The following is a 57671-nucleotide window of genomic DNA, read 5'->3' as shown; positions in this document are numbered from 1 at the left end:
TGCTGCTTTCTACTAAATACTTAGGTTCAAAAGTAGGGAAGGCAACAGCTGCAATAGATGTTGTATGACCTAATAACGACCATAATTCCTCAGCGATATGTGGTGCATAAGGCGAAATTACAATTGCTAAAGGCTCAAGTATAGCACGAGAATGACAGTTTTGTGTAGACAATTCGTTTACACAAATCATAAACTGAGAAACTGAAGTGTTAAAAGAAAAACTCTCAATATCTTCTGCTACTTTTTTAATGGTTTTATGTAATGATTTTAAGTTGTCCTTTGTTGGTTCATCATTGGTAATAATTAAACCATTATCATCAAAATACAAGCGGCATAGTTTTTTTAAGAAACCAAATACTCCCGAAATTCCAGCAGTGTTCCAAGGTTTAGCTTGCTCTAATGGTCCTAAGAACATTTCGTATAAACGTAATGTATCAGCACCATATTCATTACAAATATCATCTGGTGTAACTACATTATAATATGATTTCGACATTTTTTCGACCTCACGACCTACAATGTATTTACCGTTTTCATCAAAAATAAATTCAGCAGTATTAAAGTCTTCTCTCCAAGCTTTAAATTTTTCAATCTCTAATTCATCAGAAGAGTTTACGAAATGCACATCAACGCGAATTGGTTGTACATTTTGACCTTCAATTTTATTTTTAGAAATAAATGTATTTGTTCCTTCAAGTCTGTAAACATAAGCGGTAGTTCCCAAAATCATTCCCTGATTAATCAGTTTTTTGAATGGCTCTTCTGTTGGAGCAAAACCTTTGTCTTTTAAGAATTTATTCCAAAAACGAGAATATAATAAATGTCCAGTTGCATGTTCGCTTCCGCCAATATACAAATCGACACTTTCCCAATATGCTATAGCTTCTTTGCTTGCAAATTCGTTTTCGTTATGAGCATCCATATAACGCATCCAGTACCATGAACTTCCTGCCCAACCTGGCATAGTGTTTAGTTCAAGAGGAAAAATCGTCACATTATCAACCAAATCAGTATTTATAACTGTATTAGTTTTAGTATCCCAAGCCCAAACAGCTGCATTTCCTAAAGGAGGCAATCCGTCTTCGGTAGGTAAGTATTTCTCTACTTCAGGCAAAATAATTGGTAAATGTTGCGCCTCAATCATTTGTGGCAATCCATTTACATAATATACCGGGAATGGTTCTCCCCAATAACGCTGACGTGAAAATACTGCATCACGCAAACGGTAATTGGTTTTTCCTGTTCCTTGATTTAGTTTCTCTAATTCGGCAATCGCTTTTTGAGTTGCCTTTTTATAATTTAATCCGTTTAAGAAATCAGAATTTGCAATTTCTACATTGTCTTTTGAGCCATAAGCAGCTTCAGAAATATCAACATTAGCAAAAATATTCTTGATTTCTGGCATTCCGTTTTGACCTTTAAAGAAATTTGCAAAAGCATAATCTCTTTCGTCTCCACAAGGAACCGCCATTACTGCACCTGTTCCGTATCCTGCCAAAACATAATCGCCAATCCAAACCGGAATTGGTTCTTTTGTAAAAGGATGTTCTGCATAAGCACCTGTAAATACTCCCGAAATAGTTTTTACATCGGCCATACGCTCACGCTCAGAACGTTTTGCCGTTTTTTCGATATACGCTTCAATCGCTGCTTTTTGTTCTGGAGTTGTAATCTCAGTAACCAAAGGATGTTCTGGAGCCAATGTCATAAACGTAACCCCGAAGATAGTGTCAGGACGAGTTGTGAAAACTGCAATCCCCCTAGCCCCCGAAGGGGGAACATCTACTGCATTTAGTAATTCATGTTTAATAACTGTTAAGACACTATCGATATTATTAAATATTTCTTTATTATTAAAACGGATTACTTTGAAGCCTTTTTCATTAAGAATTTCAGTTCTTTTTGCATCTGCTTCTTGCTGTGAATCATGGATTCCTCCATCAACTTCAATAATTAATTTTTTAGATAAGCACACAAAATCTACTATGAAATCATCTATTAAATGTTGTTGTCTAAATTTATAATCTAGAGCTTTTGACTTTAAATTAAGCCATAAAATTTTCTCTGCTTCAGTAGGATTGTTTCTCATTTCTTTAGCTCTTTCAAGTAATAAATGAGAATTGTTTCCTCCTGTCATATAGCCCGATTTTTGTTCAGCGCTATCTGTCTCTTCCCCTTCGGGGAAGGATAGGATGGGGAATGTAACCATTGCTCCAACCGATTTCCCGATCCAGTTACGTTGGCTTTCTTTGATGCTTTCGCTCCAGTCGATATCGTTAAGACCTTGCAACAAACGTTCTGCATAAGCAGAGATACGCATGCTCCATTGTGTCATCTTTTTACGGATTACAGGATAACCACCACGCTCAGAAACTCCGTTTACGATTTCGTCATTTGCCAAAACAGTTCCTAAACCAGGACACCAGTTTACTTCGGTTTCTGCCAAATAAGTTAATCTGTATTGTAATAGAATTTTTTGTTGCTCATCTGCCGAAAATGATGTCCATTCGCTTGACGAAAAACCTACTATATTATCATCGCAAACTGCATTTACAGTTGCATTTCCTTCTTTTTCGAAAATAGAAACCAAAGTCGAAATGTCTTCGGCTTTATCAGCATTTTTATTGTACCAAGAATTGAACAATTGGATAAAAATCCATTGTGTATGCTTATAATAATCAGGATTAGAAGTACGAACTTCTCTGTCCCAATCAAATGAGAATCCTATTTTATCTAATTGTTTTCTGTATCCAGCAATTTGCTTTCCTTCTTTATCTACACCACCATCAATATTTACACGAGTAGTATCTTCCGGACGTTGACCTGTTTGTATAGCATATTGCTCTGCAGGTAATCCGAAACTATCGTAACCCATTGGGTGCAAAACATTAAATCCTTGGTGTCTTTTAAAACGAGAATATACATCTGATGCAATATAACCTAGCGGATGCCCAACGTGTAATCCCGCTCCAGATGGATAAGGAAACATATCGAGTACGTAATGTTTCGGCTTTTCGGAATTATTTTCGGCTGCAAAAGTTTTATTGTCTGCCCAATATTTTTGCCATTTGGCGTCTATTTCAATCGGATTGTATTTCATTTTAAAGGTTCAAAGGTTCAAAGTGATAAAGTTTCAAAGGCTTTCTCACGATTCATTATAAGTTCGCAAATTTACGTTTATTGTGGATTGTACCAAAGTTATTTTTTTTAGATATCATAGAATGATAAAAATCAGTATTTAAATAAGTTTGAATATTTAGATTTGCGTTTCTGTATGCAAGAAAGAGTTTTTTTTGTTTTCAAGTATTTAAGGATTTGAAAGAATAGGTTTACTTAAAAATTGATTATTTTAGTATCGATTTTAAAAGAATAAAATGGGCAATAGTAAAAAATATTCTATCGAAGTTCGACTTTGGATTGAAGAAGCCGAAGGTCCTTTTTTAGGTATTGGTAAGATTTGGTTATTAGAGAATATAAGAAAAACAGGTTCTATTACCAATGCTGCCAAAGAGATGAAAATGGCGTACAGACAAGCTTGGCAATTGGTAGAAGAGATGAATCTACGTGCCGAATCTCCTTTGGTAGAAAAACTTCTGGGAGGTAAAGGTGGTGGTGGAGCACGATTGACAGAAGCTGGCGAAAATGCAATTACAGTATTTTATGAAATTGAAAAAAGAATTAAAGATTTTGCTCAAAAAGAGGTTCAGAATTTAAAATTCTAAATTTTTTTAATAATCAGTATTCATTTTAAAACATACTGAAGAGGTTGACTAATTGTAATCAAAAATATAAATGCTAATCATCAGTATTCTTTTAAAAACATACTGAAAAAATTATTGAAAATTATGAAGCTAAAAATTATAACATTTTTATTATTTCCGCTCATTGGCTTATGCCAACAAAATAATTCGGTCGCGATAGATTCGGTAAAACCTACCAATATGTTTATGCTTGGAGAAGTTATTATAAAAAATAATAAAAGCAAGGATACACTAAACAGGGTGACGACCAAAAAAATGGAGTCGCAAAATAAAATGGATGTTTCTCAGGCATTAAACATGCTTCCGGGTGTGAGTTTAACCGCTTCGGGACCAAGAAATGAATCTATGGTTTCGATCCGTGGGTTTGATTTAAGGCAAGTTCCAGTTTACATGGACGGAATTCCGGTTTATGTTCCTTATGATGGTTATGTTGATTTGGCTCGATTTACAACTTTTGATCTTGCTGCGATAGATGTTTCTAAAGGATTTTCGTCAGTACTTTATGGCCCTAATTCGCTCGGAGGAGCTATTAATCTTATCTCCAGAAAACCTTCGAGAATATTAGAATATGATGGTTCGTTTGGGATGATTAATTCCAATGGATATAAAGGGAATATTAATATAGGTTCTAATCTGGGTAAATTTTATGTTCAGGGAGGGTATTCGTATTTGCATCGCAATTCTTTTAGAATGTCGTCTAATTATGTTCCTTCTAAAAACGAAGATGGAGGCGAAAGAGATAATTCCTATCGCACGGACCAGAAAATTAGTTTTAAAGTTGGATGGACTCCAACTGAAAAGAGCGAATATGCAATAGGGTATATCAATCAGCAAGGCGAGAAAGGGAATCCTGTTTATGCGGGCGATGATGTATTGAATTCGCTTTATGCAAAACCTCGATATTGGCAATGGCCTAATTGGGATAAGGAGAGTTATTATTTTATCTCCAATTCAAATTTGGATGATAAGAACAGTTTTAAAACTAGAATATACTACGATAGATTTAAAAACACATTAGATAGTTATGATGATAACACCTATTCGACCCAAACTAAACCGTACGCTTTTCAGAGCAATTATAACGATTATACGTATGGAGGGAATCTGGAATACGACACGCAAATAATTCCGAAAAACGACCTTAAAATCGCATTTCATTTTAAAGAAGATGTACATCGGGAAAATAACCTTGGTGAACCTGTGCGTAATTTTGTAGACAATACGGTATTGATTGGGATTGAAGATGTTTATAAAATTTCGAACAAATTTACTTTGGTTCCCGGAGTGAGTTACAACATCAGGAAAAACAAAGAAGCCGAAGATTATAATAGTACGACAAAAGTAATTTCTGATTATCCTGCGGCAGATGCAAGTGATGCTTTTAATGCGCAAATAGGATTTTTTTATCAGCTAAATGAGAATCAAAAACTGGGAGCAACCGTTTCGCAGAAAACACGATTTGCAACAATCAAAGACCGATATTCGTACCGAATGGGAACAGCAATTCCTAATCCTGACCTGAAACCAGAAAAAGCGGTAAACTATGAAATAAATTATACCGCAAATCTTTTTAGTAAAATTACTTTTCAAACAGCTGTTTTTTATAGTTCGCTTACCGATGCGATTTTAAATGTAAGTAATGTTGCGCCGGGGAAATCGCAAATGCAAAACTTTGGCGAAGCCGAATATATGGGAATTGAAGCGCAACTGAATTATTCGCTTTTGCAGAATTTAGCTTTTAATGTTAATTACACTTACGTAGAAAGAAATAACCTGACGGATCCTACGATTCATTTTACCGATGTGCCAAATACTAAAGTTATGGGAACGGTAGAATACGAGCCAATAAAACTACTGAGATTAATAGCTAACTCTGAGTTTAATTCGTCCAGAATTAGTACAAGTTATGGTGCGAGAGTTCCAGATTACACCCTTTTAAATCTTTATGGTTCGTGTAAAATTGCTAAAAACTTTAGCATCGACGCTGGAGTAAATAACATATTTGATAAGAACTACAGTCTTGTAGAAGGATATCCTGAGGAAGGACGCAACTTTTTTGTGACACTTCGATTTTTTAATAACTAAATCAAAACTAAATTTATATGAAAACTCAAAATTACATTCTCATTCTATTAATCGCATTTTCATGCACGATGTGTAATTCTTCTAAAAAAGAAAAAGAAGATGCTATTTCAACTGAAAAAGTTTCAAAAACAGATAACGATAAACATCCTGTTCTTACACCAGCAGATAGTTTAAAATTAGTAAATCATCAAATTGAAGTAAAGGGCGAAGTTGAATTTCCGTTGCAATTAACGGTGGATTCGTTACGTAAAATGAAAGTGGCAACAATAACTGATTTTAAAGTAGTTTGCCAAAGCGGAGAAGTTAAAAAAGATGATAAAACCTGTAAAGGAGTTTTGCTAAAAGATATCTTAGAGAAAGCTAAAATTAAACAAAGCGGACATGAAGACCGCAATTTTTATATTGTAGCAAGAGCTTCAGATGGGTATATGGCAACGTTCTCGTGGGCAGAAATTTTTAATAATCCAACAGGAGAAAACGCCTATGTTCTTTTTGAAGAAAATGGTAAACCTGTAAAAAATGGAGAAATGATTACGATTTGTAAAAATGACATAAAAACGGGGCCACGCCATGTTTCCTGGCTTAAAAGTATCGAAGTTTATAAAGTTAAGTAAAGGTTTTTTTAGGTTCTGAGTTACTAAGGTTCTGAGTTGCAAAGGTTTTTCTAAGATCTAACCTCAAAGTGCACAAAGAGGTACGCAAAGTTCGCAAAGCTTTGCGTACTTTATGTCTATATAAAACCAAACATTTAAAAAAACTTGGCGTACTTTGCGGTTAAATCAACTTTTTATTCGATGACTAATTGTATAATTAAAGTATAAAAGTTCGTTATTAGCTGTAAATAATGAAATTCTTTATTATTTTTACCACATAATTTAAGCAAACTATGAGTTCTAACTTTGATAAATTTCAAAAACGCAGGTTAATTTCCTCTTATTTTTCGGTTGTATTAAGTGTATTCTTGGTTTTATTCCTTTTGGGAGTACTGGGATTATTCATTATTAATTCTAAGAAACTGGCAGATGATTTTAAAGAAAAAATTGCAATGACAGTTTTCTTTAAAAATGAAGCCAATGATAGTGTAATAAAGGCATTCAGCACTGAATTGAAAAGAGCTCCTTTTGCAAAATCGTTTGTTTATGTTTCCAAAGAAAAAGCAGCCAAAGAACACACTGATATTATTGGCGAAGATTTCCTGACGTTTTTAGGAGAGAATCCATTGTTGAATTCTTACGATATTCACTTAAAAGCAGATTATGTAGTTAAAGATAGTATTACTAAAATAGAAACTAGCTTACGCAAAAACACTATGGTTTCGGATATTGTTTATGACAAACAATTGGTGAATCTGGTAAATGATAACATCAAAAAAGTAAGTATGTGGATTTTGATTGTTAGCGGATTTTTAACTGTAATTGCAGTTTTGCTTATCAATAGTTCATTACGTTTATCAATACATTCTAATCGATTTATTATTAAAACGATGCAAATGGTTGGTGCTACAAAATCGTTTATTCGTAAACCATTTGTAATGCGAAGCATTAAATTAGGATTAATTGGTGCTGGTTTGGCAATTGTTGCTTTAATCGGACTTTTAATATATGTAGATACAAACTATCCAGGACTTGGAATATTAGATGATAAAGCTCTTATCGGGTTAGTATTATTGGCTGTTTTAGGAATCGGAGTTTTAATTACTTGGTTAAGCACACACTTTGCTACACAACGTTTCTTGAATTTAAGAACCGACGATCTTTATTAATTTTAGATTGCAGATTACTTAGCCTGTTTGTATTTTAGGTTTTGGTAATGATTCTAGAATTTAGATTTACAACATAAACTTTATAAAATAGAGGATGAGATTGCTTCGTTCCTCGCAATGACAAAATGAAAAATAAAGAAGAACAAAAAAAACAGGAATTCCTTTTTGATAAAGTGAACTATAAAATTTTATTAATTGGAATCGGAGTAATCGCATTAGGTTTTATCTTGATGTCTGGTGGTGGAAGTGATGATCCAAATGTTTTTAATGAAGCTATTTTTAATTTCAGACGTATTCGTTTGGCTCCAACAACAGTTTTGATAGGTTTTGGAATCACAATTTATGCTATTCTTAAAAACCCTAAAACAGACTAATTAGACTCCTTAGACATTTTAGATCTTTAGATTATTAGATTAATCTTTTCTGAAAAATCTAAGTAGTCTAATATTCTAAACAATCTAACAATCTAATAAATGAATACTTTACAAGCTATTGTTTTAGCCATTATCGAAGGAATTACAGAATTTTTACCTGTTTCTTCAACGGGTCACATGATTATTGCCTCATCATTTTTTAGGATTGCCCATGATGATTTTACAAAACTTTTTACAATTGTAATTCAGCTAGGTGCTATCCTTTCGGTTGTGGTTTTGTATTTCAAACGTTTTTTTCAAACACTTGATTTTTACTTTAAACTATTGGTTGCCTTTATTCCTGCTGTAGTTTTAGGATTGTTACTAAGCGATTTTATAGATGGTTTATTGGAAAATCCGGTTACAGTTGCAGTTTCACTTTTAATAGGAGGACTTATTTTATTAAAAGTTGATGAGTGGTTTAATAAGCCAAATGCATCAGAAACAGCACAAGAGATAACTTATTTGCAAGCTTTTAAAATTGGAATGTTCCAGTGTTTGGCAATGATTCCTGGAGTTTCTAGAAGTGGAGCAAGTATAGTAGGAGGTATGTCGCAAAAATTGTCAAGAACTACAGCTGCGGAGTTTTCATTCTTCTTGGCTGTTCCTACGATGTTTGGAGCTACTGCCAAAAAATGCTACGATTATTATAAAGCAGGATTCGAATTATCACATGATCAGGTTAATTTATTGATTATTGGTAACATTGTAGCCTTTATAGTAGCGCTTTTGGCTATTAAAACCTTCATAGGATTTTTGACTAAAAACGGATTCAAAGTATTTGGATATTACCGAATTATTGCAGGAATTGTATTGCTGCTAATCCATTTCTTTATTCATCCGCTTACCATTATATAATGATTACTCCCGAAGATTTTTTAAACGGACAAGTTTTATTGATAGATAAACCTTTACACTGGAGTTCTTTTCAGGCAGTGAATAAACTTAAATATGCACTTATAAATAAGCTTGGACTTCCTAAGAAATTTAAAATTGGGCATGCAGGAACGTTAGATCCTTTAGCAACAGGATTGTTGCTTGTTTGTACAGGAAAATTTACCAAAAGAATTACCGAATTACAAGGTCAGGCCAAAGAATATACGGGAACTTTTTTTATAGGTGCTACTACTCCTTCGTATGATTTAGAAACCGAAATCGATCAAACTTTTCCAACAGAACATATCGATGAGGTGCTTATTCATGAAACAGTAAAACAGTTTTTGGGCGAAATAGATCAAAAACCGCCTATTTATTCAGCTATAAAAAAAGATGGTGTTCGTTTATATGAACATGCACGAGCAGGAGAAACTATCGAGATCGCAAGCCGAAAAACTACAATTCACGAATTTGAAATTACAAGAATTGCGCTTCCTGAGATCGATTTTAGAGTGGTTTGCAGTAAAGGAACTTATATTCGCTCACTAGCCTTTGATTTTGGAAAAGCAATGAATTCCGGATCGCATTTAACTGCTTTAAGAAGAACTAAAATAGGCGACTACGATGTGAAAAATGCAACAGATGTTGCTTTATTTGAAGCTTCTTTGGAGTTGAACAAAGAATAAACTATTTCAAAAGAAATTTGTTTTAAATTTTTTAGTTAACTTTACTATTATGAAAATCAAGAAAAATAATTCCGATAATCTTGCGATACCTGGTAAACCAATGTCTCAAAAAAAATTTGCTTCAATGATTAAAGAAGCAGAAGGCGGAGCTTTTTATTCATTAGAAGAGTCTAAAAAACATTTTCAAGAATGGAAATCCCAAAGTAAGAAGTAGTTACTTCAGCACTTTTTGATTTTGTTGATCTTCCTTCAATTCGTGAATATGGAACCGAAACTTTCGGTTTAAAACATGCAGATTATTTTATTGAAGAAATATATTCTTATTTAGGTAATTTATCTAAAGATTACTTAATTCATCCAGAATGCCATCATCTTAAAACTAAAACCAAGAAATATCGAAATATTATCTTAGGTTCTTATTTAATTATTTATCGTATAAGACCTAATAGAATTGAAGTTTTAAGAGTTTTTAATGGAAGTCGTTCTCCTAAGACTACTGGAAAAATTAGAAAAATTACTATTGATTAAGTTGATATAGAATTTCAAACTCTTAAATAATCATTTTATAAAAATAAAAAAGCACACTACAAATAAAATATTAGTAATGTGCTGGTCATAAATTTAAAGTATTGTTATTCCATATCTTGTCTTTTGGAATTAATAATGCGGAACATTTTTCCCTCCGAACAAGAATTTTGAAAAAAAATCGTAAAACCTGTTGAATAACTTTTTCATAATAGTGCATTTTTAAATTGTTAAACATTAAGTGAACACCAATAAAAAGAGCAAGTCAAAAAGTAAATGATAGAAATTGGGATTATAGCAGCAAGTTACAAAAAATAAATTAAAAATAAATATTTTTCAGCTGTATATTCCTTGTTTTCAATATGTTAGTTTGTATTCTGTAGTTTTTTTAAATTTATAGTTAAAAATACAATCGGTTATGCTTCTTGTTTTTTCATGATTTCGATAATTTCATCCTGTGTAGAAACTCCTTTATCATGTAAATACCACAATTGTAAATTGGTTTTGATAGTTTCATCAAAAGCCCCAAATTCTTTTTTGTAGTTGTTTACCAAATCGGTTGCTCCTTTTGGGCGAGGTCCCCAATCGGCAATAACTTCGAGCTTTTCTTTATGGATTATAATAAGTTTCGGAATGGCTTTTCCTCCATTTGTTAAAAACAAATTCATTAAATCTGGATTCTCATCACGAAGCACAATTTTAAGTTCAATTTTGTCTTTGGATTCTGTAGCCATTTTATAAATAATAGGCAATAATTGTGCTGCATCACCGCACCATCCTTCAGAAATAACAAGCCAAATATAGTCTTCACGAATGTTTTGCAGCTTTGAAATTGTTTCTTCGGTAATTTTTATTGTCTTTTCCAGCCGATTCATTCGAGTTTCATTCAGGCTACTATAATGAGTTAAGTCTTCGGATTGTTCTGCGCCTGTCGATTTTCCTTGTGCTAATAAATCAGAAACAAGTTTTCGGTATTCGTGGTATGAATAACTGTTGGTCAAGGCATTGGTGATACTTTTCTGCATGTATTTCCTTTTTTTATGAAATACAAATTTACAGCTTTAAAAGAAAAGGATGCTGATTTTTGTCATGTTGAGTGCTAAATAAATCATGGAAATTGTACTTTTTAAGCTAAAAAGAGAAGATAAATTAATTTTTTTAAAACACTATTTTTAAAAATGAGAATATGTCTATATTTGCACAAACCAACGCAACATAGAAATGAAATACAAAAGAATTCTTCTTAAATTAAGTGGAGAAGCTTTAATGGGAGATTTACAATACGGAATTGACCCAAAAAGATTGGACGAATATGCCGAAGAAATTAAGCAAATTCATGCAAAGGGAGTAGAAATAGCCATTGTAATTGGAGGAGGAAATATTTTTAGAGGAGTTTCTGGGGTAAGTTCAGGAATGGATAGAGTTCAAGGGGATTATATGGGAATGCTAGCTACCGTAATTAATGGGATGGCATTGCAAGGCGCTTTGGAAAATAAAGGAATGCTTACACGTTTACAAACAGCTTTAAAAATTGAGTCTATTGCAGAACCTTATATCAAGAGAAGAGCAGTACGCCACCTTGAGAAGAACAGAATTGTAATTTTTGGTGCAGGTACAGGAAATCCTTACTTTACAACAGATACTGCAGCTGTTTTAAGAGGAATCGAAATTAACGCTGATGTTATCTTAAAAGGGACTCGTGTAGATGGTGTTTACGACTCAGATCCAGAGAAGAATGCAGCAGCTGTGAAGTTTGATTTTATCTCTTTTGAGGATGTGCTTAAAAAAGGATTAAACGTAATGGATACAACAGCTTTTACGTTAAGTCAGGAAAATAAATTACCAATTGTAGTTTTTGATATGAACAAAATCGGAAATTTATTGAAAATTTGTGAAGGCGAGAATATAGGAACTGTAGTAAATATCTAGACTACATAGATTGTTAGAATTTAGATCATTAGATTTTTCTAAATTTTCATAATCTTTATAGAGTAATCATAAAAAAAATAAAATTATATTAGTTAGTAAATTAAGCGAATCATTTTTTAGAAATCTAAAAAGCGAATCGTCTAAAAATCTAAAAATCTAAAAAAATATGACTGAAGAAATCGAATTTATCTTAGATAGTACTCAAGAATCAATGGCAAATTCTATTGCGCATTTAGAAAAAGAATTTCTAAATATTCGTGCAGGAAAAGCATCTCCAGCAATGTTGGGAAGTGTTTTTGTAGATTATTATGGTTCGGCAACACCGCTTTCGCAAGTAGCAAAAATTAGTGTTCCGGATGCCAGAACAATTACTTTACAGCCTTTTGAGAAAAATATGTTGCAAGTAATTGAAAAAGCAATTATGGTAGCCAACATTGGTTTTAACCCAATGAATAATGGTGACGTAATTATTATAAGCGTTCCGCCATTAACAGAGGAACGTCGTAGAGATTTGGCAAAACAAGCAAAATCGGAAGCAGAAGATGCTAAAATCGGTGTAAGAAACGTTCGTAAAGACGCTAACACAGATATTAAAAAATTAGAAAAAGAGGGAACTTCAGAAGATGCTTGTAAAAGTGCAGAAGAAGAAGTGCAAAACTTGACTAACAAATATATTAAATTGATTGATGAATTATTAGCTAATAAAGAGGCTGAGATCATGAAGGTTTAATATTTTTATAACAATAAAGAAATCCGTCTTGTTAATTTTATACGAGACGGATTTTTTTATTCTTACTTTTGTCATACCAAAGCCTAATTTATAATATTGTTTTCTGTATGAAGTTATTGTGTTTCTTGACATTATTTTTCACGCTGTCTATACAAGCGCAATTTCATATAAACGGAATTGTAACGGAAAATGCTACCAATAAACCACTTCCCTTTGCAACAATAACTACCGATGATGGTATGAATACCATCACAGATGTAGATGGCAAATTCACGCTCCAATCAACTTCTAGTATTGAGAGCTTCACAGTTTCCTATATAGGTTACATTTCTGCTACGATTTATACATCAAGCAGCAAAAAGTTCTATAAAATTGCTCTTGTAGAATCTACAGATGTTTTAAAAGAAGTTGTTGTCTCAAACGAAAATCCTGCTCTTGCAATTATAAAAAAGGTAATTGAGAATAAGAACAAGAATAATCCACAAAAGAAGTTTGATAATTTTGAGTATAAAACCTATAATAAATTAATTGTAACTGCCAATCCCGATTCTATAAACTCTAGGCTAGATTCTATTTTTGTGGAAGAATCCATAGGCAGGAGATTTATTAAGATAGATTCGGCTAATTATAAGTTTAAAGAAATTGCCAATAAACAGCATTTGTTTCAAACCGAAAAAGTATCCCAATATCAATTCGGTAATAAAAAACTAAAAGAAACGATCCTGGGGACAAAGATGGCAGGTTTCAAGCAGCCTATTTATGAAATTATTGCATTTAATTTGCAATCGATTTCTATATATGATTCCAATTATGAGCTTTTTGAAACTAAATATAATAGCCCGATTGCCAAAGATGCTTTAAAGGATTACAACTACAAATTACTGGATACGGTTTTAATAAAAGGTAGGGAAACCTACATGATTTATTTCAAAAACCGAATGAAGAAAACCGAATTAGGGTTGGAAGGCGTTCTTTATATAGATCTGGATAATTATGCTATTGCAAAAGCTGTAATGCGTATAAAAGGCGTACTTGATATTAGCGGAACTCATGAGTTTGATTACATTCCCGAGGAGAAAATATGGTTTCCAAGCAGTACAATTTTCAAAATTGTGAAAGGGAAAAATGATGATGATATTAAAATTCTTGGTGGAACGATTCAGTTTGATGGTGATGCCGAGCAAGAAGATAATCATAGGAAAAAAGGAGCTTCGGATTATACCTATTTAATGTCCGAGAGTAACAATTTTGATGTTCACTATAATACTCCTATAGAAATAAAAAATCCATCTCTCTACATCGAGATCAAGGATGATGCTATAAAAAAACCTGAAAGTTTCTGGAATAAATATCGAAAAGATAGTCTGGATATACGGTCTCAAAAAACCTATATGCTATTGGATAGTATTTCTTTAAAGAAAAGGGTTGAAAGCAGAATCAGGTTTGGGCGAAAAATCATTAATGGTTACCTGCCTATAAGTGTTGTTGATCTAGACCTAAGAAAAGTTTTTAGTTATAATAATTACGAAGGATTTCGATTTGGATTAGGAGGAGTTACCAATGAACTTTTTTCAAAAAAATATAAGATAGGTGGTTATACAGGTTATGGTACAAAAGACGGTAATTTTAAGTATAATTTGGATTTAGGAACCCGGGTTGAGAGATTTTCCAACACTTGGGTTGGTGCATCCTATACCAATGATGTACGAGAGATTGCAAGTACTGTCTTTGCAATTGATAAAAGGGTATTTAAACTATATGATCCCAGACCTATAAATATTAGTACTTTTTATAATTATGTTAGCTGGACAACTTATTTAAGTACACGCATTGTGCCTAAGACAGAAAGTATTTTTGAGCTTTCGCGTTCCTTTATCGCACCACAATTTGATTATGCCTATAATTTAAATGGGAAATTGTATACCAGTTATGTTATGACCACGGCGATGCTTTCATTGGCTTGGAATCCATTTAGTGATTATATGCAAACGCCAAACGGACGAATCGAAATCGAAAAAAGATTCCCGAAATTCACTGTACAATTCACGCAGTCATTACCTAAAGTAATGCAAAATGATTTTAATTTCTCCAAAATAGATTTTAAAACCGAATACGAGAAAAAGTTTCTGAACGGGCAAAAAACAAGTTTGCTCTTGCAAGCCGGATATGCAATGGGCGACGTGCCTATTACACATTTGTATAATACCTCTCCTAATAATATTACCAAAGAAACAATGATTCAGAGGATAACATTTGCCGGAAGAAACAGTTTTGAAACCATGTACTTTAACGAATTTTTCTCTAGTGAATATGCTATTTTTCAGGTTAAGCATGGTTTTAACCGATTTAAAATCATCAAGAAAGTAAGACCATCATTGGTATTGGTTTCGCGTATGGCGTGGGGAAATATGAAAAATCCAGAACAACACGTGGGGATTGATTATAAGACCTTAAATAAAGGTTTTTTTGAATCCGGACTTGAGATCAATCAGATTTTTAGTGGTTTGGGTTTAAGTGGTTTCTATCGTTATGGGCCAAATCAATTACCTAGATTTGAAGATAATATAGCCGTTAAATTGAGTTTTGTACTTAATTTAGGTATTTAAAAAATTACTCTTTCTCGTAGTGAAATTTACTTTCACTTTATCTCTATATTACTAGCTTTTTGTTCGTTGTTAATTAACCATTAATAATTAAGCATTACAATAAGGCGCTCCTAAAGCGTCGGGACCTGCTGTACGCTTTATCTTTTATGACTCCCGTGGTTTCGGGATTGCGATAAAAGGATACCTCGCGATGTCTCGGAACCATTAAGGCTAAAAAAATAAAAACTCCGTTTAATCCTATCTTTTGTATTCCATTTTCGGATAATGTTTGTTTTTGGTTTACCAAGAGACCGTCTTGTTAAATTTATTTTTTTGGGAAATTTTTTGTCTTTTCACTATTGTTTTTGTAAGAAAATAATTTATATTTGAGTTTTGGAAGAATATTTTTATTTTTTTTATTGCTTTGATAACCATAGTATAAACAGTATTGACATGCTCAAGAGACTATGAAAAATTTAAATGATTAGTATGGATTTAAAGAAAGTAGCATTTGATAAGGGATTCAGCTTAAGTTTTGGTTCATCAAATCAAAAAAGAGTTTATGGATTTACGTATGAAAATTTCGAGAATGATATCCTAAAAAAGCAAATGCATTATGAGATGGAAATTAATTTCATGCAAGATCGATATGCTAATAATTGTGTTTTTGAAATTAATAGAAAGCAAATTTTTATAGACAATAAGGCTCCGGATTCAAAGATGGAGCAGATTGTAGATAAAGCTGCTCAGGCTATGTATCCTCTTCGCATAAAAGTAAAAAAGAACGGTGAGATAGAAGAAATACTTAACAGCGACGTTATAGGAAAACGTTGGCTAGCTATTAAAGAGGGACTTTCCAAATATTATACAGGGGAGATAGCCTTTAAGGTCATTGATAAGATAGATGCGGTTTTATTAGATGAAGATTTGCTACTAGAATCCATCAGTCAAAACTGGTTTTTTCACTTGTATTTTAAACCGTTGTATGTAGCGTACGGCGAAAAATTAAGATGTAAGTTTATTTGGGATTCTCCAGTATTTGGCAGCCAATTTATTAAATACGGAGTAGTCCATACTGTAGCAGAGCATTATGATACCGATGATAAAATAAATATAAATGGCGATGGGATTGCTATAGACGAAAGAACTCTCGAAGAAATTAGGACAGGTTATGATTTTCCAAAAAACAAACTGGCCGGAGGAGACGAGGAACCGGTAGAATCTACTATGAATGTAGATTATAAACTATATGCCGAGGATCGAAGTATTTTTTCGGTTATAGGAACTTTTGAAACCAAAATAGATGAAAATACGCAACGAAAAATTCAGCTAGAATTATATCATTTTCCAGAAACCAGTTCATTCCGACCTTGGAGTGATTTTAAGAAAAAAGAAAGTCAAAGAATATTTGATTCTTACCAAACCAAAGAAGAAGATGATTTTATTGATTATGTAGCAATATCGAGGAAACAACATGCATTATTACCTAAGCCAGAAAAAATACTGGGACCACCGAGAGAGAAAATAGAGCTTTATATCCATGAAGAACCTGTGGTGAAAGATGAAATTAGTTTTTTGGGTAAAATAAAATCCATTTTTAGTAAAAAGTAAATAAGTCAATTTATAAATAAAAACACCAATGGCCGAAAAACATTATGTAGTACAGGGAGCAACTTGCCAATGTAAGTTTAGTGTCGCACCCGAAACGGATATATTACAGGTAAAAACGCAAACTAAGCATTATGCCAATGATGAGGGGGAAGAAAAATTAATCGCTAGTCATAAGGATATTGGGCAAACGATGAAAAAAAACACCTTTGGAAAGTGTAAGAAGCAACCTTCGGGCTCGGATTATTTGCCATGCCAAACCAAAATTACCAAGTGGAGCGGTTTTTATGATAAAATAACTTTATCCAATAAAGGCAATCCCTTGCTAGAAGATAGCAAAGCTACTTGCCCAATGGGAGCACCAGATTGTATAATCATTAAAGACCACGGACAAACAGCCGATCTATCTAAGAAAAATACAGAAAGTAGCTCACCCGAAGTACTCTATGAAATACTACCGGGAGTAAATTTTAGCGAGTTAGAAGATAATGTCCTAATGATTAATAACAAATAAGATGAGTAAGGATTTACATATTTCTCCAAAAGCACCTCTGGAAGCAGGTCAAAAATGGAATGCAGGAATAAATTGCCTAACACTTTCTAAGGCTGGAGCATTTACGGTTACGATTGCCGATATAGAGAATTATATCGATGCAATCTATTCTAAACCAAAACGTTTTGCTGCTGTAAAAGAAGAAGTTTATAATAAGATGTCATGGGATAGTAAAACCGAATATAAACGCAAATTTGAAGAGTATAATAAAGCTAAAGAAACTTACGATAAGAATATTGCTGCTGAGCGGGCACATATACATTGGGCTTGGCAGGTAGTAGGCAAAGGAATTAAAGCAGATAGAATTTCACACAATAATACCCTTAGTTTAGGAATCTCGGATACAAACGCAAAAAAAATTCTATTTCCAAAACTATTAGAAGGCGGAGGTTTGACCTGGTTGGAAATATTTAGTGCAAAAAATCCTCCATTAGGCATGCCGCCACATGGCATGTACATACGTGCAGTGGGTATACCTAGGGTTATTGCAGCCGAATGGCGTGATCATACAGGTAAACTAATAACCGAAGTAATTGCATACGGTTCTACTGTTTATCTGCATATTTATACCGAAGCTTTGTATGAGGAGAAGATAGAAATACAATTAAGAGATACAAAATATATAAATGCCGATTTAACTCCTACACCAAGTGATGCCGACGGTGATCCTATACAAAAACTCGAAGCTAAACCATTAACACGATTTACGCGTTCTGTAGGTGCACACAAATACGATACAACTACTCAACCACCAACAGGAACAATTACCGATGCCTTGATTACCGACAAAGGAGAGGAGCAAATATCCAGTGCCAATGTACAAAAGTGTGTTTTTCCTGTATTTGTAGAGCAGGCGTGGCTGTTTCAGGGAGGAGAAAAATTAGAAATAAATCCTATTGTATATCACCCAAAAATAAAAAAGACAAAAATAGATCTAGACGATTGTGTCCTAAAAGTTTCTAAAGATGGAGTTCTTAAAAAAGGTGAATTAACGGGAAATAACCCAATGCTGCAAGGTGAAGCTGAAAAAGATGGTGCTCCCGAAGACAAAAAGAAAATTAATTTTACGTTTGGGGTGTTTATAGATGGTACATTAAATAATATGTACAATACTATTTCTAGACAAAGTTGGGAAGATGATCAGATTAAGAAAAAATATGCAAGTCTTTCTTATGAAGAACAGCAGCGTTACGGAAAGAATCCTGAAGAACGATTAAAAGTAGCAGCATCAAGCCAGGATCAAATAGGAAAAGCAAGAGAGAGTAAATATAAATATGACGAAGATAACAGTTATGAAAATGATTTAAGTAACCCTGCAATATTGTTTAAAAACTATCTGGATGATCCTACTAATACATCAAATCCTAGATTCAAAATTTACACCGAAGGGATGGGAACAAATACTTTAGCAGATGAAAAGAGTATTGAACAGAAAGTTGAAACTTTACCTTTGGAAAATTATGAAAAAGATGATGTGGTACAAGGTACTGGATTTGGACAGGGTAATGCAGGAATTATAGACCGTGTAGAAAGAGCCGTAAAATTGATGGCTGACAAAATTATTGCTATGAATGAAAGTGAGGTGGGCACTATTACAGTCGATGTCTTTGGTTTTAGCCGTGGTGCTGCATCAGCCCGCTGTTTTGTTCATGAGATAACCAGACAATCATATATGGCTACAGGTACTTATTATAAAGGGGTAAAGTATTTTAGAGATGCAAATGGTCATGAGGTAAGTAGTGAATACAACAATAAAAAGCTTCCTAGTAACGGAAGATTAGGATATCACCTTACAGAAGTGAAAGATCCTATTACTTTTGATCAATTAATTATTCGATTTGCGGGTTTATATGATACTGTCCCACACCATGGCTTTGCACAATGGAATGATGTTAAAGATTTAGGTCTTAATTCTATAAGTAAAGCTAAATATACAGTACACATGGTAGCGGCAGATGAACATCGAGCTAATTTTAATCTGGTAGATATTTCGTGTATAACGGGTAAAAAAGGAGGAGGAAAAACAGATCGTGGTATAGAGCTGTATCTACCAGGGGTGCATTGTGATGTTGGTGGTAGTTATGTAGAAGGAAGAAGCGAAATAAACGGGCGAATGATGGTAAGTCCTGTAATGTGGGGGGCAGATCTCGAAAAAGAGCAAGAACGCTTGATTGCCGAGGGCTGGTTTAAAAAGAAGGAGCTAGCAATTCATTGGGATAATACACAGCGAACTATTTTAAATGGAGTGGCACGAGTATTATCCTCTAATAGAGAAGCTATAAGCAATCAGTATAGTTATATTCCGTTGCATTTGATGGTTAAATTTTGTTTAGACAAAGAATTATTAATAAATGAAACAAAATTGAAAAATAATTATGATTTCAAAAATACTAAATTCTCAAATATTTCTTTTTTAGAAAAAATAAAAGTCAGATTGGAAAAATATGCTTTTAAGGATGGTCAGCCTTTCGTATATGAATCGGTACCTATGCGAACCATTGTTTACAGTTCAGATGATTCTACAGCTGTTTTAAAAGAAGAAGAGAGACGAAAAGAAGAAGAAGATCAATTGAATGCCGATATCAAACGACTGCGTCATGATTATCTGCATTGGAATGCAGTTTACGGAGAAGGCGTAGTAAATACTTTGGTACAGCCCAACAAACCCAATTTTGAAGATGGTAAGCGAAAAAGAAAAGTAAACGGATAAAAAATATGAGAATAATATATCAAGTATTGGGCTTAGGAATGATAATGTTACTATCCTGCAATAATTCAAATAAAAAAAACATGGAAAATAACGAAAGTTTTAGCTGGGGTTCTACTATAACAGCACCACATATGTACCCAATTGAAATTCATAAAGGGTATTTGGCCAATGATAAAGAGATGATTACTGGATACATTAGCACAGGAACAAGTACAGGGGATTGGGGATATGGTAATAATGCTTATGTAGGAGGGAAAACAATTCCTACTAACTTATCACTTACCTGGATAAGTTATGCTGAAAAAAAGTTTTGGAAAATAGAAGCAGTATTGCCTCATGATAAAATACTAGCATTATTTAAAGAAGGGTATATGGATAAAGACCGAAAAGGAGAATGGTCTCATATTACCTATAATGATATTACAGTAGGTTTAGCACCAGGTGGCTTAGTTGTGGTATGGCTTACTGGAAAAAAACGTTCGGTAGAAATCGCACACTATCAGGCTGTAGAGACTTTTGTAAGTGCAAACGAGTTTTATAGAAACCCTCACGAAGATACCCAGGAAGAATTTTACGATTGGTCATTCAAAAGTGAAGTTCCTAAAGAGACTCAAGCATATATAAAAGAAAATGGAATTCCTGTGAATTTATGGAACAATTACAGAACCAAATATAATTATCGTTTTAATATTCATTTTTATAAGGTAGATAAGGAAAGTTCTGATAGACGTTTAAGATATGTAAATGGTGAAGAAGAAGTAATAGAAGTTAAGAATGCTGGTTCCTATCAAAATAGAGCTTTACCATCTTATGGCAGGTTTTTCTTTAGTCAGTATAATGCAGAAGTACAGTTTGACGGAGAGGAAGTATTAAATGCTTTCAAAAAGATAAGCAAAAATCATCCTGATAAAAGTATAGAGATTGAAGCGAAAGTTGCTTTTATGTATAAAACGACAACATTTACTGTAAAATGTGAAGATGAGGAAATTCCTTTGGAAAAAACAGTAGTAAAAATGTGGAAGAATTAATAATGAAAAAATGTGGCATTGTAATTATCTGTAGTTTACTCTTTTTTATTTCTTGCGAGAAGTATAAAAAAATGGAAGATAAAAAAGATTTTAGCTGGGCGGTTACTGTAACTGCTCCATTTAATTATCCTATAGAAATACATAAAGGTTATTTAGGTAACGATAAAAAAATGATTGCAGCATTTATAAGTACAGGTTTAAATGAAAATGGATGGAATTATGATGGAGATGCTTTGTCAGGAGGTAATACGCTTCCAACTTTATTATCACTTACTTGGATAAGTTATGCCGAAAAAAAGTTTTGGAAAATAGAAACTTCAATAGATCAAGCTGTTCAAAATAAGATGATCGCATTGTTTAAGGAAGGTTATATGAATAAAGATCGAGAAGGAATATGGTCTCATCTTACTTATAAAAATATTACTGTTGGTCTGGCGCCTGGTGGTACAGTGGTTTTATGGCTTACAGGTAAAAACAGACGGGTAGAAGTAGCTCATTATCAAGCTAAAGAAACTTTTGTAAGTGTAGATGAATTTTATAGAAACCCACATGAGCATACACAACAAGGGTTTTATGATTTTTGCTTTAAATCTTATGTTCCAAAAGAAACTCAAGCTTACATAAAAGAGAAAGGGGTTCCTGTAAATTTATGGAACAATTACAGAACAAAATATAAATATCATTTTAACTTACATTTCTATAAAGCTGATAAGGAAAATTTAGAAAGATATACTAAGTATGTAAATGGTGAAGAGGAAAAAGAAAAAGTAGAAGAAATAGTTTTGGATAAAAGTAAAGCTTTGCCTGAGTATGTTAGATTTTATTTCAATCAGTATAATGCAGAAGCGGAGTTTGACGGAGAAGAAATATTAGCTGCTTTTAAAAAAATAAGCAAGAATCATCCCGATGCAACTATAGAGATAGAAGCAAGAGTTGCTTTTATGTACAAAACAGTAGTATTTACAGTTAAATGTGGGGGAGAAGAAATTCCTTTAGAAAAAGTAACTGTGAGAATGTGGAAGAATAAAGCATAATGATAAAATATGGTATTGTAAGTATCTGTAGTTTATTCTTTTTTATTTCTTGTAATAAAAAAGAAGATATGAGTAATAAAACCGATTTTAATTGGGCTGTTACTGTAACAGCTCCTTTTCATTATCCAATTGATATACATAAAGGGTATTTAAGTAATGATAAAAAGATGATTGCCGCATTTGTAAGTACAGGAGTTAATCAAAGCGGATGGAGTTATGATGGGAATGCTATGTCGGGAGGAAATACTATGCCAACTTTATTATCTCTTGTTTGGATAAGTTATGCCGAAAAAAAGTTCTGGAAAATAGAAACTTAAATAGATCAATCTGCTCAAAACAAGATATTTACATTATTTAAGGAAGGCTATATGGATAAGGATAGAGCAGGGATATGGTCTCGTATAACTTATAAAAATATTACTGTTGGTCTGGCGCCTGGTGGCACAGTAGTATTATGGGTTACAGGTAAAAATAGAAGGGTAGAAGTAGCTCATTATCAAGCTAAAGAAACTTTTGTAAGTGTAGATGAATTTTATAGAAACCCTGATGAAGATACGCAGCAAGAATTTTACGATTATTTCTATAATGCTTACATTCCAAAAGAAACACAAGCTTTGATCAAAGAGAAAGGAGTTCCTGTAAAGTTATGGGAGGAATATAGAACAAAATACAATTATCGTTTTAATATTCATTTTTATAAAGCAGATAAAGAGCAGTTTGATAGGGATTTAACGTACGTAAATGGAGAATCGGAAATATTGAAAGAAGGTGAAATTGATCTTTACAGAAAAAAAGCATTGCCTTTGTGGGTTCGGTTTTATTTTAGTGTTTATGGAGGTGAAGGAACTTTTGATGAGGAAGAAATTGTTACAGCTTTCAAAAAAATAAGTAAAAATCATCCTGATGCAACTATAGAGATAGAATTAAGACCCATTTTAATGTACAAATCAATGAGTTTTACTGTGAAATGCGAAAACGAAGAAATTCCATTAGAAAAGACAACAGTTAGGATGTGGAAGAATAAAGTATAATGAAAAAGTATTTTATCATAATTACAAGTTGTCTATTCCTTGTTTGTTGTAACAATACAAATAAACAGAAGATGGAAAATAACGAAAGTTTTAGTTGGGGCTCGACTATAACAGCACCACATATGTATCCTATTGAAATTCATAAAGGTTATCTCGCGGACGATAAAAAAATGATTACTGCATATATGAATACGGGTATTAGTACTGGTGACTGGGGTTACGGTAATAATGCTTATGCTGGAGGTAATTCTATCCCGACCAATTTATCACTGACTTGGATTAGTTTTGCAGATAAAAAGTTCTGGAAAATAGAAGCTACTTTGCCAAAAGAAAAAATATTCAAATTTTTTCAAGAAGGTTATATGAATAAAGATCGAAAAGGTGTTTGGTCTCATGTTACCTATAAGGATATCACAGTTGGATTAGCTCCTGGTGGACTGGTTGTAGTTTGGCTTACAGGATTAAATCGTTCTGTTGAAATAGCTCATTTTCAGGCTAAAGAAACTTTTGTGAGTGTAGATGAATTCTATAGAAACCCTCATGAATATACACAGGATGAATTTTATAATTTTCGTTTTAAATCATATTTGCCTAGGGAAAGTCAGGCATACATAAAAGAGAAAGGAGTTCCTGTAGATTTATGGAAAGATTATAGAACAAAATATAATTATCGTTTTAATATTCATTTTTATAAGGCAGATAAGGAAAGCTCTGATAGACGTTTAAAATATGTAAATGGTGAAGAAGAAATAATAGAAGTTAAGGATATCAATTCCTATCAAAATAAGGCTTTACCATCTTACGGTAGGTTTTTCTTTAGTCAGCATAATGCAGAAGTACAGTTTGACGACGAAGAAATACTAAATGCTTTCAAAAAACTAACTGCTGTTCATCCTGATAAAAGCATAGACATTGAAGCGAAAGTTGCTTTTATGTACAAAACCACAACCTTTACAGTAAAATGCGAAGGAGAAGAAATTCCGTTGGAAAAAACGGTAGTAAAAATGTGGAAGAATTAATAATGACTAAAATTTATAATTAAATAAAAGAGGAATGAAAGAAGTAACGTTACTAGCAATTATATCAGTTTGTGCACTTGTATTTATTAGTTTGTTAAATGTGGTTCTTAGATATTTTGTTTTTACTGTTGGAAATATTTTTGAGTTTTTAAAAGTTTTCGCATATGTAGGGTTGTTACCTTTTTTTATTAAACTGTATAAGAAGCAATAAGTAAAAAACATAAGTATGAATGAAAATTTAAATAAGCTTTTAGAGCTTAAAGAAAATCCGGAAGAAATAATTATAAAAGATTCAAGCGCAGGAAGACATTTTTTAACACGTTTTTTTGTTTTGTTTGTTTTGATTATTACCTCTTTAATTTTTAGCGAATCAAACATTGTAGGAGTTCAAACGGGATATGGTTATTTGCTTTTAGTTGTATTTCTACAAGTTATATGGTTTTTGTTTATAATTTTTGAATTGATAATGTTTCAAATGAAAAAAAACTACCTTTTACGAACTACAAACTTTATATTATTATTAGCAGCAATGTTTCTGTATTTAATAGTTATTAAGATTAGCTTGTTAATTATCAATTAGTATATGATAAATGAAAAAACGGTTTTTACGGTTAAGTGTAAAGAAGAAATTCCTTTGGAAAAAAACGGTGGTAAAGATGTATAAGAATTAAATCAAAAAAATAAAAACATGAAATTATTTACAAGTGCATTTATCTTATTTATTACAAGCTTTACAACTATAAAAGCTCAATTTGTGGGTAGTTATTCTCTTAAAGATGGAGGAGTAGATATTCAGAGTTCGAGTTTATTTGTTTTACCTGACCATACGTTTATCGTATTTTATGCAGGTGGAACTCCGCTGCAAGGCAATTGGATTGAAGAGACAAAGGATAAAATAAAATTAGAAATTAATACTGAGAACAAATCAATTTTTAGCGTTTATGGAATAAAGGGTAATTCAACAAAAAAAAATGTGCAGTTTAGTCCTAACGATAAAATAAATCTGTATGTTTCTTTTTCAAAAAAGGAATTAAAACAACCAATTTATCGACCATTATTTGATGAAAAATGGAGTTGTTTAGATCGAAATTTCGAAACAAATATTCCCGATAAAAATGCTGAACTAAAGTTAGTTTCTCCAGAGAAAGAAGTCGATTTTTCAGATGACATAAAATATCCTGTTGCCTCAAATGTTTATACTTTTCAATTATCAGAGAAATTTTCTAATTACAGAGTATTTATTGATGGGAACGTAAAAATACCTTTTAAAATTGAAATTATAAAACAAAATAAAGACTATATAATTCAAGATATCCATGCTCATAAACCTCTTGTAACAGAAAGGAATGACATAACAGAGAAGATGCTAGAAAAAATAAAAGGAGCTTTAATTCCCTGGCAAATTAATGACCTTACCCGAAAAGGAGTTGAAGTTGAAAGATTAGATCCCATAAAAGTTGAAAAAATAGAATTAAATAAAACAATGGAGAAGCCTTTGTTTATTGCAAAGTGTGAATAATATTAGAATCCACAATCGATTTTATCAGTTGAACAAATAAAAAATCATGAAAAAAATACAAATCATTCTACTCCTAATTGTAATTCAAGTTTGTAATGCTCAGGAATATAAAAAAATAAATTATTCAACTGTTTCATATGAAAGGAATAGCATGTTTTCTACAAATAGTATTGTTATTACAAACATTAATAAATCAAAACTTTCAAAAGGTTTTTATGAAATGATTATTAAAAAAAATGGTATCAAATTTTATATTAGTGAAAAAGGAAATGTCGATGGGGTTTTTAAGGAGTATGATTCTGATGGATTATTGAAGTGTAAAACAGTATTGAAAGAAGGAATGTTGGAAAAAGTAATATATTTAGATTCCGTTGGAAGAACTACAGATAGTTTAAAAATTGTAAATAAGGATATTGAGAGATATGACAATACTCTTAAAAAATGGACAATGAAAACATCATTAGTTTATTCAAATTATAGCTTTTATGAAAATGGCACTGTATATATGGAATCGTATGGAAGAAATAAAGATGATATTAAAGCAATAACCTATTATAAAAATGGAAAAATAATGACAGATGTAATCAATTTTTATTATGAGAAAGATTATGATAGTTTAGGGGGGCTAACTAGGCAAGTTGATTATAATTGGATAACAAAAGAGATACAAACCTTATATTATGAAAATGCAAAACTCAAATGGAAAATTATAGTTTTTGATGAAAATAAAATTTGGAATGCAGATGGAAAGATAACTAGAAATAAGAAAACAAATAACTCAGCTCATAAAAGTAAAAGCTATAAAATAGAGACCGATTATTATCCAAGTGGGAAAATACTACAAATTAATTCTAAGGATGGGAAATTAAAACAATATACTGAACATGGAGTTTTAATAAAAGAAATACCTGGAGGAATAATTAAGATGGCTGATGATATGCAAGAGAAAGAAGTAAATTATGAGAATGCCGAAAATAAAACATATAAAATAGAAGAGGTTGATGTGAAATCCGATTTTCCAAATGGTATTAATGCTTTCTATAATTTTTGTGATAAAAACTTTGTAAAACCCAGTGAAGTAGAATTAAAAGGAAAAATTCATCTTTCTTTTGTAATAGAAAGATGGCTCCCTTACAAATATTAAATGTCTTAGGGACATTGGTTATGGTACAGGATTGGAAGCGATTCGAATTTTGAAATTATCTCCAAAATGGATTCCCAGCGAGTTTAAAGGGGAAAAGGTAAGATGTCTATATTTTTTAACTATGCCGATTGATTAAAAATATATTTTAAGTGAGGTAAATATCAAAATATAGAAGAATTAAAGAATTACAAAAAGGCTGATTCTTTAATATACAGAATGGATAAAATAAAAGGGAACAGAATTAACTTCTGTTCCCTTTTAATGTTTTTAAAACTATTATGGTTTAAGAATTAAAACCGATGGTGTATTATTAAGCCATGTACTTTGAGATTCGATTAGTTTTTTCCAGCTGTCTAAACTAATAATCATTAAATCTTGGTTCTCTAAAAATTCCTTTTTAATAGTTCTGTCATTCATTAGCATGATATGATTTGGGGCAATTTGTTCAATAGATCGAATGGATTCCTGCATGTCACGGGTACTTTTTAATTCTCCACTTGCATCCAGAATAGTAATTTGGGAACCATTGTTACTAATTAATTTCTTGGCATATTCGATAAGGAAGCCGTCTTCTTTGCTAAAAATAGGTATGAAAACCTGATTTATTTCTTCTAACTCTTTATCAATGAAAATCCCGACAGGCATTTTGCTTTTAGCGATAATATGTCTCGTTCTCTCATCAAAAGGAGAGTTTTCGAACAAGCCTTCCTTTCCTGTGAATTTATCGATTAGACGATCCGGATTTACGATTCGGGTTGTGAAACCAAGTATTTTACCCAATAACGTTCCGTCGAAAATGGACTGTCCTAAACTTACCAATAATAAATCGTATTCACCTTGATTCGCCGTTTCGATTATATCGGCATCAATATCATTGGATACTTTAAAAAGGCTAATCATGTTTTGGTTTAAAACTTCGGATTCTGAGATAACAGGTAAAAGCATTTCTCTTTCATAATCTTTTACATCAAATGAATGTAATTCGGAACTTAATGATAAATGCATTGCCGTTACAATGGTATTGTCCGGTTGTTTTTTAGTCAGACTATTTGCAATTCGCAACAATGTTTTTCCTTTTTCGGGAGTATCAAATGAAAATAGAATTTTGTATTTGCTTTTGTTGCCTATTTCTTCTGGAATAATTGTCTTTTTATCTTTAAATATAAAATTAATAAAGTCCAAAGCTGGACCAGTCATAAAGGTGGTAACCAAAGCCATAATTACCATCATGGTAAAAATTTCGGTAGATAAAACACCTAGATCATATCCTATATTCAGTACTACTAGTTCCATTAAACCACGAGTATTCATTAGGGCACCGATCGCTAAACTATCTTTCCAGTTTTGTCCCACAAATTTGGCTGCTAAGGCACTACCAAAGAATTTCCCAATGACTGCTACAGCAATAATTACTCCTGTAACTTTCCATAAATAAGGATCGTTTAATAAACCTATTTGTGTACGTAATCCTGTAAAAACGAAGAATAAAGGAAGTAGAAGTATAACTGATACATCTTCTACTTTTTCGATAAATATATTACGGAATTTATTGTTTTCGGGCATAATCGCTCCTGCTAAAAATGCACCAAATAAAGCGTGAATTCCTATTAACTCTGAAGCGTAAGAAGAGAATAAAAGCGTTAAAAAGAAAATAGCAACAACAGGTTTATTTAAGCTTTCACGAGTTGAGTTTAAATCTCCTACACGTTTTAAAAATGGGCGAACTATTTTTAGCATTATAATTACATACAAAATAGCTAATCCAATTACATATAATGAGCTTGTAAAAGAACCTGCTTTTACAATCGCAATTACTACAGCTAGAATACACCAGGCCGTGATATCATCGGCAGCGGCACACGTTATGGCAATGGTTCCGAGTTTGGTTTTCTGCAAGCCTCGTTCCTGAACAATTCGCGCCAAAACGGGAAATGCTGTAATACTCATGGCGATTCCCATAAAGAGCCCGAAAGATGAAAATTCGACTCCAATAGGTGCAAAAGTATGGTAGATGAAATAAGCTAAAGTTAATCCTAATGCAAAAGGGATAACAATACTCGCATGACTAATCACAACAGATTCATGCGCTTTGTTTTTTAGCACTTTTAAGTCTAGTTCCATACCAATTACAAACATGAAAAGTATTAAACCAATCTGACTTAAAAATTGCAGGTTTCCTAAAGATTCTTTTGGGAATAAAGTGGCTGAAAATTCAGGGAAATACATTCCAACCAGAGATGGTCCTAAAACAATACCAGCAACCATTTCTCCAATTACCGAAGGTTGACCGATTTTTCTAAAGACCCATCCAAAAAAGCGTGCTACCAAAATAATCGTAATAATCTGAGCAAGCAAAATTGCTAATGGATGTTGTAGATTTTCAATCATTGCCGAAAGGAAATCATTCCAATGACTACTCTCTGTTTTTTTTACAACGATTTCTCTTCCTATTTCTAATGCTTTTCCTTTTGAGATTACCAAATAGATTAAAGTCGAAAATCCTCCAATAATTATTAGATAAAATAATGAGTTTTTGATGTTTTTCATATCACGTCATTTTGATTTATTGTGCAAATATGAGAAGTGACTTTTAAGGAAAAAAGAAAATCAAGAGCTAATTCTCTTCTGATGTAATAAGATGGAAAAACTTTGTAATAAGTTATATTTTTACTTTAAGTAAAAAGTCCGATCGGTACGTTTCGCTTAAAGAAAGGGTAATGTTTTCTCCATTTTTTTTCTGATGATGTAGTACAATTTCGTTATGATTAAAAAACTGAATGGCACTCATCGCAATGATTTCCTTTTTGTTAACCCGACAAAAATAGGTGTCTGGTAATTGTTTTAAAAGTGTATCAAAGTTAATGTTTTTTAAGGTAAGCGAACTTCCATCCGTAAGGAGTACAGTTTTATCCCGACTATCTGTTGTGGCTGTTTTTATGTATTGAATTTGATTAAAATACAATAGAGTTTTGCCTTTGTTTGTGTTTAATTGAATGAATTTTTTTGCAGCTTCGGGTTTGTTGAACTGTTCAAGCGCTTTGGAAATTGCTTTTTGCAAACGTTCTATTTTTACAGGCTTCGTAATGTAATCGACGGCATCTATATTAAATGCTTCGGCAGCATATTCTTTGTAAGCAGTGCAAAAAATCACTAATTTGTCCTGAAGTAAACTGGCTAAACTTAATCCATCAATTCCAGGCATTTCGATATCTGATATTAATAGATCAAAATCTAGATTAGGAATTTCAGTCAATAATTTCTCTGGATTATTAAAAGTTTTTACAATCTCTAATGTTGGGATTTGTTCACAAAGCATTTTTAGATACGTTAATCCAGGTAACTCATCATCCAGTAGTAAGCATTTGAGTTTTGTATTCAAGTAGATTAATTTTTAAATGAGCAATGTAAATATCGTTCTCTACAAATTTATCAAGTTTGAACTGATTTTTGTAGATTATTTTTAAACGTTGTTCTAATGTGGTGTTTCCGATACCGCTTCGTTCTTTTTTTAATACTTTTTTATCTGATATTTTATTTGAAACAGTCAGAGAAAAATGATTGTCTTTGAATTCAAATATTACCGAAATAAAAGCATCGGCGTTTTGAATATCGGCATGTTTAAAGGCATTTTCGATTAAATCGATAGAAATTAATGGCGCGAGTAATGGTTGGTCATATAACTTTTCGTCTTCGCCGATAATGGTCTTTACCTTTAATTCAAAAAGTGGACTGATTTTTATTTTGTTTATTTCGATAAGATTCAGTGCAAACTCGATTTCTTCTTTAGGCGTTACCAACTTTTTTTTGCTTTCATAAAGAATATAATCCAGCACATTTGCCAATTTATCCAGAGCAAAATAAGTTTGATATGCATGCGATTGAATCGAATTAAGAATATTCTTGAAAAGATGCGGATTCAGTTTAGATTCCAATGTTTCCAATTGTAAATCATTCACTTTCATTTCTAGCAGGTAAAAATTCTTTTCGGCTAATTCTTTCGCTTTTCTGGATTGTACCAATTGATAAACGATATAACCAATTATAGCGACTAGCAAAAGAATTATTGCTAGTAGAAAATTGGTTATAGTGTTGCTTGTTTGCATGTTATTAATGACTAGAAACAAACTTTAATCCAATAATTGAAGCGATTAAAGTTGATAAAAAGAATATTCTCCAAAATGTTGCTGGTTCTTTAAAGATAAGAATCCCAACCAAAACGGTTCCTACTGCTCCAATTCCTGTCCAGACAGCATAAGCTGTTCCAATAGGTAAAACCTGAGTTGCTTTGTATAATAAAGCCATACTTATTGTAAGGCATACAAAAAATCCAATCATCCAATAGGTTGATATCATTCCAGATGTTTCTTTGGCTTTGCCTAGGCAAGATGCAAAACCTACTTCGAATAGACCAGCTATTATAAGTAAAATCCAATTCATTTTTTAGGGTTTAATAATTAATACAGAAGGCACGTTGCTTAACCAGGTACTTCTGGAATCGACCAATGCTTTCCAGCTTTCAAGACTAATTATCATTAAGTCTTGTTTGTCCAGAAATTCTTTCTTAATGATGCGGTCGCTCATCATTGATATGTTTTCAGGAAATTTTTGCTCTAAGGTACTAATTGCACTTTTGATTACAAAATTCGTCTCGATGTTTTCATTTACATCAAGAATCATGATGTGTGAATTATTATTAAATATTAATTTTTGTGCATAATCAATCAGGAAGGTGTCTTCGATGCTAAATATCGGTATAAATACTTGATTTACATTTTGTAATTCTTTGTCGATTAGGATACCTAAAGGCATTTTGGTCTTAGAAACTATTAATCGAGTTCTTTCGTCAAAAGGAGAATTCTGGAATAAACCTTCTTTTCCTATGAACTTATCAATCAATCGATCGGGGTTGATGATTCGGGTTGTGAAACCAATTACTTTTCCTAATAATGTTCCTTCAAAAATAGATTGTCCTAAACCAACTAACAATAAGTCATAATTACCTTGATTGGCAATGTCGGCGATATCGCTTTCAATATCTATAGTTGCTTTAAAAATAGTGGTAATTTCTTGTTTCAGAATTTTTGACTCTTCGACAATCGGAATAAAGCTATTCTTCTCTTTGTCTTCGATATTAAAAGCATGCATTTCGTCGCTTAAGGATAGGTGCATCGCCGTGACTTGGGAGCTGTCTTGTTGTTTCTTGACCATGCTATGTGCTAATCGCAAAAGAGACTTTCCTCTTTCGTTGTTTCCAAACGAAATCAAAATTCGATATTTATTACTAATTGATGGTGCTTCGAGAATGGGGGCTTCTTTGGTTTTAAACACAAAATCGATTAAATCCAATGCAGGGCCAGTCATAAAGGTGGTTACTAACGCCATGATTACCATCATTGTGAAAACTTCGGGAGTTAAGACTTTAAGTTCCAGTCCAATGTTTAGTACAACTAATTCCATCAAACCCCTTGTATTCATCAAGGCTCCGATAGTTAAACTGTCTTTCCAGCTTTGTCCTACAAACTTAGCAGCCAAGGCGCTTCCGAAGAATTTCCCGACAACAGCTACCAAAATAATCATTCCGGTTACAGTCCATAAATAAGGATCGTTTATAAGTCCGATTTCTGTTTTTAAACCAGTAAAAACGAAAAATAGAGGTAGTAATAAAATTACCGATACATCTTCGACTTTCTCAATAAACATGGTTCGGAATTTAGGTACATCCGGCATGATTGCACCTGTCATAAAAGCACCAAAAAGCGCATGAATACCAATTACTTCGGTTGCATAAGAAGAAACAATAAGGGTAAGTACAAAAATTGCTACTACAGGTTTGTCGATACTGGATTTGGTTCCATATAAATCACCAATTCTTTTTAAGAATGGTTTCACAATGTATAACATTGCCAAAACATAAATAAATGCTAAGAGTATAATGTATAAGGCGCTTACAAAGGTTCCTGCTTTTACAATGGCAATTACCACTGCAAGTAAACACCAGGCAGTGATGTCGTCGGCAGCGGCACAAGTAATAACGATAGTACCTAATCGGGTTTTATGAATGCCTCGTTCCTGGACAATTCGTGCCAAAACGGGAAATGCTGTAATACTCATAGCAATTCCCATGAATAGACTGAATGATAGGAATTTTACACCTTCGGGTGCAAATCGGTTATAAACAAAATAAGACAATCCAATACCTAGCGCAAAAGGAATTACTATACTGGCATGACTTATTACAACGGCTTCATTTGCTTTGTTTTTTAATGCTTTTAAGTCGAGTTCCATTCCAATTACGAACATGAAAAGAATAAGACCGATCTGGCTTAGAAACTTTAAATTTCCTAGTGATTCAACCGGAAATAACGCCATCGAAAATTCAGGAAAGTACAATCCTAATAAGGAAGGTCCAAGAACAATACCAGCAATGATTTCACCTATTACCGATGGTTGTCCGATGCGTTTAAAAATCCATCCGAAGAAACGGGCTACAAAAATAATTGTTATAATTTGTGCTAATAAAATAGCTAATGGGTCTTGGAAATTTGATTGCATCGAAGTGATGAAATCTTGCCAGGAACCCTTTCCGGTTCCTACAATTTCAATTGTTTTATTTATTTCTAAGTGCTTACCTTTAGTTATAATCCAGTAAATTAATGCTGTAAAACCTCCTGTTACTCCTATGTAGAACAAAGCGTTCTTGTAGTTTTTCATACTTGTTTTAAATAATGTAATTATTTTCTCAAAAATAATACAAATATGAGAAACGAAAGCTAAGAAATTGTATGAATTTCGATTAAGTTATTGTGAAAAATAACCGTATTTTATACAAGTTGTTCTGTAAAAAAAGATATTAAAATTTATGCTTTGCTGCGTTTTTCATTACATTTGCAGCCATTTTTAATACTTTTATGAGAAAGAAAACGAATGTAGGATTCTGGGAATTAATAGCCAGAATTATACTTAAAAATAGAGTCATAATACTAGGAGTTATTGCTGTAATAACTATTTTTCTTGGATTACAATGGAAAAACCTTGGGATGACATATACAGAAGCTAATTTGCTTCCTAAAAAACACATTGTAAATCAACAGTACCAAGACTTTCTTAGTAAGTTTGGCGAAGAAGGGAATCTTATCGTTATAGGTTTTAAAGACGAAACTTTTTTTACACCAAAAAACTATGCTGCCTGGAATGAGTTAATGACAGGATTAAAAAACACAAAAGCTGTAGATTTAGTAGTTTCTTTAAATGACTTGAAAAAGCTAGAAAAAGATACAGTTGCCGAAAAATTCGTGCTTGTTCCTTTTATTGATCAGAATCAAACGGTAAATCCTGATTATCTTAAAAAAATAAAATACGATTTGTTTAATAATTTGCCTTTTTATGAAGGTTTATTGTTTAATAAACAAACAGGAAGTATTCGTTCGGCTATTTATCTGAATAAGAAAATAGTTAATACTGCAGCTCGAAAAACATTTATTCTGGAAGAATTGGTTCCTAGAATAGAGAAGTTTGAAAAAACTACAGGCATAGATCTTCGCGTTTCAGGAATGCCATATATCCGAACAATTAATGCGGAGAATATGAAAGGTGAAATCGGACTTTTCATCGGTGCGGCATTGCTTGTAACTTCATTGATTTTCTTTTTATTTTTCCGTTCGTTCAGAGCTACATTTATATCAATTTGTATTTTGGTAATTGGAGTAATGTGGTCGTTTGGAACATTAGGGTTGTTTCATTATAAAATCACAATTCTTACGGCTGTAATTCCGCCATTGATTATCGTAATCGGAATCACAAATTGTATTTTCCTTATTAATAAATACCAGCAAGAGATAAAATTACATAATAATCAGGCCAAAGCTTTACAGCGTATTATTTCGAAAATTGGAGTTTCGACTTTAATGACGAATTTAACAACTGCTGTAGGTTTTGCTACGTTTATGATTACAGGGAATGATTTGCTTTTTGAGTTCGGATTGGTAACTTCTATCAACGTTATTTCGGTTTACTTGCTTACACTGGTGATTGTGCCTATTGTGTATAGTTTCATGCCTTTGCCAAAAGAAAAGCACTTATATCACTTAAGTAAAAACTATATTTCATCTCTATTGGATTGGGTTGAAAATGTTGTAAAAAATAAACGAAAAGTAATTTATACAATTTACGGTTTGGTGCTTCTTTTTAGTATAATAGGAGTTTCTCAAATTAAAGTTTCGGGCAGCTTAATTGGTGAAATGCCAAAGAGTGCTTCATTTTTTAAAGATATTCTTTTTTATGAAAAAGAGTTCAATGGAGTAATGCCATTGGAGATTATGATTAACACTAAGCATAAAAAGGGTGTTATGAAATTGTCGACCATGAAAAAAATGGATGAACTACAAGAAACAATTGCGACTATTCCAGAATTGTCAAAACCAGTTTCGGTAGTGAACTTAGTTAAATACTCCAAACAGGCATTTTATAATGGGAAACCTGAATATTATGAATTGCCAACTTCTCAAGAGCAAACATTTATTTTGGCTTATGCCAAAAATGCTACTAAAAACAGCAAGGATAACTTGATGAAAAGTTATGTTGATTCAACAGGGCAATATGCGCGAATCACAACTTTCATGAAAGATATTGGTACCAAGGAAATGGCAAGAGTAGAAGGGAAGCTGAAAAAGAGAATAGAAGAGATTTTTCCAAAAGATCGCTATGAGGTTATCTTGACAGGGAAAGCTTTGGTGTTCCAAAAAGGAACTTCTTATTTGGTTGATAATCTTATAGAATCATTGATTTTTGCGATTTTAGTAATTGCGGGGCTTATGACTTATTTGTTTAGATCCGGAAAAATGGTACTGGCATCGGTAATAACGAATATTTTACCTCTTTGTATTACTTCTGGATTGATGGGGTATTTTGGTATTCCGCTTAAGCCATCAACAATATTAGTGTTTAGTATTGCTTTTGGAATTTCGGTGGATAATGCGATACAGTTTATGGCAAAATACCGTCATGATTTATTGCAAAGTAATGGGAAGGTTAAAAAATCAGTATTTAGTGCTTTACGAGAAACGGGGATTAGTACATTTTATACTTCGATTGTATTAATCTTTGGATTTGCAACTTTTACGTTGTCTAGTTTTAGTGGTACGATTGCACTTGGAGGATTGATATCTTGTACGCTGTTATTTGCTATGTTTGCAAACTTATTAGTCTTACCAGCATTGGTTTTGACATTCGAAAAGAAAAAAGCAAAAAAAGAAGATAGTATTGAAGGAGAGATTTAATCTCTCCTTTTTTTTATAAATATTTCAGGAAGTTATAGCTGAATTTGTCTGTCGATTTGTTGGTCTAGAGAAATGAAGGTTTCTGTTCTTGAAACGCCTTCAATTGCCTGAATTTTGGTGTTTAATAGTTGCATTAAATGTTCGTTGTCGCGGCAGATAATCTTTATTAGGATCGACCAGTTTCCTGTCGTGTAATGGCACTCGAGAACTTCGGGGATTTTCTTTAATTCTCTTACGGCTTCTGGGTTTCTTGCGGCTTTATCCAAATAGACGCCTACAAAAGCCATTGTGTTATATCCTAAAACTTTATTGTTAACAGTGAATTTAGAGCCTGATATTACGCCAGATTGCTCCAGTTTACGTAATCGCTGATGGATAGCTGCTCCAGAAATTCCTATTTTATTTGCAATTTGTAATATTGGCTTTCGGGCATCCTCCATTAGGTGTCGTAGGATTTCTTTATCGATACCGTCTATTTCTATAACGAGTGAGTTGATTTTCATGTGTTGTGATTTGAAACTAATTTTAGTAATTTGGTTTAAAATAGAAATCAAATTTAACGATAAAACTTTAAAACAAGCGTTAGATCTGGAATCTTTGTCAGAGTTTAAAATTTTGACAAAGATAGGTTGGAATGTAAAGATCTTTTTTAGTTCATTGAAAATTAAATTTATAAAAGTTTGGGCATAAAAAAAGCTGCGAATTTCGCAGCTTTTTTATTATTCAGGTTAAAGGATTATTTTCCTTTATTTGCTTCGGCAATATATTTTTCTAGAGCCATTGTCATTGAAGGAGTTTCTGGGGTAGGAGCAAGAATATCTATTCTTAAACCGTAATCTAGAGCTTCTTTTTGAGTTGTGCTTCCAAAAACAGCTATCCTGGTCTCATTTTGTTTGAAGTCAGGAAAGTTTTTAAATAATGATTTTATTCCAGTAGGACTAAAGAAAGCCAAGATGTCGTAATAAACATCGGCCAAATCGGATAAATCGCTCATTACAGTCTTGTAAAAAATTGCTTGAGTCCAGTCTACTTTTAAGTTGTTTAAAGTAATTGGAGCATCAGCATTTAATTGATCTGAAGCTGGTAATAAGAATTTTTCGTCTTTGTACTTTTTGATTAATGGAGATAAATCTGCAAAATCTTTTGCACCAACATAAATTTTACGTTTTCTATACACTACATATTTTTGTAGGTAAAAAGCAACGGCTTCCGATTGACAAAAATATTTTAATCCTTCAGGAACTTTATAACGCATTTCTTCTGCAACTCTAAAAAAATGATCAACTGCATTTCTGCTAGTTAATATAATTGCAGTGTAATGATTAAGATCGATTTTTTGTAATCGAATCTCTTTAGCGTTAACTCCCTCCACGTGAATGAAAGGTCTGAAATCAATTTTTATTTTGTGTTTCTGTTGGAGCTCAAAATAAGGGGAGTTTTCCACTTTAGGTTCAGGCTGTGACACCAAAATTGTTTTCACTTTCATAAGTTGTAATATTTTCTAAGCACTCCCTTTTGTAAACCAATAATACATAAAATAATAAGGGGCTATTTCAAGAGCGCAAAGATATAAAATAAAATAAAATAACTTACTCAATATTACGTTTTGATAGTTTTTTATTGAAATAAAATAAGAAAATAGGCTGATACATAATGAAATAGCTAATATTGTTAACGGAACATTTTTAGAAATATCATCATAATAGAACAAAATTGCATTGACTGGGAGTATTAAAATACCAATATAAGCCCTATAAGTTACTTTTTGTAAGTTAAAGTGTTCGACAAATTCTTCGATATTGAATGAAGTGGCAACAATTTTCTCAATTAAATATTTTGATAAAATAAAGAAAGATAAGAAAGTTGCAATTTGAATATAAAGTGCCCAATCGGTTTTTGATGCATTCCCGAGTTTGAGACTGCTAAGTGTAAGTTGAATAAAAAAGGCAAAAGAAATAATTTGCACAAAGAATAAGGCAATTGTAAAGCCGCTTTTTATATGGCTGCTATCTCTATATATTTTGGCATATTTATCGGAGAAAAGCAATTTTGTGAAGTCGCCAAAACGATGATCGTAAATGGTCTTTGTAATAGCAATAACAGCAAAGCATAACACAAACAAAAGTGTTGCCCAGTCTTTATTTTCGGTGATCCTTGGATGAAGTTGTTCAATCATAGCAATGCAAAATTAGTAATTTTTTATATCAATACTTTTATTATAACTTTATTATGAATGAAATGCTATAAAAAGTTTACTTTTGCGTTGAAATTACTCAGAAAAATGAACGATTGTATTGTCATAATTCCCACTTACAACGAAATTGAAAACATTGAGAGCATTATTAGAGCTGTGCTTTCGCAACATAAATCTTTTCATCTTCTTATTGTCGATGATAATTCACCAGATCATACAGCAGATAAGGTTGTTATGCTTCAAGAAGAGTTTGAAGGGAAGTTGTTTTTAGAAAACAGGGCTAAAAAAGCAGGATTAGGAACAGCTTATGTTCATGGTTTTAAATGGGCTTTGGATCGGAAATATAATTATATATTCGAAATGGATGCCGATTTTTCACATAATCCAAATGATCTTGAAAAACTTTTTGATGCTTGTCATTTTGGCGGTGCCGATTTGGCAATTGGATCTAGATATGTAACAGGTGTAAACGTTGTAAACTGGCCATTAAGCCGTGTATTGATGTCTTATTTTGCATCGGTATATGTGAAATTTATCACCGGAATGAAAATCCATGACGCCACAGCTGGATTTGTGTGTTATAAAAGAGAGGTTTTGGAATCAATTAATCTTAACAAAATAAAATTTGTTGGTTATGCTTTTCAGATTGAGATGAAATATAGGACTTACTGTAAGAAGTTTGGAATTGTAGAAGTTCCTATTATTTTTACAGATAGAACAAAAGGAGTTTCTAAGATGAGCAATGCGATTATTAAAGAGGCAATCTTTGGAGTTATTTCACTTAGACTAAAAAAATTAGTCAATTCATTATAAACTATAAACGATGAATAGGATTTTAATCAAAAATGCTAAAATTGTAAACGAAGGATCAATTTTTGAAGGGGATTTATTAATTGAAAACGATTTAATAGTAGAGATTTCAGACAGTATAAGTTTGAAATCATCTAATTGTGTCGTTATTGATGCCGAAGGAAGTTACTTAATGCCGGGTGCAATAGATGACCAGGTTCATTTTAGAGAACCGGGATTAACGCATAAAGGCGATATCGAATCAGAATCTAGAGCAGCAGTTGCCGGTGGAATTACTTCTTTTATCGAGCAGCCTAATACGGTACCAAATGCTGTAACTCAGGAAATTTTAGAAGAGAAATACCAGATAGCATCAAAGAAATCACATGCGAATTATTCGTTTATGATGGGTGCTACCAATGATAATTTGGATGAAGTTTTAAAAACAAATCCGAAGAATGTTGCTGGTATAAAAATATTTTTAGGATCATCAACCGGTAATATGTTGGTTGATAATGAAACAACGCTTGAGAAAATCTTCTCAAGTACTTCAATGCTTATCGCGGTTCATTGTGAAGACGAAACAACAATCCAGAATAATCTGGAAAAATATAAAGCAGAGTATGGCGAAGATGTTCCTGTAACGGTGCATCATTTAATTCGTAGTGCCGAGGCATGTTATATTTCTTCATCTAAGGCTATTGCTTTGGCTAAGAAAACAGGAGCTCGTTTGCATATTTTTCATCTTTCGACTGCCAAAGAAATGGAATTGTTTACGAATAAAATCCCTTTAGAAGAAAAGAAAATTACTGCTGAAGTTTGTATTCATCATTTGTGGTTTACCAATGATGATTATGCAACCAAAGGTAATTTTATAAAATGGAATCCTGCTGTAAAAACAGCCGATGACCGAAAAGCACTTTGGGAAGCTTTACTTGATGGGCGAATCGATGTAATTGCTACAGATCACGCACCGCATACCAAAGAAGAAAAGAAGCAATCTTATTTAAAAGCACCTTCTGGAGGTCCATTAGTTCAGCATGCTGTTGTTGCTATGTTTGAAGCGCATCATCAAGGAAAAATTAGTGTGGAGAAAATCATTGAAAAAATGTGTCATAATCCAGCTAAAATTTTCAAAATCGAAAAAAGAGGATTTATTAGAGAAGGGTATTATGCCGATTTAGTAATTGTAAATCCTGGTTTGCCCTGGAGTGTAAATTCCAGTAATATTTTATCAAAATGTAATTGGTCTCCGTTCGAAGGATTTGCATTTAAGTCTCGTATTACACATACTTTTGTAAATGGACAATTGGTTTATAATGCTTTTAAAGTGAAAAATGTTCACGCTGGAAAAAGATTATTATTTGATAGATAAGATATGAGAAAAATAATCATGATTGTTTCGGTGTTAATTCTTGCAGTCGGATGTAAGAAAGAATTGGTCAAAAAACCAGAACGACTTGTTGATAGAGATAAGATGATGGATATTATATATGATCTGTCTTTATTGGAAGCTATTAAGTATCAAAATCCATTATCGTTAGATTCATGCGATACTAATCCGACCAGATTTGTACTCAAAAAGTATAAAGTGGATAGCGTGCAGTTTGTTAAGAGTAATATGTATTACGCAGCAAATTACAATGATTATAAAGACATGTTTGATCAGATTAGCGTGCGCTTAGAGAAAAATAAGAAGAAGATAGATTCGATTGTCAAAATTGAGAATAAGAAAAAGGCGCTGGAGAAAAAAGCGCTTGAAAAAAAGGCTAAATCCACTAAAAAGGACTCAATTAAGATAAAAAAGGATTCGATTAAGGTAAATAAAGATTTGAAAAAAACGAATTCTGATTTGCTTAAAAGAACACAAAAGTTAAAACAATAAGTTTTTATAAGGTAGAAACCTCTTTAATGTATTGATGGATATTCCTGAAATCAATATTTAAAGCGGTTTTTATTTTTTCATTCGAATATAGATCTTTTGTATAAGATGATTTTGCGGTCGCTTTTGTAATCTGTCTTTTCTTCAGGAAAAAAGTTGCCAGGAACCAATCGATACGCCATACAATTTTCATTAGTAATGGACTTGCATGTTTAGAAGGTCTTTTTACTTTTAATGCATCGGCAATAGTGTTTAGAATATCACGGAAAACGACATTTTCTGAAATTAAGGTGAAACGCTCGTTTTTTATTTCGCTTTTTATTAATGTTGCAGCAATTCGCACTACGTCATCTACAGTAACAAATCCAGTACTTCCCAGAGTATAGAACGGAAGTCCGTTGGCTACTTTTGTATAAAGCTCTGCGCTTCCTTGTTCTGTATTTTTAGATTTAGGAATAGGGCCTAAAATAACCCCGGGATTTATGATAACAATATTTAATCCTTCTTGTATACCGCGCCAAACTTCCATTTCGGCACCATATTTAGAAATTGCGTAATCGCTATGTGGTTTTTCGGGATTCCATTCCGTTTCTTCAGTTATAATAGTTTCATGAGCAGCAAGATCACCAAGTGCCGCAATTGAACTTACGAAGCATAATTTTTTTATTTGTTTGGCTATGCAAAAATTCACAATGTTTGCTGTGCCTTCGATATTGGTTTTTCGAACTAAATCTTCATCTTTTGGATCAAAAGAGATTAAAGCGGCACAGTGATATACATATTCGATATCGATAAAAGCAACTTCTAGTGATGGAACATCCAGGATATCGGCTTCTATCCATTGTATAGATTCAAATAAATGGGATTTTTTGTATAAATCAAAAACTGATTTTGTTCGTTCTATTTTTTCGGCGTTTCGGTAAATTGCCCGAACGTTATCTCCATTTTCTATTAAATGAAGTAATAAATGTGCTCCGACTAAACCTGTTCCTCCTGTTATTAAAACCATTTTGTAAAGATAACTTTTTGATTGAAGAGGCAAAGGGACAAAGGGATAAAGTTGTGAAGTTTTTTGCTGTCAAGATGTGAATTACTAAGCTTTTATAGTTTTTATTTTTTTGTGTAATGTATTAATAAGTTCATCTTTTTCTTTTAAACGGAATTCATATTGTTCAATTAGTTTATCTGAAATTAAGACAATATTCGTCGTAGTTCGTACTTCTGTTGGCTGTGACTTTTCTTGTTCACCAAATAAATTTGAAACGTTGGTATCTAATAGATGTGTTAATTTAATGATCTCTTCGGGTATGAATTGTATTTCTCCTTTTTCTCTCCTACTATATTGTGACTGATCTAGTCCTAGTTCGTGAGCAATATAATTTTGTGAAAGCCTTTTGTACTCTCTGATTGCTTTTACTTTTTGATATAATTTCATGGTTTTTAATTATTGGCGTAATTAGTTAATAACTAGTAAGTATAGCTATAGAGGACATTTTTTTGAAAATATACTCGTTAAATTTATTTTTTAACATTTTACGGAGGATAAATGCACAAGAATTACATGTTAAATTCACATTTAAAATGTGTTTCTGCCATTTTCTAAGATAAATAAATTGTTGTTTTTTGATGGGAAATAATTATTCATCTTTTTAAATTAAAAAGCGCTTTTGAATTTAAAAAGATGATATAGGGTGATAACTATCAATTTTAAAAAAAAATTAAACATGAAAAGATTAGTATTGGGATTGTGTTTTATGTTGTTTGCTTCTGGAGTTTCTGCAAAAGAGTTTTCTGCATCAGTCAATTTTGAAAAGTATAATTTAGTAAAAACTGAATATTTTGAAAATGGTTTTGCTGTGATTTATGGATGCTCAGTGTATATTGCTTGGCATGATAGTCATGGGAGTTATTCTAATACGTGGAGTTTTCCAAATGTAAATAGTCAAAGTGGTTGTAATCAAATGAAGGATGAATTAATAGCTGTTCTTATGCAGCCAGTAATGTATGCTCCTCTCAATGACGAAGAACTTTTGCCAGCTATAGTAACTCCTGAAGAGATAATAATAGGATATGATTCCCCTATTGATGGAGGGCTTTTGCCGTTTTTTCCTGTAGACGAAGGAGAGATGGGGTTTTATTGATAAATTAAATGAAAAACACAATTTAGAAGCAATTTTAAATTGTGTTTTTAATAACAATGGTTAGATGGAAAAGAAAATTTTAATATTAATTTTATTTATTTCAACAATAAGTATTGCTCAAATACGCGATGAAAAAGTTGCCTTGATCGAGTATAGTTTGCAAATATCGAGTGATGGTTACCAGCAAAAAATTGTCACAACAAAATGTTCTAAAAGTAAATCAGTTTCAAAAACATTGGCTAATAATTCTCGTTCGGGAGTTAAAATTGATGAAAATACAAACTCAATAGCGGTTTATGAAAAAGAATTAGATACTTATGAATTAGTTGATTTGACAAAAAAAACAATTATCTCCATTGATAATATAAAAGGTGTTAATTACAAAATTAATGAGGTGCTGCCAGTAATGAATTGGAAGCTTTCAAAAGATACTGATACAAAAAAAATAGATATGTTTATTTGTAATAAAGCTATGTTAAATTTTAGAGGGCGTAGTTATACCGCATGGTATACACCTTATATACCTTTATCTTTTGGACCTTGGAAGTTTTATGGATTGCCAGGTTTAATTTTGGAATTATATGATACAGAAAATAATTACCATTGGACTGCAACTAAAATAATATATCCGTCTAAAGAGCAATTTGATCTAGAAGTTTTTGAGAAACAGAATTTAAAAGAAACTAGTTTGATTGGTTTTGTAGAAGAAATTGAAAAGCAGAAGCAATTAATGTTTGCTCGTATTATGAAAGCGATGCCTAGAGGTGCAACTATGGATTCAGGTAATGATGTAAGAACGGGTGTTGAGTTGATATATGATTGGGAAGTTAATAGAGAAAAATAGGATATGATATCTGGGAGATTAAAATTTCCAGTTTTTTTGATCATAATATTTGGGTTTGTCAATAATTAATACAGTAGCTTTTTTTGAAGATTTATCACACTCCGGTTTTACTCTTTATATTTTTTATGTTGCCTGGTTTTTTACAGGCTCAATCTATAATATCAGGTGCTGTTTTAGACAAAAAAGGAAATCCAATTTCTTTTGCTAATGTATTTGTAAAGTTGCAAGAAAATCAATCAATTATAGTTTTTACACGTACGGATATTGAAGGGAAATATATTTTAGAATTATCTGAGACAGGAAATTTTGAAATTAGTTTCACGGCTATGTCTTATAAGATTAATACTGCTTCAATAGTCATCGAAACAGCTAAAAAATATATACAAAATGCAGTTTTAGAAGATGATGTTACAACTCTTAATGAAGTTATTATTAAAACTGAAAAACCTGTAATTTTTAAGAAAGATACTATAATATTTGATGGAAAAGCTTTTGCAAAGGGAAATGAGATAGTTGTAGAAGATTTATTGAGGAGAATACCCGGGCTTATTGTTAGTAAAAACGGGACTATAAAAGTTGGTAATAAAGAAGTGGAAAAAGTCATGGTAGAAGGAGATGATTTTTTTGAGCACGGATATAAGTTATTGACTAAAAATCTCAATGCATCAGTCATAGATAAGGTCGAGGTTTATAAGCGATATTCTAACAATCGTTTGCTAAAAGGAATCGAAAACAGTGACAAAGTAGCTTTGAATCTTACCTTAAAAAAAAATATTAAAACGCAATGGTTTGGTAATATGAGTTTAGGCTATGGGGTAGCATCTGAAAATCGTTATGATGTCAGGACTAATTTAATGTCATTTAAGCAAAAGGTTAAATACTACGGAATAGGAAACCTTAATAATGTAGGGGTTGATGCTGTAGGAGATGTTGATTATATTATTAGGCCAAGTAGTACAGATGATATAAGTAATATTGGTGATGATCAAAATGCGGGTAAATTACTTAACTTAAATGGTTTTAAGCCAAATTTAAAGGAGGAAAGAACCAATTTTAATAATGCTGAATTAGTTTCTTTAAATTCTATTATCACACTTTCTTCAAAGGTTAAATTGAAAGTAATGGGATTTTTTAATTCTGATGGTAATGATTTCTATCGAAAAGGAATCGATGCTTATAATGCAGGAGGCATATCTTTTACAAATTTTGAAAACTATATTTTAAATAAAAAGAAAACTATTGGTTTTGGTAAGATTGATTTTAATTATGATATTTCAAAAAATCAAATGTTTGAATATGTTGGTAAGTTTAATTATGAAGAGGATAATACTAAAACAAATTTGATTTTTAACAATGAGCATACAAACGAAAAACTTCATGAAAATAATCAATTACTTGATCAAAAAGTAGTTTATACAAACCGATTCAAAGACAACAAAGTTTTAATTTTTTCAGGCAGATTTATTAACGAAAAAACACCACAACACTATTATAATAACGTTTTTTTATTTCAGGATTTATTGCCAATAGGTATAACAGCAAATGATGTTATGCAACTGAGTGAAAACAGGATGCGATTTATTGGTTTTGAAAGTCAATTGTTAGATAAAAAAGAAAGTAAGAATTTGCTTGAAGTAAAGGTGGGGTATAAAAACAGGTATGATGTATTTGGCTCTAAATTACAGTTTTATGAGAGTGATGTTATTAGGAATGCTCCCGAAAAATATAGTAATGATGTTAAATATACTGCTGCGGATGCTTATTTTAAATCAAAATACAATTATGTTAAGGGAAAGTTTGGGATAGGAGGTAATTTAGAGTTTCATCAATTGATTACAAGTCTTGAAACAAGTAATAAAGAGCAACATGAAAATCCGTTTTTTGTGAATCCATCTATATTTTTAGTTTGGGAGATTAATAAGAAGAATAGAATTAGCACCTCATATTCATATAATACCACAAGTGCGAAAATTCTTGATGTATACGATGGTTTTGTATTAACAAGTTATAGAAGTTTTGAAAAAGGAACAGGAGAAATAAATCAACTTCAGTCTAATTCTTTGTTTTTTAGTTATAAATTAGGTGATTGGGATAGTAGATTCTCTTTAAATACTAATGTCAATTATTATCAAAATCATGATTTTTATTCTACAAATTCTGTTGTCCAACCTAATTATTCTCAAATCGAAAAAATTATAATCAAAGACCGGTCGATGTTGAATGTCAATGCCTATTTAGGATTTCTATTTAGTTCAATTTCATCAATAGTAAAATTGGATCTAAACTATTCTTCATCCAATTATAAAAATATTGTAAATAATAGTAGTTTGAGAGAAGTGCATTCTCAATCTACTGTTTTAGGACCTGAATTAAAGTCTAATTTTAAAGGTTTTTTTAATTACAATTTAGGTTCTAAATGGACTATGACTGAATTTAGAACTACCGTAATCAATAAAAATACAGACAATATTTCTTTTCTTGATTTTTTATTTGTGATAAACAAAAAGCTAAATGCACAAATCCAGACAGAGAGATATTACTTTGGAAATTTAGATAAAGAAAATGCAAAATATTATTTTCTTGATTTAAATGCGAACTATATTATTAATAATAACAAGTTGTCTTTCTCTCTCTCTGCGAAGAATTTATTTAATACTCAGACTTTTCGACAATCATTTATAAGTGATATCGTTACTTCAAAAACAGAATATAGGATACTTCCTAGATATGTGATTCTAAAAATGGATTACAGATTCTGAAAATAATGATTAAGCTTTTCAATTCATTTTTTAGCTTTCAATTCACAATCGTTATATTTGCACAAATTATTTTAAAAATGAAGAATCTAGTTGAAGAATTAAAATGGCGTGGGTTATATCATGACAGTATGCCTGGAACGGAAGAACAATTACTGAAAGAGGTAACAACAGCTTATATAGGTTTTGATCCAACAGCAGATTCGCTACATATTGGTAGTATGGTTCAGATTATATTATTGGTTCATTTAAATAGAACTGGACATAAAGCCATAGCTTTGGTTGGAGGGGCAACTGGAATGATTGGTGATCCATCTGGAAAATCTGATGAAAGAAATTTGCTAAATGAAGAAACCCTTGCTAAAAACGTTGCGGGAATCAAAAGCGTTTTGTCTCGTTTTCTAGACTTTAACTCGACTGATGCAAATGCTCCAGTTATGGTTAATAACTACGATTGGATGAAAGAATTCTCGTTTATTGATTTTGCACGTGAAGTTGGAAAGCGTATCACGGTGAATTATATGATGGCGAAAGATTCTGTTAAAAAGAGATTTGCAGGCGAAGGAGAAGGGATGTCTTTTACAGAATTTACATATCAATTGATTCAAGGTTACGATTTTTATCATTTATATAAAAACAATAATTGTGTTTTACAAATGGGAGGGTCTGACCAATGGGGTAATATTACAACAGGTACAGAATTGGTTCGTAGAATGGGAGGAGAAAATGCGAAAGCTTTTGCTTTAACAACACCTTTAATTACAAAAGCTGATGGTTCTAAATTCGGAAAATCTGAGGGAGGAAATGTTTGGCTGGATGCTGATAAAACTTCAGTATATAAATTTTACCAGTTTTGGGTAAATACCACCGATGTTGATGCTGAAAAATATATTAAAATCTTTACTTTTTTAGATAAAAAAAATATTGATGCTTTGATCGAAGAGCATAAAGCGGCTCCGCATTTAAGAGTTTTACAAAAGAAATTAGCTGAAGAAATTACGATTTTCGTGCATGGAAAAGAGGCATTGGAAGATTCAATTAAAAAATCTGAATTTGTTTTTTCAAACTTCACAATTGAGAGCTTAAAAGAAGAAGGAGAAGAATTCTTTATTGACATATTCTCTGAATTTGATCAACCGGTCATCAAGAAATCAGATTTAGCAAATGGAATTGACGCTGTTCTAGGATTGTCTGATTTAACGAATATTTTCCCTTCTAGAGGGGAAGCTAGGAAAGCTCTTGCAAGTAATGCAGTATCTGTTAATAAAGAGAAAATTCAAGTTGAAACTTTGTTGACTTTGAACGATGTATTTTTTGATAAGTATATTTTAGTACAATTTGGTAAAAAGAAAAAGTACTTCATAATAAATGTAGAAAATGATTTTTTTCTATAAAACCATTAAATTACAACCTCGAATATCCGAGTTATCAAAACGTCCCAATACCTCGAAAGAGTTGTTGGGATATTTTTTGCCCAAATCTTGCGTAGCGATAAAGGAGCAAGAATTAATATTGGCTAGGTCGATTACATTTATACCGCCAGTTTTTCCTTCTTTTACGTAAGTTAAAGCATCTTCGGTATCGCGAACAAGGATTTGTATCCATGATGGGCATTCGAATATTCCTTCGCCTAGAGAATAAGCTTGTGATAATAATTCGGTCATACCATATTCAGAATGTATTGCCGTTACACCAAAACCTTCGCAGAGTTGTTTGTGTAATTCTTCACGAATCATTTCTTTGCGTTTTCCTTTCATACCACCAGTTTCCATTATGATGGTATTTTGCAATTTAAACGAGTTTTTTTCGATTAAATCTAGCAAAGCATATGTTACACCGATTAAGATGGTATTTTGTCCCGATTGGTCTAATTCGATTAGCTTCTGGGTAAGTTCTCCGTGGTTGTGTAAATAAAACCCACTTTCTGGATGATTTGATAATTTAATTAAATCTTCGACCATATAGATTAATGAAGATCCGTCACGTTCCAAATAAGATGGTAGAAGTGCTAATACAGCATAGTCTTCGATGTTGCCATAAAATTGCGAAAACCCTTTGCGATAGCTTTCTTCATATAAAGAAACATCAGTTACAATATGTTTACTGGTAATCATTCCTGTCGTACCACTACTAGTAAAAGTCACTTGCGCAGGATTAGAATTTGAAACGACTGTATGACTCTTGAAAAACTGGATTGGCAGAAACGGAATTTGTTCCAGCGATTTTACTTTTTGTGGATCTGTATTAAGATAATCACAGAATGTTCGATATACTTCGTTGTTTTCGTACTGAAAGCGGAATACTTTCAATGCCATTTTTTCAAATTGCTTTTGACTGGAAATTGTAAATATATCGGTTGTTGTAATCAAGATCTTTTTTTTGCAAAGGTAATTATTTAAAAGAAAAAAGCTCCAATATTACTATGGAGCTTTGTTTGTATTTTATTCTGAAAATTTATCTGACAATTAATTTTCTGGTTGCTGTTGCATTTTCTTCATTGATTTTTATAATATAAACGCCAGGAGAAAGAGTAGAAACATTTAGTTCTCTAGAACTTAATTGTGTCTGTAATACTTTTTTTCCAAGTATATCAAAAATAATTATTTCTTTTTCTAAATCATTTTTGGATGAAATATACACTTTACCATTGCTCACAGGGTTTGGGTACAAACTTAAGCCCTCTATAACAGTGGCGTCTTGTGTTTTTGGCAGTTGTTTACTATCTTGTGCAGAAGCACTTAGAGTAAATAAAAAAGCCAATAAGAATGTAATATAAAAGTAGTTTTTTGCCATCGCTTAAATTTCGTATAGTAAATATACAAAAAAGTTTTCAAAAACTACGCCAAAAAAAAAACATCCTAAGAATTTAGGATGTTTTTAACATTTTATAGGTGAAGAACTTATAGCTTCGCTAATAAGTTTACGCCATCAACTGTAGCCCATGCACCACCAGTTAAAGTAGCTCCTGTAGCAGTAGTACTAACTGTCCAGTTTGATGCCGGAACAAAACTAGCAGCAGTTACTGTGAATGCAGTAGGAACTCCTGAAATGAAAGTAATAGGAGTATTAGTGATTTTTACGTTGTTTAATTTGATTTTTCCTGCAGCAACTTGGTGATCATATGTAGCTTTGTCTAATATTTGAATTGCACCACCGTTGTAAGGAGTTGGAGTAGTTTGGCTAATAAAACCATCAATTACGATGTTGCTGTAATCACCATTTCCTTCTTTTTTAAATTGGATAGCATCCAACTGAATTTCGCTTTGTGCTTCTGTAGTTGTACCAGCAGCTCTTCTAAGAGTGATGTTAGTAACTTTTGGCCAGAATGCATTGTCAACACTTTTAGATTCTACTTCTATACCGTAGTTAGCAACACCTACTTGGTATGCATACCAGTTTGTATTGTCTTGACCTCTCCATCCATCTTGCCAGTCAAAAGAGTCATCACTATTACCGTAAGAAATTGCGTTTGTTAAACTTACTGTTCCTCCGTAAAATTCAAAACCGTCATCATTACCTTTGTATGAAACTAAGTGATCTAATACAGTTCCTGTTCCAACAGAGTAGAATGAGAATCCGTTATTTTCTTTACTGTTAGTTGTGATTACTTGTCCAGCATATTCAACTCTTACATATTTCAATGAACCTCCATTGTGTGCTGCATTTGAACCTCCGTATGTTAAGTTTAAACCATCTTCTGATACTGCTGTTTGTGGAGCAGGAGCAGTTGCTGAGTTTACAATTGGAGCATCTCCGTACATGATAATACCAGCCCAAGAACCTCCTATTTTTGATTTCTCAGTAAAAACGATTGGAGAGTCTGCTGTACCGTTAGCAATTAGTTTTCCTCCATTTAATACAATAAGACCATTTTCTCCAGTAGATTTATCGCAAGTAATTGTACAGCCAGGCTCAAAAGTAAGTGTTACACCACTGCTAACTTTTATCATCCCTTTTAATGTATAGTTACCGTAAGCATAAGTTTTGTTTGCTGTAATATTCGAAGATATTTCTCCTGTTACTGGTGTTTTTGCAGGGGTGTCTCCATTATTGTTGTCACTCGAACATCCTGTAAAGATACTTCCTAAAACTGCTAAGCAGATTACTAATTTTTTCATAAGTTTTGTGTTTTGTTTTGTTTTAATCTTCAACAAATTTAACTCGAGTCTCTTTTAATCTATTTAAGAGAATGTTATCAAATCAACACTCGTTATTTAACTTTGTGTTTGGTAATTGTTAAGTGTTTCTTAAAATGTGTAAGATATGTTCATAGAGAAACCAACTCCTTTTTTGTATTCTCTTACAGTTAAATCGCTTTCAGTTATTGGAATTCTGCTATTCTCACCCATTTGTATTTTATAAGACGGGTTTAATAGGTTATCTACAGAAAGTTTAATATCAAATTTCTCTGAAATTTTGTTTTGCCAGATAAAATCAAGTTTACCAAATGGCATTTCATAATAATTATCTAGTCCATTTGTACCTACGGCATATATACGTTTGCTATATACATTGTAAACCATAGTCATCGAGCTTTTCCATTTTTCACTAAACTCAGAATCGTATCTAAGATCAGCATTTACGATCCAAGGAGAGGCTCCCTGTAATTTTCGAGATGGATTATCATCAACTGCAATAGTTTCAGGATTGTTAACTCCATTTTCAAAAGTTTTTTGAATCGTTACTTTCGTATCCATTAATGCTGCATTAGCACCTAAAGAGAAATTAGATAATGATTTTGAAATTCTTTCTAATTGAAATAAGAATTCAAATTCAGCACCATATAGTAAAGCTTTATTGGAATTACCGTATGTTATAATTTGTCCACCACTTCCTGCTGAGTTTGTAAATAATCTTTCGATAGGATTATCTATCATTTTAGTAAAAATTGTAGCAGAAATTAATTCCTTAGCAGTTGGGAACAATTCGTATTTTAAATCAAAATTATAATTAGCACTATTAGTCAAAAATTCATTACCTCTTTCTATAGTACCATCTGGGTTTACAAACTCAAGAGGATAAGACTCCATAATTACAGGCCTCGTAATTGTTTTTGAGGCTGCAAATCTTAAGTTTGAATTCTCATTTACAATGTATTTTGTGTTTACAGATGGCAAAATATCTGTTTTATCAGTAGTTATTATTTGATATGGATCTTCAAAACTTCCTGTTGACTTGTATTTTGTTTCTCTATGAGTTTGTTCAACTCTTGCGCCTACATTTAACTCAAATTTTTCAGAAAATTTTAAAGCTAAATCTAAGTATCCAGCGTTAACAAACTCTTCTAGCATTGCTTTGTAAGTTGAGTTTGTACCTTCTCTGTAAGTGAAATTGCCGTTTGAAATTTCGTTTCTTAAAGTAGCATCAGGAGTATTGGTTGGGAAAGTAGCACTATTTGAGTCTAGATTTTGGGATACTAGAAATCTAAATTCAGATCCCATTTTATTCATATAGCCGCTATATCCTGCTGTAAGCTTGTTTGATTTGCTTATGTCTTCATTTCCAAATTTCCAACCGTATTCTAATAAACCAGAGATATGTTGGTCACCTTTAAAATCAAGATATTGTCTGGTTATACTGTTACCAGTATAGGATATTGAAGTTGTATTGTCGTCCATCTTAATACCCTTGAAAGATTTTCTGTCAGGAAGTTCGTACTGTGTTGTAGAGAATGAGACACCAGCTTTAACAGTGTGTCTTTCATCTTCAGTTATTTTATAGTTACCAAACAATTGTGTGTTAAATAAAGTAGACTCTTGCAATTGATTCATTCTTATGAAACCATTTGTTTGAGCTGCATTAGAATTTGTATAACCTACCTGATCTTGTATTAAATTTTCAGTCGATTTTAGATAGATCGTGTTTGACGTAAGAGAAAGTCTTTTTGTTTTATAAGTTAAACCAACTAGTGCAGATGAATTTGTAATAAATTTATACTGGGTTGTAGTTAAATCATTGTCATAATTTCCTTGTGCCGTATTAAAAATTCTATCGGCTCCGCTTCTAATTTGATATTTATTATCATAGTTAAGTGATATCAAATATTGAAATACGTTTTGTTTTTTGCCTACGTTGAATTTTTCTGAATGAAGAACTCCAAAACTTGTATTTAGAGGAGATACACTGCTTTTAACATCAAATCCTGAACCAAATCCGTTTGCAGATTGGTCTGCAGTTAATGTTTGGTTACTAGGAGTTTTAGTCAATGCAGATGGTAAATCTCTTTCGTTACCTGAAAATCCGAAAAAATCAGATGTTGAAGTTGCATCTTGAGAAATAAGGAACTTTTGCAGGTTGTTATTAATAGTGTAACCAGCTCCAAAATTAATTTTCGTTTGACTTTTTCCAGTAGCAGTTGTTACGATATTAAAAGTAGCTCCTGCAAAATCACCGTATAAATTAGGATTGAAAGTTTTGTATGTTTCTAAAATACTTACAATATCGGTTGGAAAAATATCCAAAGGAATGATTTTTTTAAATGGATTGTTTGATGGAATAGCCAAATCATTAAGCAAAAGGCTGTTGTAACGATCCTCTAAACCTCTTACGAATAGACCCCTTCCGTCTACTTTGGTAATTCCAGTAATCTTTGTTAAGCCCTCTTCTACATCACTAACTCCTTTTCGTGACATTTCCTGAGCTCCAATGCTTTGTTTAATAACAACAGCATTTTTTTGATCTAATAATAAAGCTGTTTCTTTTTCTTTATTTACAGATGAAGCTTTTACAACCACATCTTTAAGAGTATAACTTCCTGAGGACAAAGCTCTGTTAATCGTTATAGTTTCGTTTGCTTTAACAATTACAAGTGCTTCTACAGTTTCATACCCCAAGAAACTATAAATTACAGTATAGCTACCAGGAGCTATATTTATTGAATATTTACCATCGATGTCGGTATTTGCACTGTTGTTGGTTCCTTTGATAAGTACATTCGCAAATGGTAATGCTTCATTATTCATCTGTTTGTCGGTTAAAACTCCAGAAATTGTACCTTTGGTTTGTGCTATTGAAATGGTACAAATGAATAATGTAATAAATAGAAATTTAAAGTTGAATTTCATTTTCGTTTTGTTGGTTGTTTATTTTTGTGCAAATAAAAGACTGCTTTGTAAAGTTCATGTTAGCTACTGGTTATCCTTCCGTCTCTGTTATATTATTAAATTGTTATGAGATTAAATTACGGTTAACACTACTTTTTAACAGTCGATTTATTATTATCTTTACACTCGCAACGAGAATCATTGAATGTTATATAGTATAAGTATCAGTGAGATAACCCAATTTTTTTGCTTTTTATGAAAAAAACACAAACTAAGATTTTACTAGTAGATGATGAACCGGATATTTTAGAAATTGTTGGATATAACCTATCTCAGGAAGGATATCAAATAATTACAGCATCAAACGGAAAAGACGCAATTGCGAAGGCTCAAAAGGAATTACCAGATCTTATAATAATGGATGTGATGATGGCCGAAATGGATGGTATGGAAGCTTGTGAACATATCCGGAAAATTCCTGAGTTGAATAATGTAATCATTACCTTTTTAACCGCAAGGAGTGAGGATTACTCTCAAGTTGCTGGTTTTGATGCTGGTGCAGATGATTATATTACCAAACCAATAAAACCAAAGTTATTGGTAAGTAAAGTAAAAGCATTGCTAAGACGTTTAAAAGAACAAGAAGTTAGTAGTGATACTTTAAATGTAGGTGGAATCGAAATTAATCGCGAAGAATATAAAATCGTGAAAGATAACGTTGAGATCGCTTTGCCCCGAAAAGAATTCGAATTATTTTATTTATTGGCTTCAAAACCTGGAAAAGTATTCAAACGTGATGAAATTCTTGATAAAGTTTGGGGTAATGAAGTAGTAGTAGGAGGAAGAACGATTGATGTTCACATTCGAAAATTGAGAGAAAAAATTGGAGAAGATTTGTTTAAAACAATCAAAGGAGTAGGTTACAAGTTTGAGGTTTAAATAAGAATTCCAAAACAAACAGCTTAATGCAAAGAAATGAAAATTATCTTTGTATCAAGCTATGCATGAATTAAATGAAAATAAGTTTTAAAAAAACCTATAAGTTTGCTGTTAAGTCAGCGCTATATATAAGCCTCTTTGCTACAGGATTTGTAATGATTTTGATTTTGTTATTTTTCAAAAATAAATCAGAACACCTAATATTATTTGGGCTGGTGTTTATTGTATCAGTATATGCATTCTCATTTGTAGTTATTCAATATCGTGTAGAACGATTTATTTACCGAAGAGTAAAGAAAATATACGATGATGTTTCATTATTAGAATCCAGTACGCTCATAAACCAGCCGATTACTACCGACATGGAAACGCTTTCGCGTGAAGTCAAAAAATTTGCTACCGATAAGAAGCTAGAAATAGAAATGCTCGAAATTCGTGAAGAATACCGTCGAGAATTTCTAGGGAATGTTTCGCATGAGCTTAAAACACCATTATTTACGGTTCAGGGATATATCTCGACATTATTGGATGGGGCGATGGAAGATAAAACCATTCGTAAAAAATATCTTAAACGTGCCGAAAAAGGTGTGGAAAGGTTAATCTACATAGTTGAAGATTTAGATATGATAACTAAATTGGAAACAGGTGACTTAAACTTGATAATCACCGATTTTGATATTATCGAACTTATCCAGAATGTTTTTGATTTATTGGAAATGAAAGCCGATAAAAAGAAGGTGAAATTAACTTTCGAGAAGAAGTTTCTTCAGCCTATTTTGGTAAAAGGTGATAAAGACAGAATTCAGCAAATACTGGAAAACCTGATTGTAAATTCCATTAAATATGGTAAACAAGGAGGAACTACAGAGGTTGGAGTGGTAAATCTTACAAAGAAAAAAGTACTTGTTCGTATTAGTGATAATGGAGAAGGAGTAGAGAAACAAAATATACCAAGACTTTTTGAACGTTTTTACAGAGTTGATAAAAGTGGAGCCCGATCTGAGGGTGGCTCAGGTTTAGGACTTGCAATAGTAAAACACATTATCGAAGCTCATAAAGAAAAAGTTTATGTGGAAAGTGAATTTGGTATTGGTTCGGAGTTCTCATTTACACTCGAAAAAGCTCATAAATCTACTAGTGTCGAGGTTAAATAATTGTAAGTATAAAGGAGAGAATTTTCATGTAATTCTTACGCTTTAACACTGACTTAAACAATTGTATTACCGCTTAATATTAAATTCTCATTATAATAACATCTTGGTAACGTTATGTTAACCTTGATAGGTGAATTTTGTACGCTGAACGAGGAGTTTAAAAAAAAGAGATGAGAAAAATTTTAATTGTGGTTTTGTCTTTAATGACGGGTTTTGTCCATGCACAAGATGTAAATAAGGATGAAATAAAGAAAGAAGTAATTCGTATTTTAGACTCTATAAATAAAGTAAAACTTGTTGAGACAAAATCTGGAGTTAGTAACAATGAACATTGGTACGATAAGATTTCTCTGCGAGGTTATGCACAAATAAGATATAATGGCTTGTTTTCTACCAATGATAAAGTTTCCTGCGAACAGTGTGATAGATCTTGGGGAACTACTTCGACCGAGCCAGATGCAAAATCTAATAATGGTCTTTTTATAAGACGTGCCCGATTAGTTTTTTCAGGGCAAATTCATCCCAATGTATATTTTTATTTTCAGCCAGACTTTGCTAGTTCTCCAAGTACTGGAATAAATAATTTCGTTCAGATTAGAGATATTTATTTTGATGTTTCTTTTGATTCAAAAAGAGAATATCGTGTTCGTGTAGGGCAAAGTAAGATTCCTTATGGTTTTGAAAATATGCAATCTAGTTCTGTTCGGCTTGCTTTGGATAGAAACGATGCTATGAATAGTGCTATATTAAATGAACGTGATTTAGGAGTGTTTTTTTATTGGGCACCAAGCGAAATCAGAGAACGTTTTGCCATGTTGGTAAAAGATGGTTATAAAGGCTCAGGAGATTATGGTGTTTTTGCTTTTGGAGTTTACAACGGACAAATTGCAAATAAACTTGATGCTAACAGAGATTTAAATGTTGTTGCGAGAGTAACCTATCCTTTTGTAATAGGAAGCCAAATAATAGAACCCGGAATTCAGGCTTATACTGGAAAATGGGCATTCACGAGCGAGATTTCACCTGAAGTTTCGATAGAAAATAAACAATATGTTAAAGATCAAAGAATAGGGGCAACTTTTGTTTTGTACCCGAGACCTTTTGGGATTCAAACAGAGTATAATATTGGTAAAGGACCTCGTTATAATAAAGAAACTAATAGTGTTGATATAACAAGTTTAAATGGAGGTTACGTTTTATTAAACTATAAATGGGATTTAGGTAAGCAACTATTATATCCTTTTGCAAAATTTCAATATTATGATGGAGGAAAAAAATACGAAAAAGATTCTAGAAGTTATGTTGTAAGAGACTACGAAATTGGTGTAGAATGGCAACCTATCAAAGCATTAGAATTAACAGCAGAATATGTTATTGCCGACAGAAGGTTCGAGGATAGCGCATTACCTAACAATCGGCAACAAGGAAATTTGTTGAGAATACAAGCTCAATTTAATTTCTAAAACATGAAAAATATTCAGTTCTTAACTAGATAATATGGGCTAAAAATATTAACGATACAACTTGATTTTTCCCTATCTATATAAAGCAAAATACCTCACCATATAAGTGATATAAGTTCATTTAAGGTGGTATCTAAAACTTATATTTTCTTAAATGACTTATATGGTTTAAGAGATAGAGTTAGCATTTTAC

At 32.2% G+C, this 57671-nt stretch carries 48 protein-coding genes and 1 pseudogene (1 of these 49 only partly in view); 33 read left to right on the top strand and 16 right to left on the bottom strand.

Features of this window, described 5'->3' with window-relative positions; all coding sequences use genetic code 11:
* Positions 1–3100, bottom strand: partial view of a leucine--tRNA ligase gene (locus OIU83_RS16790; protein ID WP_264207416.1) — the 5' portion only. It extends 182 nt beyond the left edge of the window; only the first 3100 of its 3282 coding nucleotides appear in the window; it begins with the start codon at positions 3098–3100; the stop codon falls past the left edge of the window.
* A gap of 274 nt (positions 3101–3374) precedes the next feature.
* Between OIU83_RS16790 and OIU83_RS16785 the strand changes: the two genes are divergently transcribed.
* The 9 genes from OIU83_RS16785 (at position 3375) to OIU83_RS23630 (ending at position 10111) form a co-directional block, all read left to right on the top strand.
* Positions 3375–3722 (top strand): winged helix-turn-helix domain-containing protein, encoded by a 348-nt coding sequence (locus OIU83_RS16785; RefSeq protein WP_264207415.1) that lies wholly within the window; start codon positions 3375–3377, stop codon positions 3720–3722.
* 123 nt (positions 3723–3845) lie between these two features.
* Positions 3846–5846, top strand: coding sequence for a TonB-dependent receptor plug domain-containing protein (locus OIU83_RS16780; RefSeq protein ID WP_264207414.1), 2001 nt, complete (start codon positions 3846–3848; stop codon positions 5844–5846).
* A gap of 17 nt (positions 5847–5863) precedes the next feature.
* Positions 5864–6460, top strand: a complete 597-nt coding sequence (locus OIU83_RS16775; RefSeq protein WP_264207413.1) for a molybdopterin-dependent oxidoreductase — start codon at positions 5864–5866, stop codon at positions 6458–6460.
* Between the two features lie 272 nt (positions 6461–6732).
* Positions 6733–7608, top strand: a complete 876-nt coding sequence (locus OIU83_RS16770; RefSeq protein WP_264207412.1) for a cell division protein FtsX — start codon at positions 6733–6735, stop codon at positions 7606–7608.
* A gap of 125 nt (positions 7609–7733) precedes the next feature.
* Entirely contained in the window at positions 7734–7982 is a 249-nt protein-coding gene (locus OIU83_RS16765) for a DUF3098 domain-containing protein (protein WP_264207411.1), read from the top strand.
* A gap of 99 nt (positions 7983–8081) precedes the next feature.
* Positions 8082–8879 (top strand): undecaprenyl-diphosphate phosphatase, encoded by a 798-nt coding sequence (locus OIU83_RS16760; protein ID WP_264207410.1) that lies wholly within the window; start codon positions 8082–8084, stop codon positions 8877–8879.
* Between the two features lie 2 nt (positions 8880–8881).
* The gene (gene truB, locus OIU83_RS16755) at positions 8882–9583 is read left to right on the top strand and encodes a tRNA pseudouridine(55) synthase TruB (protein ID WP_264207437.1); all 702 of its coding nucleotides are present in this window, start codon (positions 8882–8884) and stop codon (positions 9581–9583) included.
* 49 nt (positions 9584–9632) lie between these two features.
* Positions 9633–9797: a hypothetical protein gene (locus OIU83_RS16750; protein WP_264207409.1), complete on the top strand. Its 165-nt coding sequence runs from the start codon at positions 9633–9635 to the stop codon at positions 9795–9797.
* A 38-nt stretch (positions 9798–9835) separates the two neighbouring features.
* Positions 9836–10111, top strand: a complete 276-nt coding sequence (locus OIU83_RS23630) for a type II toxin-antitoxin system RelE/ParE family toxin (RefSeq protein ID WP_404827703.1) — start codon at positions 9836–9838, stop codon at positions 10109–10111.
* A 413-nt stretch (positions 10112–10524) separates the two neighbouring features.
* On the opposite strand, the gene OIU83_RS16745 is transcribed toward OIU83_RS23630, so the two are convergent.
* Positions 10525–11133, bottom strand: a complete 609-nt coding sequence (locus tag OIU83_RS16745; RefSeq protein ID WP_264207408.1) for a thioredoxin family protein — start codon at positions 11131–11133, stop codon at positions 10525–10527.
* 196 nt (positions 11134–11329) lie between these two features.
* Here OIU83_RS16745 and pyrH point away from each other — a divergent pair, with 196 nt between their 5' ends.
* The 13 genes and pseudogenes from pyrH to OIU83_RS16680 all read left to right on the top strand — a co-directional run bounded on the left by pyrH (position 11330) and on the right by OIU83_RS16680 (position 26998).
* Positions 11330–12037, top strand: a complete 708-nt coding sequence (pyrH, locus tag OIU83_RS16740; protein ID WP_129540656.1) for a UMP kinase — start codon at positions 11330–11332, stop codon at positions 12035–12037.
* Positions 12038–12203: 166 nt separating this feature from the next.
* Positions 12204–12767 (top strand): ribosome recycling factor, encoded by a 564-nt coding sequence (frr, locus tag OIU83_RS16735; RefSeq protein WP_264207407.1) that lies wholly within the window; start codon positions 12204–12206, stop codon positions 12765–12767.
* A 107-nt stretch (positions 12768–12874) separates the two neighbouring features.
* Positions 12875–15373, top strand: a complete 2499-nt coding sequence (locus OIU83_RS16730) for a DUF5686 and carboxypeptidase regulatory-like domain-containing protein (RefSeq protein ID WP_264207406.1) — start codon at positions 12875–12877, stop codon at positions 15371–15373.
* Between the two features lie 468 nt (positions 15374–15841).
* A complete protein-coding gene (locus OIU83_RS16725) occupies positions 15842–16963 on the top strand; it encodes a hypothetical protein (protein WP_264207405.1) in 1122 nt (373 codons plus the stop codon).
* 28 nt (positions 16964–16991) lie between these two features.
* Complete coding sequence (locus OIU83_RS16720; protein WP_264207404.1) at positions 16992–17474, top strand: DUF4280 domain-containing protein; 483 nt, start codon at positions 16992–16994, stop codon at positions 17472–17474.
* 1 nt (position 17475) lies between these two features.
* Complete coding sequence (locus OIU83_RS16715; RefSeq protein ID WP_264207403.1) at positions 17476–20223, top strand: T6SS phospholipase effector Tle1-like catalytic domain-containing protein; 2748 nt, start codon at positions 17476–17478, stop codon at positions 20221–20223.
* 5 nt (positions 20224–20228) lie between these two features.
* The gene (locus OIU83_RS16710; protein WP_264207402.1) at positions 20229–21251 is read left to right on the top strand and encodes a DUF2931 family protein; all 1023 of its coding nucleotides are present in this window, start codon (positions 20229–20231) and stop codon (positions 21249–21251) included.
* Positions 21252–21322: 71 nt separating this feature from the next.
* Positions 21323–22285 carry a DUF2931 family protein gene (locus tag OIU83_RS16705; protein WP_264207401.1) on the top strand — a complete coding sequence of 321 codons (963 nt, stop codon included), beginning with the start codon at positions 21323–21325 and terminating at the stop codon, positions 22283–22285.
* Positions 22285–23316, top strand: a pseudogene (locus tag OIU83_RS16700) (DUF2931 family protein). Before OIU83_RS16705 ends, OIU83_RS16700 begins: the two are co-directional and overlap by 1 nt.
* 71 nt (positions 23317–23387) lie before the next feature.
* Positions 23388–24335, top strand: a complete 948-nt coding sequence (locus tag OIU83_RS16695; protein ID WP_264207400.1) for a DUF2931 family protein — start codon at positions 23388–23390, stop codon at positions 24333–24335.
* A gap of 226 nt (positions 24336–24561) precedes the next feature.
* Positions 24562–24915 carry a hypothetical protein gene (locus OIU83_RS16690; RefSeq protein WP_264207399.1) on the top strand — a complete coding sequence of 118 codons (354 nt, stop codon included), beginning with the start codon at positions 24562–24564 and terminating at the stop codon, positions 24913–24915.
* Between the two features lie 108 nt (positions 24916–25023).
* Positions 25024–25854, top strand: a complete 831-nt coding sequence (locus tag OIU83_RS16685) for a hypothetical protein (protein ID WP_264207398.1) — start codon at positions 25024–25026, stop codon at positions 25852–25854.
* 46 nt (positions 25855–25900) lie between these two features.
* Positions 25901–26998, top strand: coding sequence for a hypothetical protein (locus tag OIU83_RS16680; protein ID WP_264207397.1), 1098 nt, complete (start codon positions 25901–25903; stop codon positions 26996–26998).
* Between the two features lie 276 nt (positions 26999–27274).
* On the opposite strand, the gene OIU83_RS16675 is transcribed toward OIU83_RS16680, so the two are convergent.
* The 5 genes from OIU83_RS16675 to OIU83_RS16655 form a co-directional block, all read right to left on the bottom strand.
* Entirely contained in the window at positions 27275–29545 is a 2271-nt protein-coding gene (locus tag OIU83_RS16675; RefSeq protein WP_264207396.1) for a cation:proton antiporter, read from the bottom strand.
* A 112-nt stretch (positions 29546–29657) separates the two neighbouring features.
* Positions 29658–30377, bottom strand: a complete 720-nt coding sequence (locus OIU83_RS16670) for a LytR/AlgR family response regulator transcription factor (protein WP_264207395.1) — start codon at positions 30375–30377, stop codon at positions 29658–29660.
* Positions 30343–31101 carry a sensor histidine kinase gene (locus tag OIU83_RS16665; RefSeq protein WP_264207394.1) on the bottom strand — a complete coding sequence of 253 codons (759 nt, stop codon included), beginning with the start codon at positions 31099–31101 and terminating at the stop codon, positions 30343–30345. The genes OIU83_RS16670 and OIU83_RS16665 overlap by 35 nt, the downstream gene beginning before the upstream one ends.
* A 4-nt stretch (positions 31102–31105) precedes the next feature.
* Positions 31106–31435, bottom strand: coding sequence for a DMT family transporter (locus OIU83_RS16660; RefSeq protein ID WP_264207393.1), 330 nt, complete (start codon positions 31433–31435; stop codon positions 31106–31108).
* 3 nt (positions 31436–31438) lie between these two features.
* Positions 31439–33709, bottom strand: coding sequence for a cation:proton antiporter (locus tag OIU83_RS16655; RefSeq protein WP_264207392.1), 2271 nt, complete (start codon positions 33707–33709; stop codon positions 31439–31441).
* Positions 33710–33906: 197 nt separating this feature from the next.
* On the opposite strand from OIU83_RS16655, the gene OIU83_RS16650 reads away from it, so the two are divergent.
* Complete coding sequence (locus OIU83_RS16650) at positions 33907–36273, top strand: efflux RND transporter permease subunit (RefSeq protein ID WP_264207391.1); 2367 nt, start codon at positions 33907–33909, stop codon at positions 36271–36273.
* Positions 36274–36305: 32 nt separating this feature from the next.
* Here OIU83_RS16650 and OIU83_RS16645 read toward each other — a convergent pair whose 3' ends face one another.
* From OIU83_RS16645 to OIU83_RS16635, 3 genes are all read right to left on the bottom strand, one after another.
* Complete coding sequence (locus OIU83_RS16645) at positions 36306–36776, bottom strand: Lrp/AsnC family transcriptional regulator (protein WP_035617352.1); 471 nt, start codon at positions 36774–36776, stop codon at positions 36306–36308.
* A gap of 233 nt (positions 36777–37009) precedes the next feature.
* A complete protein-coding gene (locus OIU83_RS16640; protein WP_039115878.1) occupies positions 37010–37759 on the bottom strand; it encodes a uroporphyrinogen-III synthase in 750 nt (249 codons plus the stop codon).
* A 15-nt stretch (positions 37760–37774) separates the two neighbouring features.
* Entirely contained in the window at positions 37775–38449 is a 675-nt protein-coding gene (locus tag OIU83_RS16635) for a DUF4271 domain-containing protein (protein ID WP_264207390.1), read from the bottom strand.
* A gap of 105 nt (positions 38450–38554) precedes the next feature.
* Between OIU83_RS16635 and OIU83_RS16630 the strand changes: the two genes are divergently transcribed.
* The 3 genes from OIU83_RS16630 to OIU83_RS16620 are packed head-to-tail and all read left to right on the top strand — an operon-like array spanning position 38555 to position 41141.
* Positions 38555–39280 (top strand): polyprenol monophosphomannose synthase, encoded by a 726-nt coding sequence (locus tag OIU83_RS16630; RefSeq protein ID WP_264207389.1) that lies wholly within the window; start codon positions 38555–38557, stop codon positions 39278–39280.
* A gap of 10 nt (positions 39281–39290) precedes the next feature.
* Positions 39291–40631, top strand: a complete 1341-nt coding sequence (locus tag OIU83_RS16625) for a dihydroorotase (RefSeq protein ID WP_264207388.1) — start codon at positions 39291–39293, stop codon at positions 40629–40631.
* A 3-nt stretch (positions 40632–40634) separates the two neighbouring features.
* Positions 40635–41141: a DUF4296 domain-containing protein gene (locus OIU83_RS16620; protein ID WP_264207387.1), complete on the top strand. Its 507-nt coding sequence runs from the start codon at positions 40635–40637 to the stop codon at positions 41139–41141.
* 4 nt (positions 41142–41145) lie between these two features.
* On the opposite strand, the gene OIU83_RS16615 is transcribed toward OIU83_RS16620, so the two are convergent.
* Complete coding sequence (locus OIU83_RS16615) at positions 41146–42147, bottom strand: NAD-dependent epimerase/dehydratase family protein (protein ID WP_264207386.1); 1002 nt, start codon at positions 42145–42147, stop codon at positions 41146–41148.
* Between the two features lie 84 nt (positions 42148–42231).
* Positions 42232–42573: a helix-turn-helix domain-containing protein gene (locus tag OIU83_RS16610; RefSeq protein WP_264207385.1), complete on the bottom strand. Its 342-nt coding sequence runs from the start codon at positions 42571–42573 to the stop codon at positions 42232–42234.
* 289 nt (positions 42574–42862) lie between these two features.
* Between OIU83_RS16610 and OIU83_RS16605 the strand changes: the two genes are divergently transcribed.
* From OIU83_RS16605 to tyrS, 4 genes are all read left to right on the top strand, one after another.
* Positions 42863–43279, top strand: coding sequence for a hypothetical protein (locus tag OIU83_RS16605; RefSeq protein ID WP_264207384.1), 417 nt, complete (start codon positions 42863–42865; stop codon positions 43277–43279).
* A gap of 64 nt (positions 43280–43343) precedes the next feature.
* Positions 43344–44123, top strand: a complete 780-nt coding sequence (locus tag OIU83_RS16600) for a GLPGLI family protein (RefSeq protein ID WP_264207383.1) — start codon at positions 43344–43346, stop codon at positions 44121–44123.
* Positions 44124–44206: 83 nt separating this feature from the next.
* Entirely contained in the window at positions 44207–46882 is a 2676-nt protein-coding gene (locus OIU83_RS16595) for a carboxypeptidase-like regulatory domain-containing protein (RefSeq protein WP_264207382.1), read from the top strand.
* 77 nt (positions 46883–46959) lie between these two features.
* Positions 46960–48273: a tyrosine--tRNA ligase gene (gene tyrS / locus OIU83_RS16590; RefSeq protein WP_264207381.1), complete on the top strand. Its 1314-nt coding sequence runs from the start codon at positions 46960–46962 to the stop codon at positions 48271–48273.
* On the opposite strand, the gene OIU83_RS16585 is transcribed toward tyrS, so the two are convergent.
* The 4 genes from OIU83_RS16585 to OIU83_RS16570 form a co-directional block, all read right to left on the bottom strand.
* Positions 48268–49248 carry a LuxE/PaaK family acyltransferase gene (locus OIU83_RS16585; RefSeq protein ID WP_264207380.1) on the bottom strand — a complete coding sequence of 327 codons (981 nt, stop codon included), beginning with the start codon at positions 49246–49248 and terminating at the stop codon, positions 48268–48270. The two genes, tyrS and OIU83_RS16585, sit on opposite strands and share 6 nt — an antisense overlap.
* Positions 49249–49333: 85 nt before the next feature.
* A complete protein-coding gene (locus OIU83_RS16580; RefSeq protein WP_264207379.1) occupies positions 49334–49672 on the bottom strand; it encodes a T9SS type A sorting domain-containing protein in 339 nt (112 codons plus the stop codon).
* 107 nt (positions 49673–49779) lie between these two features.
* The gene (locus OIU83_RS16575; protein ID WP_264207378.1) at positions 49780–50997 is read right to left on the bottom strand and encodes a hypothetical protein; all 1218 of its coding nucleotides are present in this window, start codon (positions 50995–50997) and stop codon (positions 49780–49782) included.
* A gap of 129 nt (positions 50998–51126) precedes the next feature.
* Complete coding sequence (locus OIU83_RS16570) at positions 51127–53943, bottom strand: TonB-dependent receptor (RefSeq protein ID WP_264207377.1); 2817 nt, start codon at positions 53941–53943, stop codon at positions 51127–51129.
* 234 nt (positions 53944–54177) lie between these two features.
* Here OIU83_RS16570 and OIU83_RS16565 point away from each other — a divergent pair, with 234 nt between their 5' ends.
* The 3 genes from OIU83_RS16565 to OIU83_RS16555 all read left to right on the top strand — a co-directional run bounded on the left by OIU83_RS16565 (position 54178) and on the right by OIU83_RS16555 (position 57478).
* On the top strand, positions 54178–54861 hold the full coding sequence (locus tag OIU83_RS16565; protein WP_264207376.1) for a response regulator transcription factor: 684 nt from the start codon (positions 54178–54180) through the stop codon (positions 54859–54861).
* Positions 54862–54935: 74 nt separating this feature from the next.
* Complete coding sequence (locus OIU83_RS16560; RefSeq protein ID WP_264207375.1) at positions 54936–56015, top strand: sensor histidine kinase; 1080 nt, start codon at positions 54936–54938, stop codon at positions 56013–56015.
* A gap of 170 nt (positions 56016–56185) precedes the next feature.
* A complete protein-coding gene (locus OIU83_RS16555; RefSeq protein WP_264207374.1) occupies positions 56186–57478 on the top strand; it encodes an OprO/OprP family phosphate-selective porin in 1293 nt (430 codons plus the stop codon).
* Positions 57479–57671 lie beyond the last annotated feature (193 nt).

This window comes from Flavobacterium shii (assembly GCF_025847235.1).
Lineage (GTDB): Bacteria > Bacteroidota > Bacteroidia > Flavobacteriales > Flavobacteriaceae > Flavobacterium > Flavobacterium shii.
This window is presented reverse-complemented; position numbering and strand designations above follow the sequence as displayed.

Coding starts and splice junctions, on each gene's coding strand:
- OIU83_RS16655 (WP_264207392.1), bottom strand. CDS start 33,709: ATGAAAAACTACAAGAACGCTTTGTTCTACATAGGAGTAACAGGAGGT.
- OIU83_RS16690 (WP_264207399.1), top strand. CDS start 24,562: ATGAATGAAAATTTAAATAAGCTTTTAGAGCTTAAAGAAAATCCGGAA.
- OIU83_RS16770 (WP_264207412.1), top strand. CDS start 6,733: ATGAGTTCTAACTTTGATAAATTTCAAAAACGCAGGTTAATTTCCTCT.
- OIU83_RS16555 (WP_264207374.1), top strand. CDS start 56,186: ATGAGAAAAATTTTAATTGTGGTTTTGTCTTTAATGACGGGTTTTGTC.
- frr (WP_264207407.1), top strand. CDS start 12,204: ATGACTGAAGAAATCGAATTTATCTTAGATAGTACTCAAGAATCAATG.
- OIU83_RS16565 (WP_264207376.1), top strand. CDS start 54,178: ATGAAAAAAACACAAACTAAGATTTTACTAGTAGATGATGAACCGGAT.
- tyrS (WP_264207381.1), top strand. CDS start 46,960: ATGAAGAATCTAGTTGAAGAATTAAAATGGCGTGGGTTATATCATGAC.
- OIU83_RS16665 (WP_264207394.1), bottom strand. CDS start 31,101: ATGCAAACAAGCAACACTATAACCAATTTTCTACTAGCAATAATTCTT.
- OIU83_RS16680 (WP_264207397.1), top strand. CDS start 25,901: ATGAAAAAAATACAAATCATTCTACTCCTAATTGTAATTCAAGTTTGT.
- OIU83_RS16705 (WP_264207401.1), top strand. CDS start 21,323: ATGGAAGATAAAAAAGATTTTAGCTGGGCGGTTACTGTAACTGCTCCA.
- OIU83_RS16630 (WP_264207389.1), top strand. CDS start 38,555: ATGAACGATTGTATTGTCATAATTCCCACTTACAACGAAATTGAAAAC.
- OIU83_RS16720 (WP_264207404.1), top strand. CDS start 16,992: ATGGCCGAAAAACATTATGTAGTACAGGGAGCAACTTGCCAATGTAAG.
- OIU83_RS16750 (WP_264207409.1), top strand. CDS start 9,633: ATGAAAATCAAGAAAAATAATTCCGATAATCTTGCGATACCTGGTAAA.
- OIU83_RS16745 (WP_264207408.1), bottom strand. CDS start 11,133: ATGCAGAAAAGTATCACCAATGCCTTGACCAACAGTTATTCATACCAC.
- OIU83_RS16640 (WP_039115878.1), bottom strand. CDS start 37,759: ATGAAAGTGAAAACAATTTTGGTGTCACAGCCTGAACCTAAAGTGGAA.
- OIU83_RS16625 (WP_264207388.1), top strand. CDS start 39,291: ATGAATAGGATTTTAATCAAAAATGCTAAAATTGTAAACGAAGGATCA.
- OIU83_RS16560 (WP_264207375.1), top strand. CDS start 54,936: ATGAAAATAAGTTTTAAAAAAACCTATAAGTTTGCTGTTAAGTCAGCG.
- OIU83_RS16785 (WP_264207415.1), top strand. CDS start 3,375: ATGGGCAATAGTAAAAAATATTCTATCGAAGTTCGACTTTGGATTGAA.
- OIU83_RS16730 (WP_264207406.1), top strand. CDS start 12,875: ATGAAGTTATTGTGTTTCTTGACATTATTTTTCACGCTGTCTATACAA.
- OIU83_RS16645 (WP_035617352.1), bottom strand. CDS start 36,776: ATGAAAATCAACTCACTCGTTATAGAAATAGACGGTATCGATAAAGAA.
- OIU83_RS16765 (WP_264207411.1), top strand. CDS start 7,734: ATGAAAAATAAAGAAGAACAAAAAAAACAGGAATTCCTTTTTGATAAA.
- OIU83_RS16620 (WP_264207387.1), top strand. CDS start 40,635: ATGAGAAAAATAATCATGATTGTTTCGGTGTTAATTCTTGCAGTCGGA.
- OIU83_RS16725 (WP_264207405.1), top strand. CDS start 15,842: ATGGATTTAAAGAAAGTAGCATTTGATAAGGGATTCAGCTTAAGTTTT.
- OIU83_RS16685 (WP_264207398.1), top strand. CDS start 25,024: ATGAAATTATTTACAAGTGCATTTATCTTATTTATTACAAGCTTTACA.
- OIU83_RS16635 (WP_264207390.1), bottom strand. CDS start 38,449: ATGATTGAACAACTTCATCCAAGGATCACCGAAAATAAAGACTGGGCA.
- OIU83_RS16760 (WP_264207410.1), top strand. CDS start 8,082: ATGAATACTTTACAAGCTATTGTTTTAGCCATTATCGAAGGAATTACA.
- OIU83_RS16570 (WP_264207377.1), bottom strand. CDS start 53,943: ATGAAATTCAACTTTAAATTTCTATTTATTACATTATTCATTTGTACC.
- OIU83_RS16615 (WP_264207386.1), bottom strand. CDS start 42,147: ATGGTTTTAATAACAGGAGGAACAGGTTTAGTCGGAGCACATTTATTA.
- OIU83_RS16580 (WP_264207379.1), bottom strand. CDS start 49,672: ATGGCAAAAAACTACTTTTATATTACATTCTTATTGGCTTTTTTATTT.
- OIU83_RS16575 (WP_264207378.1), bottom strand. CDS start 50,997: ATGAAAAAATTAGTAATCTGCTTAGCAGTTTTAGGAAGTATCTTTACA.
- OIU83_RS16715 (WP_264207403.1), top strand. CDS start 17,476: ATGAGTAAGGATTTACATATTTCTCCAAAAGCACCTCTGGAAGCAGGT.
- pyrH (WP_129540656.1), top strand. CDS start 11,330: ATGAAATACAAAAGAATTCTTCTTAAATTAAGTGGAGAAGCTTTAATG.
- OIU83_RS16780 (WP_264207414.1), top strand. CDS start 3,846: ATGAAGCTAAAAATTATAACATTTTTATTATTTCCGCTCATTGGCTTA.
- OIU83_RS16675 (WP_264207396.1), bottom strand. CDS start 29,545: ATGAAAAACATCAAAAACTCATTATTTTATCTAATAATTATTGGAGGA.
- OIU83_RS16775 (WP_264207413.1), top strand. CDS start 5,864: ATGAAAACTCAAAATTACATTCTCATTCTATTAATCGCATTTTCATGC.
- OIU83_RS16600 (WP_264207383.1), top strand. CDS start 43,344: ATGGAAAAGAAAATTTTAATATTAATTTTATTTATTTCAACAATAAGT.
- OIU83_RS16610 (WP_264207385.1), bottom strand. CDS start 42,573: ATGAAATTATATCAAAAAGTAAAAGCAATCAGAGAGTACAAAAGGCTT.
- OIU83_RS16660 (WP_264207393.1), bottom strand. CDS start 31,435: ATGAATTGGATTTTACTTATAATAGCTGGTCTATTCGAAGTAGGTTTT.
- OIU83_RS16605 (WP_264207384.1), top strand. CDS start 42,863: ATGAAAAGATTAGTATTGGGATTGTGTTTTATGTTGTTTGCTTCTGGA.
- OIU83_RS16695 (WP_264207400.1), top strand. CDS start 23,388: ATGGAAAATAACGAAAGTTTTAGTTGGGGCTCGACTATAACAGCACCA.
- OIU83_RS16710 (WP_264207402.1), top strand. CDS start 20,229: ATGAGAATAATATATCAAGTATTGGGCTTAGGAATGATAATGTTACTA.
- OIU83_RS16650 (WP_264207391.1), top strand. CDS start 33,907: ATGAGAAAGAAAACGAATGTAGGATTCTGGGAATTAATAGCCAGAATT.